This is a genomic window from Mycolicibacterium austroafricanum (assembly GCF_000612725.1).
GTDB lineage: Bacteria > Actinomycetota > Actinomycetes > Mycobacteriales > Mycobacteriaceae > Mycobacterium > Mycobacterium austroafricanum.
On the sequence record NZ_HG964455.1, the window covers coordinates 389,875 to 447,545 of the forward strand.

The 57,671-nt window shown below is 68.1% G+C and carries 48 protein-coding genes and 1 other RNA gene (1 of these 49 running past the window's edge); 22 read left to right on the forward strand and 27 right to left on the reverse strand.

Annotated features, from left to right (window positions below; genetic code table 11):
- Positions 1 to 9 precede the first annotated feature (9 nt).
- From BN976_RS21995 to mbtN, 3 genes are read left to right on the forward strand one after another with little or no spacing between them, the layout of a single operon-like run.
- Complete coding sequence (locus BN976_RS21995) at positions 10 to 294, forward strand: mycobactin biosynthesis acyl carrier protein MbtL (protein ID WP_036373893.1); 285 nt, start codon at positions 10 to 12, stop codon at positions 292 to 294.
- Positions 291 to 1,871, forward strand: coding sequence for a long-chain-fatty acid--ACP ligase MbtM (gene mbtM, locus BN976_RS22000; protein ID WP_036373896.1), 1,581 nt, complete (start codon positions 291 to 293; stop codon positions 1,869 to 1,871). Before BN976_RS21995 ends, mbtM begins: the two co-directional genes overlap by 4 nt.
- Positions 1,868 to 3,046, forward strand: a complete 1,179-nt coding sequence (gene mbtN / locus BN976_RS22005; RefSeq protein WP_036373899.1) for a mycobactin biosynthesis acyl-ACP dehydrogenase MbtN — start codon at positions 1,868 to 1,870, stop codon at positions 3,044 to 3,046. Before mbtM ends, mbtN begins: the two co-directional genes overlap by 4 nt.
- On the opposite strand, the gene BN976_RS22010 is transcribed toward mbtN, so the two are convergent.
- A complete protein-coding gene (locus BN976_RS22010; RefSeq protein WP_036373901.1) occupies positions 3,043 to 3,642 on the reverse strand; it encodes a GNAT family N-acetyltransferase in 600 nt (199 codons plus the stop codon). The genes mbtN and BN976_RS22010 overlap by 4 nt on opposite strands.
- Positions 3,643 to 3,777: 135 nt before the next feature.
- The gene (locus BN976_RS22015; protein WP_036373904.1) at positions 3,778 to 4,200 is read right to left on the reverse strand and encodes a hypothetical protein; all 423 of its coding nucleotides are present in this window, start codon (positions 4,198 to 4,200) and stop codon (positions 3,778 to 3,780) included.
- Positions 4,201 to 4,230: 30 nt separating this feature from the next.
- Between BN976_RS22015 and BN976_RS22020 the strand changes: the two genes are divergently transcribed.
- Positions 4,231 to 4,425, forward strand: coding sequence for a hypothetical protein (locus tag BN976_RS22020; protein WP_036373906.1), 195 nt, complete (start codon positions 4,231 to 4,233; stop codon positions 4,423 to 4,425).
- Between the two features lie 50 nt (positions 4,426 to 4,475).
- Here BN976_RS22020 and BN976_RS22025 read toward each other — a convergent pair whose 3' ends face one another.
- Positions 4,476 to 5,627 (reverse strand): IS30 family transposase, encoded by a 1,152-nt coding sequence (locus tag BN976_RS22025; protein WP_109489638.1) that lies wholly within the window; start codon positions 5,625 to 5,627, stop codon positions 4,476 to 4,478.
- Positions 5,628 to 6,000: 373 nt separating this feature from the next.
- Here BN976_RS22025 and BN976_RS22030 point away from each other — a divergent pair, with 373 nt between their 5' ends.
- Positions 6,001 to 7,911 carry a DUF1214 domain-containing protein gene (locus tag BN976_RS22030; protein ID WP_109489639.1) on the forward strand — a complete coding sequence of 637 codons (1,911 nt, stop codon included), beginning with the start codon at positions 6,001 to 6,003 and terminating at the stop codon, positions 7,909 to 7,911.
- 6 nt (positions 7,912 to 7,917) lie between these two features.
- Here the strand turns inward: BN976_RS22030 and BN976_RS22035 are convergent, their stop codons facing one another.
- The gene (locus BN976_RS22035) at positions 7,918 to 8,853 is read right to left on the reverse strand and encodes a DUF808 domain-containing protein (RefSeq protein ID WP_036373908.1); all 936 of its coding nucleotides are present in this window, start codon (positions 8,851 to 8,853) and stop codon (positions 7,918 to 7,920) included.
- Positions 8,854 to 9,070: 217 nt separating this feature from the next.
- Here BN976_RS22035 and BN976_RS22040 point away from each other — a divergent pair, with 217 nt between their 5' ends.
- Together BN976_RS22040 and BN976_RS22045 are read left to right on the forward strand one after the other, a co-directional pair.
- Positions 9,071 to 10,144, forward strand: a complete 1,074-nt coding sequence (locus BN976_RS22040; RefSeq protein ID WP_011779176.1) for a hypothetical protein — start codon at positions 9,071 to 9,073, stop codon at positions 10,142 to 10,144.
- A gap of 43 nt (positions 10,145 to 10,187) precedes the next feature.
- Positions 10,188 to 10,892 carry an HAD family hydrolase gene (locus BN976_RS22045; RefSeq protein ID WP_199558991.1) on the forward strand — a complete coding sequence of 235 codons (705 nt, stop codon included), beginning with the start codon at positions 10,188 to 10,190 and terminating at the stop codon, positions 10,890 to 10,892.
- On the opposite strand, the gene BN976_RS22050 is transcribed toward BN976_RS22045, so the two are convergent.
- From BN976_RS22050 to BN976_RS22060, 3 genes are all read right to left on the reverse strand, one after another.
- Entirely contained in the window at positions 10,882 to 13,707 is a 2,826-nt protein-coding gene (locus tag BN976_RS22050) for an MMPL/RND family transporter (RefSeq protein WP_036373910.1), read from the reverse strand. The genes BN976_RS22045 and BN976_RS22050 overlap by 11 nt on opposite strands.
- 177 nt (positions 13,708 to 13,884) lie before the next feature.
- Positions 13,885 to 14,904, reverse strand: coding sequence for a TAXI family TRAP transporter solute-binding subunit (locus BN976_RS22055; RefSeq protein WP_011779173.1), 1,020 nt, complete (start codon positions 14,902 to 14,904; stop codon positions 13,885 to 13,887).
- The gene (locus tag BN976_RS22060; RefSeq protein WP_036373912.1) at positions 14,901 to 16,934 is read right to left on the reverse strand and encodes a TRAP transporter permease; all 2,034 of its coding nucleotides are present in this window, start codon (positions 16,932 to 16,934) and stop codon (positions 14,901 to 14,903) included. Before BN976_RS22060 ends, BN976_RS22055 begins: the two co-directional genes overlap by 4 nt.
- A gap of 103 nt (positions 16,935 to 17,037) precedes the next feature.
- Between BN976_RS22060 and BN976_RS22065 the strand changes: the two genes are divergently transcribed.
- Positions 17,038 to 17,994: a DNA polymerase domain-containing protein gene (locus tag BN976_RS22065; protein WP_036373914.1), complete on the forward strand. Its 957-nt coding sequence runs from the start codon at positions 17,038 to 17,040 to the stop codon at positions 17,992 to 17,994.
- Between the two features lie 2 nt (positions 17,995 to 17,996).
- Here the strand turns inward: BN976_RS22065 and BN976_RS22070 are convergent, their stop codons facing one another.
- The 3 genes from BN976_RS22070 to BN976_RS22080 all read right to left on the reverse strand — a co-directional run bounded on the left by BN976_RS22070 (position 17,997) and on the right by BN976_RS22080 (position 22,847).
- A complete protein-coding gene (locus BN976_RS22070; RefSeq protein WP_036373916.1) occupies positions 17,997 to 18,308 on the reverse strand; it encodes an STAS domain-containing protein in 312 nt (103 codons plus the stop codon).
- Positions 18,308 to 22,465, reverse strand: a complete 4,158-nt coding sequence (locus BN976_RS22075; RefSeq protein WP_036373918.1) for a SpoIIE family protein phosphatase — start codon at positions 22,463 to 22,465, stop codon at positions 18,308 to 18,310. The genes BN976_RS22070 and BN976_RS22075 overlap by 1 nt, the downstream gene beginning before the upstream one ends.
- A 100-nt stretch (positions 22,466 to 22,565) precedes the next feature.
- Positions 22,566 to 22,847, reverse strand: a complete 282-nt coding sequence (locus BN976_RS22080) for a DUF4242 domain-containing protein (protein ID WP_011779168.1) — start codon at positions 22,845 to 22,847, stop codon at positions 22,566 to 22,568.
- 173 nt (positions 22,848 to 23,020) lie between these two features.
- Here BN976_RS22080 and BN976_RS22085 point away from each other — a divergent pair, with 173 nt between their 5' ends.
- Positions 23,021 to 25,609, forward strand: a complete 2,589-nt coding sequence (locus BN976_RS22085; protein WP_036373920.1) for a helix-turn-helix transcriptional regulator — start codon at positions 23,021 to 23,023, stop codon at positions 25,607 to 25,609.
- A 120-nt stretch (positions 25,610 to 25,729) separates the two neighbouring features.
- Positions 25,730 to 26,584: a class I SAM-dependent methyltransferase gene (locus tag BN976_RS22090; protein WP_036373923.1), complete on the forward strand. Its 855-nt coding sequence runs from the start codon at positions 25,730 to 25,732 to the stop codon at positions 26,582 to 26,584.
- 22 nt (positions 26,585 to 26,606) lie between these two features.
- Here BN976_RS22090 and BN976_RS22095 read toward each other — a convergent pair whose 3' ends face one another.
- The gene (locus BN976_RS22095; RefSeq protein ID WP_036374289.1) at positions 26,607 to 27,167 is read right to left on the reverse strand and encodes a TetR family transcriptional regulator; all 561 of its coding nucleotides are present in this window, start codon (positions 27,165 to 27,167) and stop codon (positions 26,607 to 26,609) included.
- A 77-nt stretch (positions 27,168 to 27,244) separates the two neighbouring features.
- Here BN976_RS22095 and BN976_RS22100 point away from each other — a divergent pair, with 77 nt between their 5' ends.
- From BN976_RS22100 to BN976_RS22110, 3 genes are all read left to right on the forward strand, one after another.
- Positions 27,245 to 28,138, forward strand: a complete 894-nt coding sequence (locus BN976_RS22100) for an SDR family oxidoreductase (protein ID WP_036373925.1) — start codon at positions 27,245 to 27,247, stop codon at positions 28,136 to 28,138.
- Between the two features lie 46 nt (positions 28,139 to 28,184).
- Positions 28,185 to 29,348: an LLM class flavin-dependent oxidoreductase gene (locus tag BN976_RS22105; protein WP_036373928.1), complete on the forward strand. Its 1,164-nt coding sequence runs from the start codon at positions 28,185 to 28,187 to the stop codon at positions 29,346 to 29,348.
- A 157-nt stretch (positions 29,349 to 29,505) separates the two neighbouring features.
- Positions 29,506 to 30,186, forward strand: coding sequence for a cutinase family protein (locus BN976_RS22110; RefSeq protein WP_036373931.1), 681 nt, complete (start codon positions 29,506 to 29,508; stop codon positions 30,184 to 30,186).
- A 12-nt stretch (positions 30,187 to 30,198) separates the two neighbouring features.
- On the opposite strand, the gene BN976_RS22115 is transcribed toward BN976_RS22110, so the two are convergent.
- Positions 30,199 to 31,152: an LmeA family phospholipid-binding protein gene (locus tag BN976_RS22115; protein WP_051558538.1), complete on the reverse strand. Its 954-nt coding sequence runs from the start codon at positions 31,150 to 31,152 to the stop codon at positions 30,199 to 30,201.
- Between the two features lie 180 nt (positions 31,153 to 31,332).
- On the opposite strand from BN976_RS22115, the gene BN976_RS22120 reads away from it, so the two are divergent.
- On the forward strand, positions 31,333 to 32,376 hold the full coding sequence (locus BN976_RS22120; protein WP_036373934.1) for a cupin domain-containing protein: 1,044 nt from the start codon (positions 31,333 to 31,335) through the stop codon (positions 32,374 to 32,376).
- 83 nt (positions 32,377 to 32,459) lie between these two features.
- Positions 32,460 to 32,699 (forward strand): hypothetical protein, encoded by a 240-nt coding sequence (locus BN976_RS22125; RefSeq protein WP_036373936.1) that lies wholly within the window; start codon positions 32,460 to 32,462, stop codon positions 32,697 to 32,699.
- 36 nt (positions 32,700 to 32,735) lie between these two features.
- Here BN976_RS22125 and BN976_RS22130 read toward each other — a convergent pair whose 3' ends face one another.
- The gene (locus tag BN976_RS22130) at positions 32,736 to 34,154 is read right to left on the reverse strand and encodes an SDR family NAD(P)-dependent oxidoreductase (protein ID WP_036373938.1); all 1,419 of its coding nucleotides are present in this window, start codon (positions 34,152 to 34,154) and stop codon (positions 32,736 to 32,738) included.
- Between the two features lie 149 nt (positions 34,155 to 34,303).
- On the opposite strand from BN976_RS22130, the gene BN976_RS22135 reads away from it, so the two are divergent.
- On the forward strand, positions 34,304 to 35,065 hold the full coding sequence (locus BN976_RS22135) for a MerR family transcriptional regulator (RefSeq protein WP_036374295.1): 762 nt from the start codon (positions 34,304 to 34,306) through the stop codon (positions 35,063 to 35,065).
- A 91-nt stretch (positions 35,066 to 35,156) separates the two neighbouring features.
- On the opposite strand, the gene ssrA is transcribed toward BN976_RS22135, so the two are convergent.
- The 9 genes from ssrA to prfB form a co-directional block, all read right to left on the reverse strand.
- Positions 35,157 to 35,525: a transfer-messenger RNA gene (gene ssrA / locus BN976_RS32810) on the reverse strand.
- Between the two features lie 68 nt (positions 35,526 to 35,593).
- Complete coding sequence (locus BN976_RS22140; RefSeq protein WP_036373940.1) at positions 35,594 to 37,900, reverse strand: putative bifunctional diguanylate cyclase/phosphodiesterase; 2,307 nt, start codon at positions 37,898 to 37,900, stop codon at positions 35,594 to 35,596.
- A gap of 56 nt (positions 37,901 to 37,956) precedes the next feature.
- Positions 37,957 to 38,802, reverse strand: coding sequence for an EamA family transporter (locus BN976_RS22145; protein ID WP_199558997.1), 846 nt, complete (start codon positions 38,800 to 38,802; stop codon positions 37,957 to 37,959).
- Positions 38,799 to 39,296 (reverse strand): SsrA-binding protein SmpB, encoded by a 498-nt coding sequence (gene smpB / locus BN976_RS22150; RefSeq protein ID WP_011779154.1) that lies wholly within the window; start codon positions 39,294 to 39,296, stop codon positions 38,799 to 38,801. The genes BN976_RS22145 and smpB overlap by 4 nt, the downstream gene beginning before the upstream one ends.
- 2 nt (positions 39,297 to 39,298) lie before the next feature.
- Complete coding sequence (gene ftsX, locus BN976_RS22155) at positions 39,299 to 40,195, reverse strand: permease-like cell division protein FtsX (RefSeq protein ID WP_011779153.1); 897 nt, start codon at positions 40,193 to 40,195, stop codon at positions 39,299 to 39,301.
- Positions 40,196 to 40,885, reverse strand: a complete 690-nt coding sequence (ftsE, locus tag BN976_RS22160; protein ID WP_011779152.1) for a cell division ATP-binding protein FtsE — start codon at positions 40,883 to 40,885, stop codon at positions 40,196 to 40,198.
- A 44-nt stretch (positions 40,886 to 40,929) separates the two neighbouring features.
- Positions 40,930 to 41,448, reverse strand: coding sequence for an Rv3103c family proline-rich protein (locus tag BN976_RS22165; protein WP_036373945.1), 519 nt, complete (start codon positions 41,446 to 41,448; stop codon positions 40,930 to 40,932).
- Complete coding sequence (locus BN976_RS22170; RefSeq protein WP_036373948.1) at positions 41,445 to 42,422, reverse strand: mechanosensitive ion channel family protein; 978 nt, start codon at positions 42,420 to 42,422, stop codon at positions 41,445 to 41,447. Before BN976_RS22170 ends, BN976_RS22165 begins: the two co-directional genes overlap by 4 nt.
- The gene (gene prfB, locus BN976_RS22175) at positions 42,412 to 43,518 is read right to left on the reverse strand and encodes a peptide chain release factor 2 (protein WP_036373951.1); all 1,107 of its coding nucleotides are present in this window, start codon (positions 43,516 to 43,518) and stop codon (positions 42,412 to 42,414) included. Before prfB ends, BN976_RS22170 begins: the two co-directional genes overlap by 11 nt.
- A gap of 196 nt (positions 43,519 to 43,714) precedes the next feature.
- On the opposite strand from prfB, the gene BN976_RS22180 reads away from it, so the two are divergent.
- Positions 43,715 to 45,094 carry an FAD-dependent oxidoreductase gene (locus BN976_RS22180; protein WP_036373954.1) on the forward strand — a complete coding sequence of 460 codons (1,380 nt, stop codon included), beginning with the start codon at positions 43,715 to 43,717 and terminating at the stop codon, positions 45,092 to 45,094.
- Positions 45,095 to 45,098: 4 nt separating this feature from the next.
- Here BN976_RS22180 and BN976_RS22185 read toward each other — a convergent pair whose 3' ends face one another.
- Entirely contained in the window at positions 45,099 to 45,464 is a 366-nt protein-coding gene (locus tag BN976_RS22185) for a hypothetical protein (RefSeq protein ID WP_036373957.1), read from the reverse strand.
- Positions 45,465 to 45,487: 23 nt separating this feature from the next.
- Here BN976_RS22185 and hisN point away from each other — a divergent pair, with 23 nt between their 5' ends.
- The 3 genes from hisN (at position 45,488) to BN976_RS22200 (ending at position 49,057) form a co-directional block, all read left to right on the forward strand.
- Positions 45,488 to 46,267, forward strand: a complete 780-nt coding sequence (gene hisN / locus BN976_RS22190) for a histidinol-phosphatase (RefSeq protein WP_036373960.1) — start codon at positions 45,488 to 45,490, stop codon at positions 46,265 to 46,267.
- 174 nt (positions 46,268 to 46,441) lie between these two features.
- Entirely contained in the window at positions 46,442 to 47,824 is a 1,383-nt protein-coding gene (locus tag BN976_RS22195) for an acyl-CoA dehydrogenase family protein (protein WP_011779145.1), read from the forward strand.
- 15 nt (positions 47,825 to 47,839) lie between these two features.
- Positions 47,840 to 49,057, forward strand: a complete 1,218-nt coding sequence (locus BN976_RS22200) for an acyl-CoA dehydrogenase family protein (RefSeq protein WP_036373963.1) — start codon at positions 47,840 to 47,842, stop codon at positions 49,055 to 49,057.
- Between the two features lie 36 nt (positions 49,058 to 49,093).
- Here BN976_RS22200 and BN976_RS22205 read toward each other — a convergent pair whose 3' ends face one another.
- The 4 genes from BN976_RS22205 to BN976_RS22220 all read right to left on the reverse strand — a co-directional run bounded on the left by BN976_RS22205 (position 49,094) and on the right by BN976_RS22220 (position 55,624).
- The gene (locus tag BN976_RS22205) at positions 49,094 to 50,317 is read right to left on the reverse strand and encodes a glycosyltransferase (RefSeq protein WP_036373965.1); all 1,224 of its coding nucleotides are present in this window, start codon (positions 50,315 to 50,317) and stop codon (positions 49,094 to 49,096) included.
- Between the two features lie 2 nt (positions 50,318 to 50,319).
- Entirely contained in the window at positions 50,320 to 53,496 is a 3,177-nt protein-coding gene (locus tag BN976_RS22210; RefSeq protein WP_235622105.1) for an adenylate/guanylate cyclase domain-containing protein, read from the reverse strand.
- A gap of 78 nt (positions 53,497 to 53,574) precedes the next feature.
- Positions 53,575 to 54,573 carry an MDR family oxidoreductase gene (locus BN976_RS22215; RefSeq protein ID WP_036374302.1) on the reverse strand — a complete coding sequence of 333 codons (999 nt, stop codon included), beginning with the start codon at positions 54,571 to 54,573 and terminating at the stop codon, positions 53,575 to 53,577.
- Positions 54,574 to 54,649: 76 nt separating this feature from the next.
- The gene (locus BN976_RS22220; protein WP_036373969.1) at positions 54,650 to 55,624 is read right to left on the reverse strand and encodes an esterase family protein; all 975 of its coding nucleotides are present in this window, start codon (positions 55,622 to 55,624) and stop codon (positions 54,650 to 54,652) included.
- Between the two features lie 387 nt (positions 55,625 to 56,011).
- Between BN976_RS22220 and BN976_RS22225 the strand changes: the two genes are divergently transcribed.
- Entirely contained in the window at positions 56,012 to 56,575 is a 564-nt protein-coding gene (locus BN976_RS22225) for a TetR/AcrR family transcriptional regulator (RefSeq protein WP_036373972.1), read from the forward strand.
- Between the two features lie 36 nt (positions 56,576 to 56,611).
- A protein-coding gene (locus BN976_RS22230) for an acyl-CoA dehydrogenase family protein (RefSeq protein ID WP_036373974.1) crosses the window boundary here: on the forward strand, positions 56,612 to 57,671 show its 5' portion. It continues 107 nt past the right edge of the window; 1,060 of the gene's 1,167 nt are visible here — the first part of the coding sequence; its start codon is at positions 56,612 to 56,614; its stop codon lies beyond the right edge, outside the window.

Sequence of the window (57,671 nt, forward strand, 5' to 3'; positions counted from 1 at the left end):
TCTGCCGCCATGACCCCGTCATCTCCAGCGTCATCTCCCGCGTCCTCACCGCACGGCATCAGCGCCGCCCTTGAGGAGATCCTGCGTGACGACCTCAACATCGACATCACCCGCGTGAGCCGGGATTCGCGCCTCATCGACGATGTCGGCCTGGATTCGGTGGCCTTCGCCGTCGGCATGGTGGCGATCGAGGACAAACTCGGGGTCGCGCTCTCGGAAGAGGATCTGCTCACCTGCGACACCGTCGGCGACCTCGAGCAGGCCATCCTGGCGAAGACGCCCGCCGCCCGGTGAGCGTTCTCGCGACCGCCGTATCGCAGGCGATGACGGCGTCCCCCCGCGAGCTCGTGTTGCTCGACCGCGCCAGCGGACAGTGGAGCCGCCACCCGTGGCAGGAGGTGCACGCGCGGGCGGAGAACATCGCCGAGCGCGTCCTCGACGGGCCCGACGGGGCGGTGGGCCTCGTCGGCGAACCGACCGTGGAGTTCGTCGCGGCGATCCAGGGCGCATGGCTCGCCGGTCGCGCCGTGTCGATTCTGCCCGGCCCCATTCGGGGCGCCGACGATCGACAGTGGGCCCGGTCCACCGTCGAACGCTTCGCCGGGATCGGGGTCTCCCAGGCTCTCTCCCACGGTGCCCACCTGGAACTGTTGCGCACCAACGGTTCCCGACTGGACATACACGACGTCACCGTGGTCGGGCATTCCCGACGGTCCACCACGTTGTCGCCGCAGGCCGCCCCCGCCGGTGCGCCGGCAGTGCTGCAGGGCACCGCGGGTTCCACCGGCACACCCCGCACCGCGCTGCTGTCACCCGAGGCGGTGCTGAACAACGTCTCGGCGCTGTGGCAGCACACCGCCACCGACCCGAATCACGACGTCGGCATGACGTGGCTCCCGCTCTACCACGACATGGGCCTGACCTTTCTTCTCACCGGCTTCCTCACCGGCGCCGAGATGTGGGTGGCGCCGACGGCGGCGTTCGCCGCCTCCCCGTTCCGGTGGCTGACCTGGATGTCGGACAGCCGCGCCAGCCTCACTGCCGCACCGAATTTCGCGTACTCGGTGATCGGCAGGTACGCGCGCCGGGTGCCCGACGTCGACCTGGGGCGGCTGCGCCTCGCCATCAACGGCGGCGAGCCGGTCGACTGCGAAGGCTTCCAGCTGTTCCTGGACGAACTGGCCCGCTTCGGGCTCGACCCGCGGGCGGCCGCCCCGTCCTACGGACTGGCCGAGTCGACGTGCGCCGTCACCACCCCCGCGCCCGGAACCGGACTTGTGGTCGAGGAGATCACCGACCCGGCCACCGACGCCGTCCAGCGGCACGCCGTTCTCGGCAGGCCGATTCCCGGTATGGACGTGCGGATCTCGGAATCCGAGCACTCCAGGAAGGTGGGAGACCACACCATCGGCGAGCTGGAGATCCGTGGCACGTCGATGATGTCGGGCTATCTGGGCCAGGATTCCCTGGAGCCCAACGAGTGGTTCCGCACCGGTGATCTCGGATACCTCACCGACGACGGACTTGTGGTGTGCGGCCGCGTCAAGGAACTCATCACCGTCGCCGGGCGCAACATCTTCCCCAGCGAGGTCGAGCGGGTCGCCGCGCAGGTCCGCGGGGTGCGTGAGGGCGCCGTCGTCGCGGTCGGCACCGACCGCGACTCGGCCAGACAGGGCCTGATCGTCGCCGCCGAATTCCGGGGTCCTGACGAAGCCGGCGCGAGAAGCGAAGTGGTGCAACGGGTTGCCTCGCAGTGCGGGGTGGTGCCCGCCGATGTCGTGTTCCTGGCGCCCGGCTCGCTGCCGCGCACCTCGTCAGGCAAGCTGCGGCGCCTGGAAGTCAAACAGAATCTGGAGGCTGCACGGGTATGACTGCGTCCATGGATGTCGACATCGACGGCTACCGAGAGCTTCTCGCGGAGGTCTTCGACGAACAGGTCTCCGCCTGGACCGCCGAAGCCGAGGCGTCCGAACAGTTTCCGCGCAAGCTGATCGAACACCTCGGCGCCGCGGGTGTGTTCCGGAGCAAGTGGGGCCCGGCCGGCGGTCAGCATCCCGACGTCGCGAAGCTCAACGAGTTGGCGTTCCGGCTCGGACACCTGGGGTCGGCAGGCATCGGCGTCGGTGTCAGCCTGCACGATTCGGCGATCGCGGTGTTGCGGCGCTTCGGCAGGTCGGATCATCTCAGGGCGGTCTGCGAGCAGGCCATCGACGGCGAGGCCGTGTTGTGCATCGGCGCCTCCGAGGAGTCCGGTGGATCCGACCTGCAGATCGTCGAAACCGAAGTCCGTTCGGCGCGAGACGGTTTCGAGATTCGCGGCATCAAGAAGTTCGTCTCGCTGTCCCCGGTCGCCGACCACATCATCGTCGTCGCCCGCGGTGTGGACCACGACCCCACCAGCAGACACGGCAACGTCCTCGTGGTCGCGGTGCCCACCCGCCAGGTCGACATTCAGGCGCCGTACCGCAAGGTCGGCGCCGGACCGCTGGACACCGCGGCCGTTCACATCGACACCTGGGTGCCCGCCGACCATCTGGTGGCCAGGGCCGGGACGGGGCTGGCGGCGATCTCATGGGGGCTGGCGCACGAACGCATGTCGATCGCCGGGCAGGTCGCCTCGTCGTGTCAGCGGGTGCTCGGCGTGACGCACGCCCGCATGGTGCAGCGGCGCCAGTTCGGCGCCACCCTCTTCGAGCATCAGGCACTGCGGATGCGGATGGCCGACCTGCAGGCCCGGGTGGATCTGCTCAGGCACGCGCTCACCGGCATCGCCGCGCAGGGCCGGCTGGACCTGCGCGCGGCCGCCGGGGTCAAGGTCACCGCGGCCCGGCTCGGCGAGGAAGTTCTGTCCGAATGCATGCACATCTTCGGCGGCGCAGGCTATCTCGTCGACGAGACACCGCTGGGCCGGTGGTGGCGTGACATGAAGCTGGCGCGGGTCGGCGGCGGCACCGACGAGGTGCTCTGGGAGCTGGTGGCCGCGGCGATGAAACCGGACTTCGACAGCTACGCCGAGATGATCGGCGGCACGACGGCTTCCGATTAGGCGGGCCGGTTCAGCGCATACAGCGCCATCCGCCGGTTCGACATCTGGTGCTCACCGAGGAAGTCACATCGGGCGTACTCACACAACCGGCGCGCGCCCACGTTGCGGTGGTCCGGGTCGAACATGATTCGCCTGCAGCGCGGTTCGATCTCGAACAGGCTGGCGGCCAGCCGGGGCAACAGGATGGGACCGAAGCCACGGTTGACAATGCCGAGGTCGGCGATCGCGGCGTGCAGCCCGAGATCGTGCGGATCGGCGTCGTAGCGCGGCGCGATGGAATCCTTTGCGGCGCGGTACACCTCGACATAGCCGAGCGCCTCACCCTTGAACGTGCCGATCAGCGGGCGCGAGTAGGTCCCCGCCAGCTGCGCGCGCAGATAGCCGTGCCACCACTCGACGGGCCGGTCGTACTCCCACGCTTCGGCCAGGTGCGGGCGATTCATCCACTCCGAGATCATCGACGCATCGGAGTCCGGATCGACCAGCCGGATCTGATACGGGTCGGCGAGTCGTGGGATCGGCGGCGGCGGCACGGCACGCACCTCGGCGGTGAGCTCGGTGAGTTCCCTGGGCAGGATCGGCAGCACGTCAGTCATCGTGACCGCAGAGCCTACCCGAGCAGATGAGGCCAGGCTTGCCTACATTCGGGGCTATCCCCGCCGACATTGCGGTGCGGGTCGTGGAGATCGGCGCGCCCACGGCCCTCAGTGCAATCTCGCGCGCACCCGAGGCTAGGTGAGCAGCAGGACGCCTCCGGTGACCAATGCGACCACCTTGACGAGTTCGAGCGCGACGTAGACGTAGTGCGCCCGCGAACGGGGCCCCTCGGCACCGGCCAGCACCTCATCGGAGCGCCGGGTCAACGCCGGGCGCACGAACAGCAGCTGCGCGGCCAGCATCGCGGTCGCGGCGAGCAGTGCGACCAGCGCCGCCGTCGCGTCGCCGTGGATCAGCGTGGCGGCCAGGGCCACTGCCGCGAGAACGCCTTCACAGGCGTTGAGCGCGCGGAACACCCGGCGTCCGATGCCCAGCCCGATCTGCAGTGTGACGCCCGGGGCGCCGAACTTCAGCGGAGCCTCGAGGAAAGAGATGGCCAGCACCATGCCGAGCCAGACGAACGTCGCTGCGATGGCGACACCGAGAGCACCATTCACGGGGCGAAGCCTAGGTGACATCGTGAAGCGATGGACAGTGATCGCGTCGCCGAACTTGAGCGCTGGGAAGACGCCGGGGCGGTGTGGCGGGTGATCGGCCGCAACGCCTCCGCTGTGACGGTGGCGCTGCTGCGCTGCGACGGCGGCGAGGAGGTCGGCCGGTTCACCAGCACCGACCCCCGCCTGCTGGCCTTCATCGGCGATCGGCTCAGCAGCGAGGACTGAACCTCTTGCCTCGCCGAGATTGCCAATAGCGCGGGAAAACCCGCTTGGATTCAAGCGGTGGCTGCAACGAATGTGGACGGGTCTGAGAGTAGTCGGTCGAGTTCTTCGGCGGGGGTGCGCCAGTTGTGGCGTTTGCGGGGTCGGGCGTTGAGTTCGGCGGCGACCTGGTCGAGCCAACCGGGACCGTAGAACGACAGGTCGGTGCCTTTGGGGAAGTACTGACGGAGCAAGCCGTTGGTGTTCTCGTTGGTGCCGCGTTGCCAGGGGCTGTGCGGATCGCAGAAGTAGATCGGCAGCCCGGTGGCCTCGGTGATCTTGGTGTGCAGCGCCATTTCGCGGCCTTGGTCCCAGGTCAGGGAGCGGCGCAGGATCTCAGGTATCTCGGGGATCTTGGCGCTGATCGCCTCGGCCAGGGTGGCGGCGGTGTGGTCGCCGGGCAGGTGCAGCAGGACCACAAAACCGGTGGTGCGTTCGACCAAGGTGCCGATCGCCGAGGCCGAAGCAGTGCTGCCCAGGATCAGATCTCCTTCCCAATGGCCGGGGATCGCGCGGTCATCAGCTTCGGCGGGCCGCTCACTGATGTTGATCATGTCTTTGAGCTTGCCTCGTCCAGTCTCGTTGCGGCCCTGAGGTTTCCGCTGGGTCCGGCCGCTACGCAGCGCGGTCTTGACCAACTTCGCCAGCTCACCGCGGGGCTGGACGTAGATGGCCTGGTAGATCGTCTCGTGTGACACCCACATCTCCGAATCGTCGGGAAAATCTTCCCGCAGCCGGCCCGCGATCTGCTCGGGACTGTGCCGCTTCTCCAAGCGTGCCACCACCTCGGCCAACAGTGCCGGGTTGTCCTCGAGCTTTCGGGGTTTGGGCCGTTGACGGTTGGCCTCGGCCACGTCCTGGCCGAGGCGGGCTCGATACCCCGACTCGGTCATTCCCTTGCCGATCTCACGGCTGATGGTGTCGGGGTGGCGACCCAGCACCTCGGCGGCCCGCGGTGGGGCACACCCGGCCTCGAGCAGCTCTTCGAGACGGTAACGCTCGGTGAACGTCAACGGCGCTCGCGGCCGAGGCGCTCGCGCGGTTGACTCCTCGACAGGGACAGCTGTTCTGGGCACATAACCAGCCTGTTTGACCCAGATCGCGCCGGCGTTCTCCGACACGCCGGCGATCACTGCAGCCTGCGCGGTCGACGCTCCGGCTTTCATCGCCGACCAGAACGCCTCCCGAGCCGCCGCCGAGTACCGGGTACCTCGGTGTTTGAGATTCGCCGGGATACCGGCCTCTTTAGCCCACTTCGACCCCTGCTGGTGGGCCACCCCGGCCACCGTCGCTGCCGCCGACTGCGACAAACCCGACCTCAACGCACCCAGGAAAACCTCACGCGCAGACGCACACCCCGCAACATCACCGCTGCCATGACCGCCAAAACCCATCGAGCAACACTCCTAAACAAATCAGGCGTTGCAGCGACCGATTGAGTCTGAGCCGAAAAAAGACCGCGTGGAATGCGATTTCGGCGGGGAGAGGGCGGTTGCGGCGTTACCGTACGGGCGGGGGTCAGCACGGAAGGACGCCGCTTTGACGACGACGCCGCAGCATCCGGTCAGCCCGTTGTCCCGCCACGGGCGGTTCGTCGGCCGTGTCGGAGGGCTCGCGGTGGCGCTCGGGATCGGCATCGCGATCGCCAACAGCCCCGCCGTCGCGGCCGCCGACGACGACACCACGAGCTCGGAGTCGTCGTCCGCGTCAACCGCGGACAGCGACACGACCTCGAACACCCCGACCGACACCGACAGCGACAGCGACAGCGAAGAGTCGGGCGACGCCCAGGAGCCGGACCAGACCGACGAGGACGACCCGGCACCTGACGTCGAAGACGAGGAGCGGCGGACCCGGGTCACCGTCGACGTCCCCTCCCCCGAGTCCGAGGCCGACTCCAAGTCCGAGTCCGAACCCGAATCCGAGGCCGAGGCCGAATCCGTCGATCGCGGCGACTCCGCCGATGACCCCGTCAGCCCCGAGCCGGCGGCGGTCTGGGCACTTGCCGGATCCGCACGCCGCGAGACCGCTGTCGAGTCCCCTTCGATGACGCAGGACATCCAGGCGGCGGCCACGGCCAGCCCGCTGGGCACCGAACAACAACTCGAGGCCGAGCAGATCGCCGCCGAAACGGTGAAGACCTGGCCGGTGCGGCTGATGAAGTTCGTGTTGAGCGTGGGCTGGCTGGCGACAGCGCATCGCGAGTACAGCGAGATCAACGGCCCGGACTGGGACAACCTCTGGCAGCTGCACCGGGCCGTCGACGAGTACGCGATGGGCACCGCCTTCCAGCAGCAGCTGCTCAACCCGATGACGCCGACCGTGGTCACCCAGGTCGCGCCGCCGCACAGCTGGTACGGCCGGGACGTCGAGGGCTCCCGCATCCTCTACGACAACCCCGACACGATCTACCGCTTCATGGGCGTGAACATGACCTCCACCTACGTGATCAAGGGCCAGTTCGTCGGCGTGCACCCGGCGGACACCAGCTTCAGCGTGCTCACCGGACTGTCCGGCGTCACCGCGGACTACCTCAGCGGCCGCGACATCGACATCGCACCGGACGGCTCGTTCACGATCACCGTCAGCGGCGCACCCGCCGCACCGGGCCAGGCCAACCACCTGCAGCTGACCGCGGACACCACACTGATCGCGGTGCGCAACACCCTGTCGGACTGGACCACACAGACGCCGATGAGCCTGACCATCGAACGTTTGTCGGGTCCGCGGAACAGCCTGTTCAGCCAGCTCGGCGGCTTCGCGATCCCCGGGCTCGGACCGATGGTGACGAAGAGCCCGCTGCTGACCACGCTGGTGTCGTTGATCCCGCCGATGAAGGAGCCGCCGCGGATTCTGCGGGGCGTGTTCGCGGCGGTCATCATGGGGCTCGGCCTGGGGATGGAGTCCAAGTACATCAAGGTCGCCACCACCGACCCGGCGACCGGTGACCGCGTCGGTCCCAACCACCTGCCCAACCCGTCGCGCAACGCCGAGTTCCTGGCCACTCAGTTGCAGAGCGCCGGGTACTTCCAGCTGCGCGACGATCAGGCCATGGTCGTCACCATCGTGCCGGGCAATGCGCGCTACTTCGTCGTCCCGATCACCAACCTGTGGACCGTCACGGGGAACTACTGGGACGAACAGACCAGCCTGAACAACGCGCAGGCCGTCGCGAATCCGGACGGCAGCTACACGTTCGTCATCTCACCCACCGACACCGGTGTCCACAACTGGGTGTCGACCGGCGGATTGAACAAGGGCACGATGTCGATCCGCTTCCAGGACCTCGACCTGGCGTCGTCGGTGACGCCGACGGTGAGTTCGGTGGTGGTGCCGGTGTCGGACCTGGCGGCGGTCCTTCCGCCGACGACGGCATACGTGACCGCGGCCCAACGCCAGAGCCAGCTCAGCGTCCGTAAGGCGGGCTTTGACCGTCGCTTCGCGGACTGAACAGAGTCAGTGCTTGTCCTTGCGTCCGATCGGCAGCACGTGCATGACCGCGACGACGATCAAGCCCACGACGAGGCCGACGACCGCCGAGGCGGCGGTGTTGACCAGCCAAGCCAGCACGGCGCCGACGCCGCCGACGTGGTGGACGTACTCCTCGGCGTGGTGGACCAGGCCGTAGGGCAGGTGCCAGCCGAGTGCGTCGGTGCCGACGAGCAGGATGTGCCCGCCCACCCACAGCATCGCCACCGTGCCGATGACCGACAGCGCCGAGAGCAGCTTCGGCATGCCGGCGACCAGGCCGTGACCGATCTTGTGGGCGAACGGCGAGGAGCGCTGGGTCATGCTCAACCCGATGTCATCCATCTTCACGATGCCGGCGACGACGCCGTACACCGCCGCGGTGATCACCACGGCGACGACGAGCAGGATGAGCAGCCTGGGCAGGAACGGTTGGTCGGCCACTTCGTTGAGTGCGATCACCATGATCTCGGCCGACAGGATGAAGTCGGTGCGGATGGCGCCGGTGACCATGAACTTCTCGGCGTCGGCCCCGGAGGCCGCGGCGGGCGCGCCGTGCTTCTCGTGGCCGCGGATCATGCCCCAGACTTTTTCGGAGCCTTCGTAGCAGAGGTAGGTGGCGCCCAGCATCAGGATCGGGGTCAGAAGCCACGGCACGAACTGGCTGAGCAGCAGCGCGGCGGGAAGGATGAAGACGATCTTGTTGCGCAGCGAGCCGATCGCGATGCGCTTGATGATCGGCAGTTCGCGTTCTGCGGCGATGCCGTGCACGTATTGCGGCGTGACCGCGGTGTCGTCGATGACCACACCGGCGGCCTTGGCCGTCGCCTTACCCGCCGCAGCGCCGATGTCGTCGACGGACGCGGCCGCGAGTCGAGCGAGCATCGCGACGTCGTCGAGGAGCGCGAACAGTCCCCCGCTCATCCGGTCACCGTGTGCGCGTCGGCGGTCATGGCCGGAAGGTTACCCAACGGATCCGGGCAAGACCCGCCGCGGCCGATCTGCCGCCGACACGCCGGCCCGAAACCGGCCGACACGCAGAAAGGCCCTCGCGCTGACCTGCACGTGCGCTAGTTTTAGGGACTGATCACCAACGGCCGTCGCTCGTCAGTGCCCCTGGGATCGATCTTGGGGGTGCGTGATGCCGAATTCGATTCGTCCATGGGTCACGGCGGGGGTCGCCGTTGTCGGCGTGGGCGTCATCGCCGTCGCCCCGCTCGAGCCGGTCACCCCCCGGACCGGGATTCAGATCACGAGCGCGGCGCTCGAACTCGCCGCCGCGGCCCCCTTCGACTACTACCCCCGGGTCGTCTCGCGCTCGCTCGCCAACGCCGGCGATCGGCTCGGCGAGTATCTGGCCGCGCCGTTGCCGATCGTCCGGGCGGTCGCCGACAACCAGTACGAGGCGTTCGCCGAGCTCGTCAACGCCGTCGGCGCCGGTGACGTCGCGGCGGTCCTGCGGGCCGTGGTCCGGGCCATCGCCACACCCGTGGTCAATCTGGCGAAGGTGGCCGGCAGCGGTGAGCCGTTCCGCACCGTGGCCGGCGTCATCGCCCGGTTGGCCCTGCCGGTCGTCAGTGGCGCGCTCGCCGCGGGCGCCGGTGTCGCCGACGTCGTCGAGGCACTGCTCGACCTGGATCTCGTCGCCGCGTTCAACGCCGTGACCAACCTCCCGGCGCGGATCGTCGACGGTCTCCTCAACGGTCGCGTCGACGGGGTCGACGACACCTACTACGGCCTGTTGACCCCGGCGATCGAGGCGCCGGTCGTCGATCAACTGACCGGACCGGTGGAATTCCTCATCGACTCGCTTCAGGACATCGGCGACACCATCTCGTCACCGACCGGCGTCGGAGCGGCCGAGGTGCCCGCCGTAGGCGCTGCGACGGTGACACTGCCCGCCGTGTCTGTGGCGCAGGACCCCGCGTCGTCGGGCGGGAAGAGTCCGGCGCAGCCGGCGCCGACAGCCCCGCCCGGGACTCCGCCCGACCCGGGTTCCACACCCGACGATGCGGAAGCGGAATCGCCCTCGGCCCCTGAGGGTCCCGGCGCCGAGGACGACGCGGATCCGTCACCGAGCCCCGCACCCGAGGAAGAGGACCAGGATTCGCCGACCTCGACCGCAGAAGACGCGACGGCGGGCGGCGCGGGTCCGGACGCCGCGGCGGACGACGGATCGCCGGACTCCGGAGCGACGGACGACCCCGGCCAGTAGCGGTCTGCCGCGTCGCCGAGTTTGAGTCGGGCAGGTCGGGGTAATGCCTCGCCCCATTAGTAACGAAAAACCGTCCCCCGCAGTCCTTTTTGACGTCGATGGGACCCTGGTGGATTCGAACTATCTGCATGTGTACGCGTGGCTGCGCGCCTTTGATGCCGAAAGCGTTCCGGTGGACAGCTGGCGCATCCACCGCTGCATCGGCATGGACGGCACCACGCTGGTGCGCGCCCTCGCCGGGGATGCGAGTGAGCGCGTGCTCGACACACTCAAGGACCGCCACAGCGAGTTCTATCGGGAAACCGCGAGTCTGCTCGCCCCGCTCCCCGGTGCGCGGGACCTGCTCCGCCGGGTCGCAGGACTGGGCCTGCAGGTCGTGTTGGCGACCTCGGCGCCCGAAGACGAACTGCGAATGCTGCGTGAGGTTCTCGACTGCGACGATGCGGTGGCGGCGGTGACGTCATCCCAAGACGTCGACACCGCCAAACCTCAGCCGGACATCGTGGCTGTGGCGCTCGACCGGGCCGGCGTGACCGCCGACGACGCGGTGTTCGTCGGTGACGCGGTGTGGGACTGCGAGGCCGCCAGACGTGCCGGTGTGCCGTCGATAGGTGTGCTGAGCGGCGGCGTGTCCCGGGCCGAGCTGCGCGAGGCCGGCGCGAGGGACGTCTTCGAGGACGCCGCCGAGCTGCTGACCGAACTCGATTCCACCGTGGTCGGCGAGTTGGCCGGCCGCGTCAGTGGTTGAGCGCGGCCAGCCTGCGTTGGGAGGCGTGACTGCGCACCTTCTGCGGCCACCAGAACCAGCGCCCGAGCAGCGCAGCCACCGCCGGCGTCATGAACGACCGCACGATCAGCGTGTCGAACAGCAGTCCGAGCGCGATCGTGGTGCCGACCTGCGCCATCACCTTCAGGTCGCTGAACGCGAACGAGGCCATCGTGAACGCGAACACCAGACCGGCCGACGTCACCACCGATCCGGTGCCTGCCATCGAGCGGATGATCCCGGTCTTCAGCCCACCGGCGAGCTCCTCCTTGAACCGCGACACCAGCAGCAGGTTGTAGTCCGAGCCGACCGCGAGCAGCAGGATGACCGCCATCGGCAACACCATCCAGTGCAACGCCAACCCGATGATGTGCTGCCACAGCAGCACCGAGAGCCCGAACGACGCTCCGAGCGACAGCAATACGGTGCCTACGATGACCGCGGCTGCCACGACACTGCGGGTGATGATCAGCATGATCACGAAAATGAGTGTGACAGCTGCGATTCCGGCGATCAGCAGGTCGTAGTTCGCGCCGTCGCGCATGTCCTTGTAGGTGGCCGCGGTGCCCGCGAGGTAAACGGTGGAGCCCTCCAGCGGCGTGCCCTTGATGGCCTCCTTGGCCGCCGTCTTGATCGGCAGCACGCGTGAAATGCCTTCCACCGTTGCCGGATCGCCCTCGTGGGCGATGATGAAGCGCACCGACTTGCCGTCCGGGGAGATGAAGTTCTCGATGCCCCGCTTGAAGTCGTCGTTGTCGAACGCCTCCGGCGGCAGATAGAACGAGTCGTCGTTCATGGAGTCGTCGAAGGCTTCCCCCATCGCGTCGGCGTCCTCGGACTGCGACGCCATCTGGTCCTGCAGGCCCTTTTGACTCTGATACATCGTCAGCATCATCGACTGCATGTTTCGCATCGACTCGATCTGACTGGGCAACAGGGCAATCAGTTGCGGCATCAGCGCATCGAGGCGTTCCAGGTCCGGTATCAGTTCCTGGATGTCGTCGGTCAGCGGGTTGATGCCGTCGAGGGTGTCGAACACCGACCTCATCGTCGCGCAGACCGGGATGTTGTAGCAGTGCGGTTCCCAGTAGAAGTAATTGCGGACCGGGCGGACGAAGTCGTCCAGATTGGCCAGGTAGTCCCGCACTTCGACGATGTCGACAGCCGTCTTCTTGGTCTTGGTCACCATGTCGTGGGTGGCGGCCGACATCTGCGTCATCAGGCTCTGCATCTTCGTCATCGTGTCGACGTTGGTCTGCATCGCATCGGCCTGCACCAGCATGTCGGCCATCCGGTCCTGCATGTACTTCTCGTTGAGCCTGCTCGTGGTGCTGCGCATGCTCATCTGGAACGGGATCGTCGTGTGCTTGATCGGTTTGCCGTCGGGGCGGGTGATCGTCTGCACCCGCGCCACCCCGGGCACCCGGAAGATGGCCTTGGCGATCTTGTCGATGACGAGGAAGTCCGCGGGGTTGCGCAGGTCGTGGTCGCTCTCGACCATCAGCAGCTCGGGGTTCATCCTGGCGCTGCCGAAGTGCCGGTCGGCGACGGCGTAGCCGACGTTGGCGGGGACGTCCTCGGGCAGGTAGTCGCGGGAGTCGTAGTTGGTCTTGTAACCCGGCAGCGCGACGAGCCCGACCAGTGCCAGCGCCAGCGTGGCGGCCAGCACCGGACCCGGCCAGCGCACCACCGACACCCCGATACGCCGCCAGCCGCGGGAGCTGATGGCGCGCTTGGGGTCGAACAACCCGAACCGGCTACCGATCGCCACCACCGCGGGCCCGAGTGTCAGCGCCGCCATGACCGCGACGAACGTGCCCACCGCGCACGGCACACCCATCGTCTGGAAGTACGGCAGCCGCGTGAAACTCAGGCACAGCATGGCCCCGGCGATGGTGAGTCCGGAGCCGAGCACGACATGCGCAGTGCCTCGGAACATGGTGTAGTACGCGGTTTCCCGGTCCTCACCCGCTCCCCGGGCCTCCTGATATCGGCCGATCGCGAAAATGGCGTAGTCGGTACCCGCGGCGATCACCATGAGCGTCAGCAGGCTGGTCGCGAAGGTCGACAGGCCGATGATCTCGGCATTGGCGAGAAACGCGACGATGCCCCGCGCCGCGCCGAGTTCTGCGAACACCATGAACAGGATCAGGACCATGGTGGCCACCGACCGGAAGACGAGAAGCAGCATCACCGCGATCACACCGATGGTGATCAGCGTGACCCGGAAAACGCTCTTGTCTCCGGCGTTGTGCTGGTCGGCCACCAGCGGTGCGCCACCGGTCACATACGCCCTGAGCCCGGGTGGTGCCGGGGTCTGGTCGACGATCTCGCGGACCGCGGCGACCGCCTCGTTGGCCCGCGGCTCCCCCTGATTGCCCTGCAGGTACACCTGCACGTACGCCGCCTTGCCGTCGGTGCTCTGCGCACCCGACGCGGTCAGCGGATCGCCCCAGAAGTCGGCGACGTGCTGCACGTTGGCGGTGTCGGCCTCCAGCTTGCCGATGAGTTCGTCGTAGTAACGGTGCGCCGCGTCGCCGAGCGGCTGCTCGCCCTCGAGCACGACCATGGCGCTGCTGTCGGAGTCGAACTCGTCGAAATTCGCGCCGACGCGCTCCATCGACATCATCGACGGCGCGTCGTTGGCGCTCATCCCGACGGTGTGTTCCTCGCCTACCTTCTCCAGCGAAGGGACCGCCACGTTGGTGAGCACGGTGAGCGCAATCCAGCCGAGCACGATGGGCACCGCGAGCAGGTGAATGATCCTGCCGATCCCGGACCGTCCCGCATCCGCCAACTCCGCCGCCCCCGATCAGGCCCTAGATCGGCCCACCAGAAGCCGTTCCCGTGACACGTCTACGTGCCGCGTGTCATACATCTAGTCCGTCAAACCATCTCCTGTCAACGGACGATTGACAGGAGATTCACAGCTCGACCTGCGGGTTCCCCTCACCCTTCCCGGGCTGCGGTGGGGTCAGCCGGCCGCGCCGAGTTGATCCAGGGCGTGCTGCGCGCCGCGGTTGAGCGGCACAGGATCGGTGTCTCGGGCGTTGTCGAGGTTGATGCCCTTGGCCGCGCCGACCACCTGCTCCAGTTCGGGTTTCTTCTCGAACAGGGTCTTGGTCAGCACGCAGGCCAGGTTGGCGTCGAGGTCCTCGCGCACCAACAGCATGTTCGGCACGACGATCGTCTTGACGTCGGCGGGCAGCTGATAGGTGGCGGCAGGGATCACGCCTTCCTCGTAGGCGGGGCTGATCTCCGACATCTTGGGCAGCTGTGGCGTGATGTCGATGAAGACGACGTCGTCGCGCGACGTCGTGAGCAGGTCGGTGATACCCGGAGTCGGGAGACCACCGGACCAGAACAACGCATCGATGGAGCCGTCTTTCACCCCGTCGACGGTCTTCGCCAGGTCGAGTCGCTGTGCGGCAACGTCGGATTCGGGATTCAGACCGGCCGATTGCAGCAGCCGGTTGGCGATGACCTCGGTGCCCGACCCTGGCGACCCGGTGGACACCCGCTTGCCACGCATGTCCGCGATCGACGTGATACCGCTGTCCGTTCTGGCGATCACCTGCGTGTAGTTCGGATAGATGCGTGAGATCGCCTGGATGGGCTGCTTTTCCCCGTCGAAGCTGCCCTTGCCCTCGACGGCGTCGGCTGCGGTGTCGGCGAGGGAGAAGGCCACCTGGTAGCTGCCGCCGACAAGCTGCTGGATGTTCTGCACCGACGCCCCGGTCTCCGCGGCGGTGGCCTTGACCCTGCCGTCGGTGGCGGCCGAGATCTGCTCGGCGTAGGCGTTGCCGAGCGAGAAGTACACACCCGTCGAGTTGCCGGTGGCGATGCTCACCCGGGTGTCGGAGCCGACCTCGCAGGTGATCTCGCCGCCCGAGTCCGCGGTCGGGGCGTCCTGCCGGCCGCCGCAGCCGGTGGCGGCGGCTCCGACGAGCACCAGCGCCGCCAACCCCGCCCACGCCTGGGTCGCACGTTTCATGTCCGTCTCCTCTTGTCGGTGATGAAGGTGAACGCGACTGCACCGAGCAGACACGCCGATCCCGCCGCGATGGTGGCGGGCTGCAGGAACAGCAGCAGCAGCGCTGCGATCGCGGTGAACGCCCGCGGGACCGGGGCGAGCGCGCCGACGCCGAGCACCCAGCCACCGGCGGCGAACGACAGCGCGACGATGCCGGCGCATGCGGCGACCGACGCCCAGATCACGCCGAGGACCGGCCCGCGGCCCAGCAGGTACTCCCCCGGAGCCGTCAACACGAACGCGATGGGCACCAGAAAGGCGGGTGCGGCGTAGCGCAGCGCCTGCCACATCGTCGGGATGGCCCGCCCGCCGGTGACCGCCGAGGCGCCAACGGCCGCCAGCGCGGTCGGCGGGGTGACCTCCGAAAGCACCGAGTAGTAGAAGACGAACATGGCCGCCGCGGGTGCGGGCACATCCAGCGCGAGCAGTGCCGGTCCGATGATCACCCACCCGATCACGAACGACGCGGTCACCGGTATCGCGAGCCCGAGAAGTGCCAGCGCCACCGCGGCGAAGACCGCTGTCAGGGCGAGCATCAGGGTGCGGTTGTCGGTCAGCGCGTCCACCCCGCCCACCAGGACCGACGAAAACTGCGCTCCCAGACCCGTTTTCGTGGTCATCGCGGTGATGACACCGGCAGCCGCACAGACCGCGACGACGGGAAGTACGCCGCGAACGCCGACGCTGAGGGCATCGAAGAGCCGGCGCGGGGTCAGCCTGCCCCGCCGGTCCAGGAACGACAGCACGAACGCCAGGGCCGTCGCGTAGACGACCGCCCGGGTGGCCGACATCCCGGCCGCCAGCAGCACGACGATCGCGACCAACGACGAGAAGTGATAACCGAAGCGGGCCAACAACTTCCATGGCGATTCGCTCTGCTGATGGGCGGGCTTCATGCCGAACCGCCTGGCGTCGATCTCGACGGCCAGCAGGATGCCGAGGTAGTACAGCACGGTGGGGATCATCGCCCAGCCGAGCACCGTCAGGTAGGACACCTCCAGGTACTCGGCGACGATGAAGGCCGCCGCCCCCAGGGTGGGCGGCGACAGCAGCGCACCGACCCCCGCGGCGGCCAGCACACCGCCGGCACGTTCGGGCGTGTACCCGGCCCGGCGCATGATCGGCCAGGTGATCGCGCCCACGCTGACCGCCGTCGCGGTGCCCGAGCCGGAGACGGTGCCGAGCAGGAAACCGGACGCGACGGTGGTGCGGCCCGCCGCGCTGCGCGAGCGCCGGAACGCGGCCACCGACAGGTCGACGAAGAAGCGCGCTCCGCCCGAGAGTTCGAGTACCGCACCGTAGATGGTGAACAGCACGATGTAGGTCGCCGCGACATCGAGCGGGGTGCCGAAGAACCCGCTGCCCGAGTTGTACAGCGCGTCGATGATCTGGTCGAAGTCCAGGCCGGCGTGGGCGATCGCCCAACCCTGCGGCATCAGGCCGCCGTAGTAGCCGTAGGCCAGGAACATCGCGCACACGACCGGCAGTGCCCACCCGGTGGTTCGCCGGCACGCCTCCAGGATGAGGACGAGAAGCAGCGCACCCATCGCGACGTCGATCGGTTCGAGCATGCCCTGCCGGTCCAGGAACGCGTTGTAGCCACCGCCGCCGGCGCCGATGCGCACCGGCAGGATCGGGTACAGACAGACCAGCAGGGTGACCAGCGCCAGCGACCAGTCCAGCGCTCCCGGTTCCTGCTGCGAAGAACGGGACGACCGAATTCCGGACCGGTAGACCAGGAACACCAGCGGCAGCGAGCCGGCCAGGAACACGATCAGGTAGTACTGGCTGCCCTGCGACAGCGGCCGAAACACCTGCCAGATCGTCAGGATCGCGACGCCGAACGCGACGCCGGCGACGAACCGCTGGGTCCACCCGCGCAGCTCGCGGGCCGGCTTCTCCTGATCGTCGACCTGCGGCACCGCAGGCGGTTCCGCGGTGGCGACCACCGTCGGCGGGCCGCCGGGCTCCTCGGCTGAGCTCCGGTCCATAACCGTGCACACGTTATGCCGCGAACGTGGGGTGCGCGGCCGAATCTCGACTTCCGTTGGCAGAGAACATGTGCCGCAGATGCGTGGCCCGTAGGCTGATCCGATGGGGACCAGCGAGAAGCGTGACGGCGTCGAGCTGACCAACCTCGACCAGCCGTTGACCGACGACGCCGGGGCGACCAAGCGCGACCTTGTCGACTACCTGGACGCCGTCGCCGACCGCATTCTGCCGGTGCTGGCGGGCAGGCCGCTGACCGTACTGCGGGCGCTGCGGGGCCGCGCGCCGTTCATGCAGAAGAACGTCCCCAAGTACACCCCCGAATGGGTCCGCACCGTGGCGATCTGGGCGGAGGCGTCGCACCGGGAGATCCGTTACGCGGTGTGCGATGACCGGCGCACCCTGCTGTGGCTGGCCAATCAGCGCGCCATCGAATACCACCCGGCACTGGGACCGGCCGATGACATCTACCGCCCGACGCATCTGGTCCTCGACCTGGACCCGCCGGGCGGCGCCGACTTCGCTGCGGTGGTGGCGGTCGCGCACCTGGTGCGGCAGGCGCTGACCGACAGCGGGTTGACGGGCGCGGTGAAAACCAGCGGATCGCGCGGCATCCACATCTTCGTGCCCATCGACGACAGCGCACCCGTCGACGACGTCGCGGCCGCCACCCGCGCGCTGGCCGCCCGCGCCGAGGCACTCGATCCGGCCGTCGCCACGACCGCGTTCATCGTCGCCGACCGCGCAGGCAAGGTGTTCATCGACGCCACCCGCGCCGGCGGCGCGACCGTCGCCGCCGCCTACAGCCCCCGGCTTCGTCCCGGCACCCCGGTGTCGTTTCCGGTGGCATGGTCGGATCTCGACCGTGTGCGGCCGGCGGATTTCACCGTGCACACCGCTGTCGACGCCCTTGCCGGCAGCGACCCGTGGGCGGACGCGATGCCCGCTCCACAGCGGCTGCCGGGCGCGCTGATCGAGCACGGCCGGACGATCCCGGTGGCCCGGGTGGCGGCGATGCACGAAGGGAAACGGCGGGCCCGCGCTCGCAGGGCGAGCGGCTAGCGCTACCCGCCGGCCGGCTTCACGGTGGTGACCTTGGTCAGGCCGCTGACCGTCAGCACCGGCAGCAGGATCGGGTTGACCACAAGTTCGATGGAATCGGCGCGGTCGAACAGCACGTTGATGGCGCCGCTGTCCAGATAGTCCACTGCGCTGAGGTCGATCTGCAGGGGCGCTCCGTCTGTTCCCGCCGTCACCGCAGCGTCGATGGCTTCCGAGAAGTCCGCGACATTGCTCAGGTCCAGCTCGCCGACGGCGATCAGCGCCACCGAACCGTCATCCTTTCGGTCGGTGCGCAGACGCAGCGGTGTTGCCATCAAACGATCCTGGCGTTCATGTGCACGGTGGTGCCGGTGGTTTGCGAATCGATGGTGACATCGTGCATCAACGCCCGCATCAGTGCGATGCCCCGACCGCGGTGCAGCGCCGGAACCGTCGCAGGCGGCTTCCACGTCCCGCTGTCGACGACGGTCACGTGCACGCGGTCGGGTAACGCGATCGCACGCAACCGGACCGGACCGCGCGGTTGCTCGCGGTGGCCGTGCTCGATCGCATTGGCCAGCGCCTCGCCGGTCGCGATCAGCACATCGAGGGATTGTTCGGCGCCGACACCGGCCCGGTCCAGCCAGCCGCGCAGCGCTTCGCGGCCGACGGCCAGCTCTGCGACGTCGGCGGCGAACTCCAGATCCAACGGGGCCGGTTGCCGATAGAGCAGCAGCGCGACGTCGTCGTGGTATCCGTCGGCCGGCGCGAGGCCCGCCATGACGGCGTTGGCCAGCTCGTCGAGCGCGGTGGCGCGGTTGTCCTCGACGACGCCGGCGGCCCGGGCGATGCCGTCGTCGATCGATTCCCGCCGGCGTTCCACCAGGCCGTCGGTGTAGAGAAGCAGCGTTGCGCGCGGCGCCATCGTCTCCCGCGCCTCGGTCCGGTGCGGCGGATTCTTCAGCCCCAGCGGCGTCGCGCGGGCCTCCTCCAGCAGGCGCGTGGAACGGTCGGCGCCGATCAGGATCGGTGGTGGATGCCCCGCGCATGAGTACACGACCTCGCCGGTTTCCGGGTCGAGCACGGCGCAGAACGCCGTGGTGCACCGTGCTCCGGGCAATCGCGCGGCGAACCGGTCCAGCCCCGACAGAGCCGCCGCCGGACTGGGATGTTCCAGCAGAAGGGCACGGCATGCGCTGCGCAGTTGACCCATGATCGCAGCGGCGGCCAGGCCGTGTCCGACACAGTCACCGACGATCAGCGCGATGCGGCCGTCGTCGAGGTCGACGACGTCGTACCAGTCGCCGCCGACCTGCAGCGGCCTGGTGGCCGGCTGATACCGGACGGCGAAGCCGCCGGACAGCGCCGGCCCGAGGATCGCGTGCTGCAGCGCGAGCGCGGTCTCACGCTGCTGGTCGATCTGCTGGACACGCTGCAGTCCCTGGCCGAGCCTGCCGGCCAGCACCGTGAGCAACGTGTGGTCCTCGGCGGTGAACCGCCGCCGCTCGAACAGTTCGACGTAGATCACCAGTACGCCCTGTGGATGCTGGAGCGCGACACCGGCCGCTCCTGCGGTGGACGTGTCGGGGTCCAGCAGATCGTCGTCGCGCAGCGCGGTGATGCGCTCCCGGGTGTGTGCGGGCAGGTCGCTCCACCGTGCGGGTTCGCCGGCACACACCAGGTGCGGATCGACGGGCGTCTCGGTGTCCACGGGATAGCCGTCGGGCCATGTGACGGCGAGAACGCGGCGGGCCCGCCACACGGCGGCGAACTCCGCGGTTGCGGCCCGCACCGCGTCGCCGAGGGTGTCGGCCTGCGCGAGGCTCTCGTTGAGCGAGGCCAACGCGGTCTCGCGCTGCACCACGAAGTGCTCGGCGCTGACGTCGCGCACCGTGCCGACGACGACGTCACCACCGGTCTCGGGATCCTCGGCGTGCGCGAAGGTGGCCGTGACCCACAACCGGTGCCCGTCGCGGTGCGTGACGGGCACCGCCGTGATCGTCCCGCGCCGGTTCCCCAGCAGGCTGTCGAACGCCTCCGCCACCTGTCGGTGGGCGTCGGGATCGTTGTCGGCGGACGGCCACCACGGGTGCATGGGCCGGTACGGCAGCCCCGCGCGGTCGTAACCCAGGATCTCGGTGAAGGCCGGGTTGATCTCGATGACGGCGCCGTCGGCGTCGCAGACGAAGAATGCCTCCTGCAGCGAGTCGACAAGCGCTGTGCGCCACTGCGCGTGGTGGTGACGCAACCGCGCGAGCTCGACATTGGTTCGCACCCGCGCGAGCAATTCGGCGGCGGCGAAGGGCTTCACGAGGTAGTCGTCGGCACCTGCCCGCAGGCCGCTGATGGATTCCTGCTGCCCGGCGCGGGCGGACAGCAGCAGCACGGGGGTGGCGGCGGTGCGCCGGTCGGCGCGCAACTCCGCGACCAGGCCCAGTCCGTCGAGTCGCGGCATCATCACATCGCTGACCACGATGTCGGGCGCGCCGGCCCGGATCGCCTCAAGCGCCTCCAGTCCGTCGGCGACCGCGTCGACCCGGTAGCCGTCGGAGCGCAGCAGCCGGGTCAGATACTCGCGCATGTCGGCGTTGTCGTCGGCGACCAACACCCGTGCCGACGCGGAGGTCACGGATCCGGTTGGGGCATGCGCTGATTCGTCGTCGGCCTCGGTGTCGGCGGGAATCCACCGCAGCGCCTCCTCGACGTACGCGTCCGCCCCGCCGGCAGCTTCGCGACCGTCGCCCACCGGAGCGACCGCGTCGTCGGGCAGGTGGGCGGCGCCGAACGGCATCCGGATCGTGAACGCGGTGCCCTGCCCTTCTGCACTGTCTGCGACGATCGTCCCGCCGTGCAGACCGATCAGTTCCTTGACCAACGCCAGTCCGATCCCGCTGCCCTCGTTGGAGCGGGCCTTCGCGTTCTCGATCCGGTGGAACCGTTCGAAAAGGCGCGGCATTTCATCGGCAGGTACGCCGGTTCCCGTGTCCGCCACCACGACCACGGCCTGGTGCCCGTCCCGGCGCACCCGGACCGAGACGGCGCCCTCAAAGGTGAACTTCAGCGCATTCGACAGCAGGTTGAAGATGACCTTCTCCCACATGTCCCGGTCGACATAGACCACCTCGTCGAGCGGATCGCAGTCGATGTCGAAGGTGAGCCCGGCGCGCTCGACGGCAGATCGGAACATGCTGGCGAGCTCGGCGGTCAAGGCCCCGAGATCGACGGGTTGATAGCGGGCCTGCGTGCGACCGGCCTCGATCCTGGAGAAGTCCAACAGCGTGTTCACCAACTTGGTCAGACGCAACCCGTTGCGCCACACCACATCCAACTCCCGCCGTACCGGCTCGTCGATGCTCTCGGCGCGGCGCAGCTCCGACACCGGGTCCAGGATCAACGTCAACGGGGTACGGAACTCGTGACTGATGTTGGAGAAGAAGGTGGTCTTGACCCGATCGAGCTCGGCGAGCTCCTCGGCGCGCCGCTGTTGGGCACGGTAGCTGCGGGCCAGCCCGATCCCCGCGGCGATGTGCCCGGCGACGAGGGTGAGGAAGCCTCGATACCCGTCGTCCAACAGCCGGTAGCGGTTGAGCCCGACGACCAGGAATCCGCTCGGCGATCCGCCCTGGTGCAACAGCGGCACGACCAGTGCCTGGGCGGGTGGTTCGCGCCAGTCCCCCGTCGGCAGCGACGGATACGAGTCGCCGTCGAGGTCGACCAGCACGGACTCGCTGCGCGCCGGCTCCGCGACGGGCCACATCCCGCCGCCGTCCGCACTCAGCCGCGTGGGCACCGCGGGGTGTTCCGGCGCGATGCCGCTCGTCCCCGCCAGCCGCGCGGATCCGTCACCGTCGAACAGATAGGTCAAGGTGAAAGGCAGGTCCCGCAGGTTCTGGCCCAGCTGCTCGTCGGCGAACCTCAGGATGTCGACCTCGGATCGGACCAGGCTGAGATCCGATCCGAGATCACGCAATGTCGCCATCCGGCGCTCGCCGATCACCCGCTCCGTGTCCTCGCTGACCACACACAGCATGCCGACGACCCGTCCGTCGTCGTCGCGTAGCGGACTGTAGGAGAACGTGTGGTAGGTCTCCTCCGGATAGCCGGAACGTTCCAGGAACAGCAGCAGCGCGGTGTCCCACGTCGCCTGACCTGTCGACAGCACCCGTTCGATTCGCGGACCGATGTCGTCCCAGATCTCGGCCCACACCTCACTCGCCGGCCGGCCCAACGCCCACGGATACTTACGTCCAAGGGTGTCGCGTCGGTACGCGTCGTTGCAGAAGAACGTCAGCTCCGGTCCCCACGCCATCCACATCGGGAACCGGGACGACAGCAGGATGCTGGCCGCGGTCAGCAGGCTCTGCGGCCACCGGCTCGGCGGTCCGAGCGGCGTAGCCGCCCAGTCGACCCTGGCGTGATCGCGGCCGACCTCCCCGCCGTCGGCGAAAATACCTGCGGGCGAGAAACTCTCACCGCGGCCGTCGCCCGTCACAGGCGCTCGGCCGACGTCGGGGCGGCAGCCATCACCCTGGCGAGCGTTCGGCACGCGGCATTGCCGCATTATCCCACCGGAACGCTCGAACCAAACCGGTTCAGATGGGCTTTCCCGCCGTCTGCGGGCCGAACTCGTTGGCCACCGGCACGACGACGTCGGCCGGGAAACCGCCGCGGCGCGCATGCTCGCGGACAGCCTCCTCGTCATCGGCTTCGTGGATGCAGTACACCTTGTCACCGGCGACGTAGCTGGTGAGCCATCGGTACGGAACGCCGAGCGACGCCATTGCGGCGTTTGACTTCTGGGCGATCTCGGCGAGCTGCTGCTCGGTGAGTTCCGAGGCGCCGGGGATCTCCCGCTCGATGAGGAAGCGTGGCATGGGGCTCTCCTGACACTTGTGGTCGGGCCGGTGATGTCCAGCCGGCCATCACCCACCATGGGGTGCGACCGCTGCTCCCGTCATCGGGGATACCTACCCATCTGCGGCCGCGGCGTCCGCCGGAGCGGCCGTTTTACCTGGTAAAGCGGGTCCGTTGCGGATAGCATCGGGCGGTGACGCTCACCGAGCGTGAGCACGAGCTCGACGAGCTCGCGGCCCGGTACGCCGCGGCATGCAAGGGCCGCGGCGGCGCAGTGCTGGTGTGCGGCGAATCCGGTGCGGGCAAGACCTCATTCGTGGAGGCGTTCGTCGCGGGGTTGCCCGCCGGCACCCGCGTGCTGTGGGGAGCCTGTGATCCGCTGTCGACGCCGAGACCGCTCGGCCCGCTGCACGACCTCGCCGCCAATTTCACTGCCGCGACCCAGAGCCATCTCAGCAGCGGTCAGCCGTACGACATCTTCGCCGCGGTGCTCGACGAACTGCGAACGCAGCCGGCGGTCCTGGTGCTCGACGATCTGCACTGGGCCGACCAGGGCACCATCGACCTGATGCGGTTTCTGCTGCGCCGCGCCCCCCAGTCGCACCTGCTGACCATCGGGATCCTGCGTGACGAGGAGGTCAGCGTCACGCATCCGCTCCGTGCACTGTTCGGCGACATCGCGCGCTCGTCGCACGGTCAGTCGCTGACGCTGCCTCCGCTGAGTGTGCGGGCCGTCGAGACGTTGATCGGCGACCGCGACGTCGATCCGGAGCGGCTGCACCGGATCACCGGAGGCAACGCCTTCTTCGTGTGCGAGATGCTCGACCATGACGGCGCGGACCTGCCCACCTCGGTCCGCGACGCGATCCTCGCCCGCACCGCCGACCTGGATGCTGCCGCGTGGGATCTACTCAACCTGTTGACCTGCGCGCCCGGCGCCATCGGCGACCATCTGCTGACCGGGCTCGGGGTCACCCTGCCTGCGCTGCGGGCCCTCGATCAGGCGAAGCTGATAAAGCGCGACGCCCGGGGAGTGGCGTTCCGCCACGACCTGTGCCGGCGCGCGATCACCAGCGTCATCCCGCCCGGTGCCGAGCCCGGCCTGCACCGCCGTTTCCTCGATGCCCACCGCGACGCGCACGATGAGGATCCCGCCGTGCTGACCCACCACGCGCTCGGCGGCGGCGACCGGGCACTGATCACGACCGCCGCGGCCCAGGCCGGTCGGGCGGCCGCCCGGTCGGGGGCGCACACGCAGGCGTGTGAGTTCTTCCAGATCGCCCTGGAGCGCGGCGGTCTGCTCGACGACGGCGCCGAGGCCGAGCTGCTCGAGCGACTCGCCGAGGAGTACTACCTGACCGATCGCCTCGAGGACGCGATCAGTGCGTGTCGTCGCGCGATGCGGATCCGCCGCGACACGCGGGCGCCCGTCGCGGTGAGCGCGAACCACCACTCGCTGGCGGTGTACGAGTGGTACAGCGGCAACCGCGCGGTCGCCGACGAGCATGTCGCCGAAGCGATCGCGGCACTCGCCGATGTCGACGCTGAACAGGATCCGTCCTGCCTCGGCCAGCTCGGGCACGGCTTCGCGATGCAGGCATTCCTGGCCGTGCAGTCAAGCCGGGTCGACGCCGCCCGCAAGGCACTGGACCGGGCCCGCGAAATCGCCTCCCGGGCAGGCGATCCGAACCTCTCGGTGCGGGTGCGCCTGATCGGGTACTACTGCGACATCTCGGCCGGAGAGTCGCTGGTGCGCGACCGACTGCTGTCCGAACTGGCGGCCGGGCCACGACACATCGACGAGACCTACTCCGGCGGCTACACGAATCTGACCTATTACGACGTCGAACACCGCCGTCTCGGTGAGGCGGCCGCGGTGCTGGGCACCAGCATCCCGCTGATGGTCGAACACGACCTCCCGATATGCCGCGTGGTGCAGCTCGGCTCCCGCAGCCGGCTGAACCTGCTCGTCGGTGACTGGGACGACGCACTCGCCGATGCCGACGCGGTGCTGAACAGCCGCAGCGCTCCGCTGGCACGGACCTGGCCGCTGCTGATCCGGGGCCTCGTCGCGTTACGCCGCACAGGTGACGACGGTGGCGTCATCGACGACGCCTGGCAACTCGCCCGTCGGTTCGGCGAGCTGGTTCGGCTGTTGCCGGCCGCGTCGGCGATCGCCGAACGCGTCTGGCTGACGGGCACATACGACAAGAGGCTGGACGGATGCCACTCGATGCTGGCCGAGGCCCCGGCCAGGGGTCTGGAGTGGGCGCGCGGCGAACTGGGAATGTGGTTGCGTCGCGTCGGCGCGGCGGATTCTCCGGTGTCCGATGTGGCTGAACCGTACGCGCTGTTGTCCGACGGCTGCCACGAGGCCGCCGCGGCCGCGTTCCACCGGCTTTCGACGCCCTATGACGCGGCGTTGGCGCTCGTCGAATCCGGGGAGCCCGCGGCCGTCCGCCGGGCGCTCGACGCCCTCGACCGGCTCGGGGCCGACGCGGTGGCCAACAAGGTGCGTGCGGATCTACGGGCCACAGGCGCGACGGCGGTGCCCGGACCGCGGCGGGCGTCGACGCTGTCCAACCCGGCCGGGCTCACCGTGCGGCAGGTGGAGGTGTTGCGCCTGCTCGGCGACGGCCTGACGAATGCCGAACTGGCTGAGCGGCTGTTCCTTTCGGTCAAGACAGTCGACCACCATGTGTCGGCGATCCTCACCAAGCTCGATGTCACCAAGCGGCGCGACGCGGTGCGCAGGGCCAGAGAGGTCGGCATCCTCACCTGAGGAGGTGGTGATCAGCAATATAGGTAGTCGCCCCCGATGCGGCTCGGCCCCGGGTGGGCGATCGTTCCCTGCAACCGGTCGGCGCGACCGTGCAACACCTTCGACAGATTCGAGAGAACAATGACCACTGCGAATGCCGGCGTGGCGAGCGACCCGGACGCCGACCGTCAACTCAAGGCCAAGCACCGCGCGCTGTGGGCATCGGGAGACTATCCCGCCGTGGCCGTCGATTTGATCCACTCGCTCGGGCCACGGCTGGTCGAGGCCTGTCGGGTGGGTCCCGGCCAGCGGGTTCTCGATGTCGCTGCGGGCTCCGGCAACGCCGCCATCCCGGCCGCGGAAGCCGGCGCCACCGTGATCGCCGGAGATCTGACACCGGAGCTGTTCGAGGCCGGGCGGGCGACCGCCCGAAGGCGCGGTGTCGAGGTGCAGTGGATGGAAGCCGACGCCGAGGCAATGCCGTTCGCGGACAACGACTTCGACGTGGTGATGTCATGTGTGGGCGCGATGTTCGCGCCGCACCACCAGGCAACCGCCGACGAGCTCGTGCGCGTCACCCGCCCCGGCGGGACGATCGGTCTGATCAACTGGACCCCGGAAGGCTTCATCGGCAACCTTTTCGCGACGATGAAGCCCTACGCGCCCCCGCCGCCGCCGGGAGCCAGCCCGGCACCGTTGTGGGGCAACGCCGAACATGTCCGGGAGTTGTTCGCCGACAGGGTCACCGACCTGCAAATGCAGCGTCAGACCGTGGTCATGGACCACTGCGCGACACCGTTGGAGTTCCGCGAGTACTGGAAGGCCAACTACGGCCCGACCATCGCGACGTACCGGTTCAACGCCGACGACGCCGAGCGGGTGGCGGCCCTCGACCGTGACTTCCTGGCCTTCCTGGAGCAGTGGAATCAATCCGGGGAAACGGGACGGACCGCCTACGAGGCCGAGTACTTGTTGGTGACGGCCACGAAACGCTGAACCTTGCGACGCCCGCCCCCACTCACGCGACGATGCGTCTCAGGTCGGCGAAGGCGTCAGCGATGAGCGTGGGCAGCGGAGCGCCGCCCGGGGACTGGACCCAGCGCTCGAACGCCACGCGGAAGACCGCGAGCCCGACGTCGGCGGCCAACCGGGCCGCGGGCGCCTCGACCCCGCGCTGACGAAGCGCCTCGGCCAGGCTGTCTGCGAGCGTGGCGAGCTTGATCAGCTCGCGTTCCCGCAGACCCGGATTGGCGTCGATCACGGCTTGCCGCTGCCGGGCGCGGTCACCCCGTCCGTCGAGTGCCGAACCGGCCGCCGTCAGCGCCGCGGCCACGACGTCGAGCGGCGGGTCCGTGTCTTCTTGAGCGGCAACGCTGTCGGTCACCAGGTCGATCAACGCCGCCTGACCCGAGAACAGCACCTCACGCTTGTCGGCGAAGTGCCGGAAAAAGGTCCGTTCGGTCAGGCCGGCCCGCTGGGCGATGTCGTCGACCGTGGTCTGGTCGAAGCCCTGGCGGGTGTAGAGCTCCAGCGCAGCCTGTTCCAGGCGCTCCCGCGCGTTGGGCTGCCATCGGCTCATCCGGAGATCGTAGCCGGGAATGACAGCGGCTGACATCAGCGTTACGGTGACGACAGTCGCTGACATCGGAGGTACTCATGAAGGTTTTCGTCACCGGGGCATCAGGCTTCATCGGGTCGGCGGTCACCGCCGAACTGCTCGGCCACGGGCATCACGTCCTCGGGCTGGCCAGGTCGGACGCTGCGGCGCAGCGCATCACAGCTGCGGGCGCCGAGGCGGTGCGCGGCGATCTCGACGACCTCGACGCCCTCGAGGCGGGCGCGTCGGCGGCCGACGCGGTCATCCACCTGGCCTTCCAGCACGATTTCACCGCCTACGACACGGCAGCCCGCGTGGACCGTCGGGCGATCGAGACCCTCGGCGAGGCGCTGGCCGGATCCGATCGCGCCCTGGTGGTCGCCTCTGGGATGGCCGGACTCGGGCGGGGACGGATCCTGACCGAAGACCAGGCCGCACCCCCGGACGCCCCGAGAGAATCCGAGCCGGCCGTGTTCGCCTTCACCGACCGGGGCGTCCGCGCGGCCGCGGTCCGGTTGGCACCGACCGTCCACGGAGAGGGCGACCACGGATTCGTCCCCACGCTGATCTCGATCGCCCGCGCCACCGGCGTGTCGACCTACCCCGGCGACGGATTCAACCGGTGGCCCGCCGTCCACCGGCTCGACGCCGCGGCACTGTTCCGGATCGCCGCGGAGGACGCTCCCGCCGGAACCCTGCTGCACGCGGTCGCCGACGAAGGAATACCGGTCCGGCAGATCGCGGAAGCCATCGGCCACGGCCTCGACGTCCCGGTCGAAGCCACCACTGCACAGGCGTCGATCGACCGCGCCGGCTTCATCGGCGCCGTCTTCGCGATGGACCTCCCGGCGTCGAGCGCGCTGACCCGCACGCAATTCGGCTGGCAACCCACGCATCCGGGTCTGCTCGCCGACCTGTCGCAGGCCCACTACTTCGCCACGCCGGAGGCATGACCACAAAAGCCGCCTGCGAGGCCGCGCGGACAGACAGAATGGCTAGATGCGCTTCGGAAATTTCATGGCCCCGTTCCATCCCGTCGGGCAGAACCCGACCCTCGCCCTTGAGCGCGACCTCGACCTGATCGCAACGATGGACCGCCTGGGCTTCCACGAAGCGTGGGTGGGTGAGCACCACTCGGCCGGCTTCGAGATCATCGCCTCCCCCGAGGTGTTCATCGGCATCGCGGCCGAACGCACCAAACACATCAAGCTGGGCACCGGGGTCAGCTCGCTGCCGTACCACCATCCGCTGCTGCTCGCCGATCGCATGGTGCTACTCGACCACCTGACCAGGGGTCGGGTGATGTTGGGTTGCGGGCCGGGGCAGCTCACGTCGGACGCGCACATGCTGGGAATCCCCGCCGATGCCCAGCGGCCGCGCATGGAGCAGTGCCTGGACGCGATCGTGCGCCTGCTGCGCGGCGAGACCGTCACCATGCACACCGACGGGTTCACGCTGCAGGATGCGCGCCTTCAGCTCAAGCCGTACAGCGATCCGTGCTTCGACATCGCGGTCGCGGCGTCGTTCTCCCCCACGGGTCCGCGCGGCGCCGGACGTCACGGGATCGGCATGTTGTCCATCGCCGCGACCGCCAAACAGGGCATGGATCTGCTTGCCCAGCACTGGAACACGTGGGAGGAGGTGGCACGGGAGCACGGTCACGTCGCAGACCGGTCGAAATGGCGGCTGGTCGGGCCGATGCACCTCGCGGAGACGCGGGAGCAGGCCGAGCGCGACGTCGAGTACGGAATCGCGCAGTTCTCGCAGTACTTCTCGCACATCCTGCCTGCCGGACCGGTCCAGGGCGACACGCCCGTCGAGATCATCGCCAACAACCACGCCTCCGGTTTCGCGGTGATCGGCACCCCGCAGGACGCGATCGCGAAGATCGAGGAGTTGGTCGAGGCGAGCAACGGCGGTTTCGGCGCCTTCCTGCTCTTCGACCACGACTGGGCTCCTCCCGCGGCGAAGCTGCGCAGCTATGAACTGTTCGCGGAGTACGTGATACCGCATTTCACCGGCCAGCTCAGCGCACCCATCGCGTCGCGCGACTGGGTCACCGAAAGCGGTCGCACTTTCGTCGATCAGGCCGCGCATGCGATCGGCAAGGCCATCGAGGATCACGCCGCCGAACAGCAGGCCAAGTCGCCCTCCCCCAGTTAGCGCTCGCCCGAACGGTATTCGATGACCGAGCAATCTGGTGATCTCGGTTCAGTCCTGCGCGATCATCTTGCTCAGTGGCGGCTGCGCGCCGATGGGCCGATACCGCCGGACAACTCTTCCCGCTGTTACGTGAGTGATAGGTGTGGCGAATGGGTATATGGAGCCGGTGAATGTCATCGGCTCCACGCGCCGGACGGTCGCGGCCGCTTCGTCGGCCTTCATCGCTGCGGCAGCACTGACCGCGCTCGAAGCGCCGACGGCATCGGCCGCATCAAAGTGCCATGACATCGAGCTCGTGTTCGCCCGCGGCACCGACGAGCCGCCGGGTCTGGGTGCGGTGGGCACATCGCTCGTGGACACGCTCCGCCCGATCGTGAAGGACCAGACGATCGGGACCTATGCCGTCAGATACCCGGCGTCCTGGGACTTCCTTCAGGTGGCCGCCGGGGCCAACGACGCGAGCAAGCGCGTGCAGGCCATCGCCGCGACATGTCCGGACAGCAGGATCGTGCTGGGCGGTTACTCGCAGGGCGCCGCCGTGATCGACGTCGTCGCCACCGCGCCGATCGCCGGACTCGGATACACCGCACCGCTGCCTGCGGCCGTCATCCCCCATGTCGCGGCCATCGCCGTCTTCGGCAACCCGTCGGCGCGGTTCGGGCGGCCACTGACCGTCCTCAGTCCGGACTTCGGTGCCCGCACTGCAGATCTCTGCAACACGGGCGATCCGGTGTGTTCGCGCGGTGAGGATTTCGACGCCCACGTCCGCTACCCGCAGTCCGGCCTGGTCAAGCTGGCAGCCCAGTGGATCACCAAGCATGTGGGGCAACGGGTTTAGGCGCTGCTCGGCTCACAGCCGCGCGAAGCAGGCATTCGTGTCTTCCCGGGGTATGGACGCGTCCTGGCTGGAGAACGTGCCGACGACTCCTGCGTCGGTCACCTCGACCCCGTCCGCATGGATTCCGAGCGGATAGTTGTCGTTCAGCTTCTTCGTCAGGTCGTCGAGCGCGCTCTGCACGGCCTCCTTCGGGAACGGCCCGGCGACATCGAGCACCTCCAGGTTCAGATCACCTTCTACCACAACGGGTTTGGCGGTTACGCTGGCGTTTCCGGCGTCCAGGACAAGGGTGCCGGCCGCCGGGTCGGTGCGCACGCCGGTGACCAGGGCACCCACTCCGGGCAGATTCGCCGCAACGGTGTCCTTGATGCCGTCCGAGCGCCATGTGAGCGTGGCGCGCAGGGAGCCGATCGCGCCTTTGGACGTCGCCGAGTCCTGCAGTCGCACGTCTTCGAGTGTGACGTCGGCGGTCATGCCGTCGGCGGACTGCACGCGGTCCCCTGCGGTGTGGACCGTGATGTTCGTGTAGCGCCCGGTGAGGTGCTGCCACAGGAATGGAGGGTTCACGCCGTAGGAGATCGTGGCACCGTCCTGCACGACGCACTCGGCGATTCCGACCAGAACGTCGTCCGCGCGGTGCCGGGCGTACAGTTCGGCACCGGCCACGCCGCCGACGAGCACCGCGACCACGATGATCGCCAGCAGTGGAACCGTCTGCCGGTTGAAGAAGCCTGCACGACGCCTCTCTGGCACCGGCGGCGGGGGCGGCACCGGCGGCGGGGGCGGCACCGGCGGCGGCCGCCGGAACTGCTCGGTGGGCACGGCATCGGGAGGTCGCGGCTGAATCCGTTCAGTGCGCGCGTCCGGCCTGCCGGGACGGGGCAGCCGACGAGTCGCCGGATCGTCGTGCGGATTGCCCCTGCCACGCCAACCAGGCGGCCCGGGGCGTTGCGGCGGGTTCGTCACCGACGCAATTCTGCCGCACAACGCCGGACGCCGATCCCCGGACGGCGCGCGAACCCTCCACGAGTCCCGCGACTTACCGCCAGCAGGTAGCGATGTTGGCCGGTCAACATCAATGACAACACGGCCCCGACCGAGCAGAGTCATCAGCGACAGCGACTCACCAGATCCGAGGAGATCATCATGACGACGTCCGTCGCGCGCAGCAGCCACACCACCTCACTGCACGACGGGGAGGTGGTCGAGGAGTCCGACCTGGGCTCGATCCGCCGTGTGACCGCCGACAATCTCCCGATCCTGCAGGGCCTGTCGATCAAACGGGTGCTGCTCAATCCGGGTGCGATGCGCACACCGCACTGGCATGCCAACGCCAACGAACTCACCTACTGCGTGTCGGGCACCGCGCTGGTGTCCATGCTCGACGACTACAGCCGGTTCTCGACGTTCATCGTGACCGCCGGGCAGATGTTCCATGCCGCCTCCGGCTCGCTGCATCACATCGAGAACATCGGCGAGGACGTCGCCGAATTCATCATCGCGTTCCGCCACGAGCGCCCGGAGGACTTCGGGCTCGGCGCGACACTGGGCGCGTTCTCCGACGCCGTGCTGGGCAACAGCTACGACCTGCCCGCCTCGGATTTCGCCCGGATCCACCGTGACACCACCGACCACAAGCTCGCCGCCCGCACCGGACCGCCGGACGTCCCGGCCGCGGCGTATTTCAATGACCCGCACAAGTTCGACATCGAGGCGCAGGCGCCCGGACTGAACTACGTCAGCGGCAGCGCCCGCTTCGCCCGCGACCAGTTCTGGCCGGTGCTCAAAGACATGTCGATGTACTCGCTGCGGGTGTCCGAGGACGGTATGCGCGAACCCCACTGGCATCCGGTGACCGCGGAGATGGGTTATGTGCAGCACGGCGATGCGCGCATGACGGTGATGAATCCCGATGGCACGCTGGATACCTGGACGATGAGCGCGGGTGACATGTATTTCATCCCGCGTGCCTACCCGCACCACATCGAGAACATCGGCACCGACGAATGGCACTTCCTGATCTTCTTCGATCAGCCGTTCCCCGCAGACATCGGTTACCGCGCCTCGGCGAGCGCCTACTCCCGCGAAGTCCTTGCCGCCGCGTTCAACACGCACATCGACGACCTGCCCCGGTTCCCGTTCACCCCCTCCGACCCGTTGATCGTGGCCCGCACCAATCCCGCCGACTGAAAGTTGGGATCGGTAGCGCCGGCGGTGACGTCGACTGGTGCGGGATCGCCACCGCGGTCGCGGAGAACAGCCAGGGGACGAGCATGAACAACATCCACACGCACACCAGGATCGCCGCCGGCGCCGCCCTTTCGGGCGCAATCGCGTTGGCCGGTCTCGGATTCGGGTCGGCGACCGCCGCAGCCATCGAGATGAGGAAGCCCCAACCGCCTCTGCCGTCGGCGCCGTACGACCAGCAGCAGGTGGAAACACCAGGCGGCCCTGCCGGTTTCGATCCGCAGCCCGACCCGCCGGCCCCGCGCATCATCATCGTCGGACCGTAGCCAGGACCGGCGCGCTGACTCAGCCGGGGAGCCGAGCTACCAGTTGGACGGCGAGTAGTCCTTCAGGAAGCATCCGTGCAGATCTTCGCCGGCCTCGCCGCGCACGATCGGGTCGTACACGCGCGCAGCCCCGTCGACCAGGTCCAGCGGGGCGTGGAACCCCTCCTCGGCGAGCCGCAGCTTCGTCGGGTGCGGGCGCTCGTCGGTGATCCAGCCGGTGTCCACGGCGGTCATCAGAATGCCGTCGCGCTCCAACATCTCACCGGCGCTCGTGCGGGTCAGCATGTTCAGCGCGGCCTTGGCCATGTTGGTGTGCGGATGGCCCGGGCCCTTGTATGCGCGGCTGAACTGACCCTCCATCGCGGAGACGTTCACGACGTAGGTGCGGCGCGCAGGTGCGGCGGCCATCGCCGGGCGCAGCCGGCTCACCAGGATGAACGGCGCGGTCTGGTTGCACAGCTGCACCTCCAGCAGTTCCATCGCGTCGACTTCGTGGACCCGCTGGGTCCAGCTGTTCACCGGGGCGGTGTCGGGCAGCAGGCCGCCCGCGTCGATGGCGGTGCCCGCGGCGATCCGATCCGGGGAGGCGCTGCGGGCGGTCAGCGCCAGCTCGGCCACCTGGTGCGGAGTGGGGTTTGCGGCCAGGCTGCCGGCGAGCGCGGCCGGGTGGGCGTCGCTGACGCGGTCGAACGTCAGCACGTCCACGATCTCCGGCGGCGGCGTGCGTTCCGCCTCGACGAGCGCCGCATAGGCACCGGGCGACCGGCGCACGGTCTGCGCCGCGTTGTTGATCAGGATGTCCAGCGGGCCCTGCGCGGCCACGGCGTCGGCGAGGGCGACCACCTGCGCCGGGTCCCGCAGGTCGATTCCGACGATCCGGAGTCGGTGCAGCCAGTCGGCGCTGTCGGGCATCGCCGCGAAACGGCGCACGGCATCGTTGGGGAAACGGGTGGTGATGGTGGTGTGGGCGCCGTCGCGCAGCAGTCGCAGGGCGATGTACATGCCGATCTTGGCGCGGCCGCCGGTGAGCAGGGCGCGCCTGCCGGTGAGGTCGGTGCGGGCGTCGCGCTTGGCCCGGTTCAGGGCAGCGCAGTCGGGGCAGAGCTGGTGGTAGAACGCGTCGACCACGGTGTACCGGTTCTTGCAGATGTAGCAGGCGCGCGGACGCAGAAGCGTGCCCGCGGTGGCGCCGACGGTGGTGGACACCAGTGGCAGACCCTGCGTCTCGTCGTCGATGCGGCCGGGCGCACCGGTGGCGGTGGCCGCGGTGACGGCGTCGTCGGCGGCGGCCACGGCGTCACGCTTGGCGGCGCGACGGGCCTTCCTCACCGATTTGAAGATGCCGGCCGTGGCCCGGCGGACAGCGACGGCATCGGGGTGCTCGGGAGGCAGGGCCTCGATGTCGGCCAGCACCTGCAGACAGGTGCTGAGCTTGTCCGGATCGATCGCGTTCACCCAGGAAGCGTACGGGCTCCTCCGCGCCGACCCCATCTCCGCTACCACGGGTGACGGGATCCTCGACGTTCGAATAAGTTCGGACACGTTGACTTGACCCTCACGTGACGTCAGGCACCACCCTGACCTATGTGACGCAGGAGATGCAGGTGGACGAACTCACCGTGGGCGAAGTCGCGGAGCGATTTGGCATCACAGTCCGGACGCTTCACCACTATGACGAAATCGGGTTGTTGACCCCGAGTCGCCGTTGCGCCTCGGGCTATCGGGTTTACACACCGGCGGACCTGACGCGCCTGTCCCAGGTCATCGTTTACCGCCGGCTCGAGTTCTCTCTCGATGAGATCGCGAGCCTGCTGGACGAGGGAAATGAGGTCAGCCACCTGATTCGCCAGCGCGAACGCGTCATGTCCCGCCTCGATGAGATGAAGGACCTCGTCGCGGCAATCGATCAGGCATTGGAGAAGGCGATGACGAACACACCCATGACCGACGACGACATGCGCGAGCTGTTCGGTGACGGCTTCGACGACTACCAGGCGGAGGCCGAGCAGAAGTGGGGTGAGACCGCAGAGTGGAAGGAATCGCAGCGCCGAACCAAGTCCTACGGCAAGGACGAATGGGTCCAGATCAAGGCCGAGGGCGAAGCCGCCGAGAAGGCCTTGTCCGACGCGTTCCGCGCTGGGCTCCCGCCCGACTCCGAGGAGGCGATGAACGCCGCGGAGCAACACCGGCTCCAAGTGAATCGCTGGTTCTACGACTGCCCGCCTGCCTTTCACCGCAAGCTGGGCGACATGTACGTGAGCGACCCCAGGTATGTCGCGAGATACGACGACTCGTTCGGGCTGCCGGGGTTTGCCGCCTACTGCCGCGACGCGATCCACGCGAACGCGGACCGAGCCGGCCGGTGACGTGATGGCCGCGATCCGGTCGCACGCGGAGTGGCGATGCTGCGGGAAACAGAACAGGCCAGGGCATTTCTGCCCTGGCCTGTTCTGTTTCGAGTGGAGCTGCCGGGAATTGAACCCGGGTCCTACGGCATTCCCTCGAGGCTTCTCCGTGCGCAGTTCGCTATGCCTCTACTCGGATCTCCTGATCACGCGAACAAGTCAGGATGACGATCCCAGTCGCTGTTTGATGTCCCCATGGGTTCCGCGACCGAACCCGTGGGTGGGTCCCTCTAGCTGATGCCAGGGTCCGGGCCGAGGGCGCTCCCGGTCTGACAGACACGCAGTCGCTTAGGCAGCGAGTGCGTAGTCGCGCTGATTGGAATCGGCGCTTAATTGGTTGCAACGACGCTTACGGTGGTCATTTGCCTGCACCGGCACGCTTCCCTTGATTCGATGCGCGAAGTCGAAACCGTTCAGCCCCTCGCACACCCGCCGACTGTCGGCGGACTCTTCATACTACCGGGTTGTTCAACAACCACCGTGGCAGATTTAGTCCGCCTGCGTCAGGTCGGGAAGAGCCGCAGGTGAGAGTTCCCGATCCGGGCAGTCGGTGGCATCACCCAGTTCGGCGATGGGGACCGGCCGCCCGAACAGGTGTCCCTGGGCCAGCCGGCCGCCGGCCCGATGCACCATCTCCGATTGTGCAGGCAATTCGATGCCCTCGGCGATCACGTCCAACCCGAGGTCATCGCACAGCCGGATGACCGAGCGGTACAGCGACAGATCCCGTGCGGTTTCCCCGCCGACGGCCAGGCTGCGGTCCAGCTTGACGATGTGGACCGGCAGGCAGTGCACATAGGTCAGCGAGTTGAAGCCGGCGCCGAAGTCGTCGAGCGCGACCCTGACGCCGAGCTGGCCGAGGCGCCTGATCTGCGCCGCCGCCCTGTCCAGGTCGACGATCGGCTCGGTCTCGGTGATCTCCAGGACGAGTCGGTTGCGCGGGATCCGGTGCCGCGCCAGCACCTGACTCACCTGCTGCTCGAAGCCGGGGTTGCCCAGCCGGGCCGCGCCGATGTTGACGTGGATGTCGAGGTTCAGCCCCCTCCCCTGAACTTCCCGGCAGGCCAGGTCGAGTACGAGGGCGTCGAGGTCGGCGCCCAGGCCGGCCGCTTCGGTCACCGCCACGAACGTCTCCGGGGAGATGTCGGTGCCGTTCGGCGCGGTCCATCTGGCCAGTGCCTCCACGGCCACCGGTGTGCCCTCCGGCAGCCGGACCACCGGCTGGTAGACCAGCCGGAAGCCGGGCGGGGTGCCTCCGTCGGCGTTGCGCAGCATGGTCGGGAAGTCCACGGTCACCCCCGAAGACGGCTGGTAGACCACGGCGGTGTCCTTGCCCATCCGCTTGCCCGCGTACATGGAGATGTCCGCCTGCCGCAGCAGGTCGTCGGAGGTCTGAGGCATACCGTCGCGGTCGGGTCTGACCAACCCCATGCTGGCCTTGACACGCACCGAGGAGCCGTGCACCGGGAACGGGTCACGCAGCGCGATCCGCAGACGCTCGGCCACGACCTCGAGCTGTTCGGCTTCACCGCCGATCAGGATCGCGAACTCGTCGCCGCCGATGCGGGCCAGCGTGTCCGCTTCGGTCACGCACCGCTTCAGGCGTTCCCCCACCGCGCACAGCAACTCGTCGCCGGCGGCGTGCCCGAACCGGTCGTTGACCTCCTTGAAATCGTCGAGGTCGACGAAGATCAGCACGAACCGACCGTGAGCCATCGCCTCGTCGAGGCGCCGGGCGAACAGGATCCGGTTGGGCAACCCGGTCAGTGCGTCGTGGTGCACCTGGTGAGCGAGCCCGCGCTGGGCCCAGTAGAGGCGCTGGGTCAGCAGATTCTGCGCCCGCGTCGCCAAGATCTGCCGGACCGTGACGAGCGCGACCATGGCCACCGCCAGGGACACCACGAACGGGTCCAGCTGCCGGCCGATCAGCACGTGGAAACCGAACATCACCGCGATGCCGAGGAAGCCCAGGTAGGGCAGCACCAGCTGCGCCCAGTCGATTCCACGGCCGGCACCGCGGTCGTCCACCTCCGACGTCTCCAACATCGCGAGGGCGATGACCATCGGGCCGATGATCAAGCCGATACCACCCCAGAGCTCGCCGCCCTCCGCACCGACGGAGCGAAAGTAGGCGACGACCCGGTCGGAGGCGGCCATCATCACCAGACCGCCGGCCAACAACAGAAAGTTCTTCCGGTAGGGACGGCCGGGTTCATAAACCATCGCCATCACCACTGCCCACGCCACCAGCAGCAGCTGGGCCACCGCGAAGGCGACGTCCACGGCCGGCACACCGGAGCGGGGCAGCGAGGCCGTCGAGTTGGTGCCGAATCCGCCCATGGCGGCCAGGATCAGGAACGCAATCCCGGCGACGACTCCGTCGAGGATGTTCGTGACCAGGGGGTGGCGCAGCGGGCTGTCCCGCGGTGCGGTCACCCCGCCGCTGGATCGCACCAGCAGGACCACCGCACCCAGCACGAACACCGGCAGCGACAGGTAGGCCACCAGGGTCGGGGCCGACGCCGCCCCGTCACCGCCCGTCCACCAGAGAATCTGGCCGAACGCCCAGGCCACCAGGGCCGCCACATAGAGCAGACGCCACCAACGGGCCACGCCCCCGACCCGCCGGGCAATGACGAGACCGCACACCGCCGCGGCCAGCGATGTGCTCACCTGGAGTATCACCTCGCCGCGACGCGCCACCTCGTCGCCCCACAGCGCCATCGCGTTGACCACGGCCAGAAACGGGACACCGGCAGCGACGAGGAGACGGACCCGCGTGCGTTGGGCTGCCACGCGCCTCCTTCCCCTGCGCCGACCCCTGCGGGTCCGACACTCAGGGACGACGGTAGCTAATTGGCCGCGATCATCACGACGGAACCGAGAGCCAGCACCATGCCCAGCGCCTGCCAGCGTGTCACCCGCTCGCGCAACACCACGATCGCCAGCACCACGGTGGCCGCCGGGTACAACGCGATCAACACTCCTGCCAGCGACAGCATCGAGGACTGCAACGCCAGCAACGTCGCGACGTTCGCGACGGTGTCCAACACCCCGGCGAGCACCGCCAGCCGGAGCGGCACACCCCGCTCGAACACCAGGTTCGCCGTCACCAGCGCGGCGAACAGCACAACGGCAGCGGCCACCAGCCTGCCGAGCACCAGCGGCCACAGCTTCGCCTCCGGCGGAACCTGGTGGAGGATCACGAAGTTCATCCCGAACGCCACGCCTGAGCCGACCGTCAGCCACGCCACCTTCGCGGTGAACCGGTGCGGTCTGGAGTCCTCGTCGGTGGCTCCCCGGCTGACCAGCACCACTGCCACGAGTGCGAGCACCACGCCAACCCCGGCGAGGACGCTGGGCCTCTCCCCGAGCGCGACGCCGGCCAGGACGGGGATCCCGGCGACGAGCACCGCCGTCAACGGGGAGACGACCGAGATCGGACCCGAGCCCAGCGCCGCGTAGAACCACCACACACCGAAGGCCTGGACCAGACCCGCCAGCGCCCCCCACGCCACGGCAGCGGTGCTGAGCTGTCCGCCCATCGGGATGGCGGCGAGCACGAGCAGGACCAACGCCACCGGATACGAGACGACGACCACCCGCAGGGCGGCGACCCGGCGCGACGCGATACCGCCCACGAAATCGCTGACGCCGTAGCCGAGGGCCGCGATCAGGGCGCTGAGGACGGCGGTCAGGAGGTCATGCCCTTGACGCGACGCCCCAGTTCGCGGGTGACCTCGCGTTGCGCGTCCCGGCGCGCCATGTCCTGGCGTTTGTCGTGGGCCTGCTTACCACGCGCCAGCGCCAGCTCGACCTTGACCTTGCCGCCGGTGAAATACAGCGACAACGGGACCAGCGTGAGGTTGCCGTCGCGAATCTTGCCGACCAGGTTGTCGATCTCTCTGCGGTGCATCAGCAGCTTGCGGTTGCGCCGCGGCGCGTGGTTGGTCCAGGTGCCGTGGTGATATTCCGGGATGTGCAGGTTACGCAACCAGATCTCGCCGTCGTCGACGGTGGCGAACGCATCGGCCAGCGAGGCCTGCCCCTCGCGCAGACTCTTGACCTCGGTGCCCATCAACGCGATCCCGGCCTCATAGGTGTCCAGGATTGAATAGTTGTGCCGTGCTTTGCGATTGGTCGCAACAACCTGGTTGTTGCTGTCCTTGACCGCCTTCGGTTTCTTGGCCACCGCTACCTTCGTACGTAGAGACGGAGCGTGACGTACGAGGTGATTCCCGACATCGCCAGTCCGAGGATCAGCATCCACGGCGCGCTGTAGTAGAGGATGTCGGCGTAGTCGACCTTGGCGATCAGGTTCGCCTGATAGAACTGGTCGAGCGCTTTCTCCAGGAACAACGCCCGCACCAGGATCAGCCCGACAATCGCGATGACCACACCGATGAGCGCCGCGAGCATCGCCTCCAGCAGGAACGGCAGCTGCGTGTACCAGCGGGTGGCGCCGACCGATCGCATGATGCCGATCTCGGTGCGTCGGGTGTAGGCGGCGACTTGGACCATGTTGGCGATCAGCAGCACCGCGCCTATCGCCTGCACCAGCGCGACCGCGAACGCGGCATTGCTGATGCCGTCCAGCACCGCGAAAAGCCGGTCTATCAGGTCCTTCTGGTTGAGCACGTTGAGCACACCGGGTTGACCACGGACCGCGTCGTCGAACGCCTGGTGCTGCTCGGGGTCGTTGAGCTTGACCACGAACGACGCCGGGAACGCGTCCCTGCCCGCAACATCCTTGTACTGAGGGAACTTTCGGATCGCGTCGTCGTAGGCCTCGTCCCGGTTGAGGAACCGCACCGAACGGACGTCGTCGCGCTCCTCGATCGTCTGCCGCAGGGCCTTGCACGGGTCGGCGTCACAGCTCGGATCGTTGGCCGACACATCGTTGGTGAGGAAGACCTGGCTCTCCACCCTGTCCAGGTAGATGGCGCGCGACTGATCGGCCAGCCGCACGATCAGCATGCCCCCACCGAACAGACCGATCGAGATCGCGGTGGTCAGAATCATCGCGACCGTCATGGTCACGTTGCGGCGGAGTCCGGTGAGGACCTCGTTGACGAGAAATCCGAAGCGCACTTAGCGATCCATTCCGTAGACGCCGCGCTGTTCGTCACGAATCAGCCGGCCGAGTTCGAGTTCGACGACGCGCTGGCGCATTGAGTCGACGATGTGGTGGTCGTGGGTGGCCATCACCACCGTTGTGCCCGTGCGGTTGATCCGCTCGAGCAGGTCCATGATGTCCTTGCTGGTCTCCGGGTCCAGGTTGCCGGTGGGCTCGTCGGCCAGCAGGACCAGTGGCCGGTTCACGAACGCCCGCGCGATCGCGACCCGCTGCTGCTCACCGCCCGACAGTTCTGCGGGCAGCCGATTGGCCTTGCCGGACAGGCCGACCATCTCCAGCACGTCGGGCACCACCCGGTTGATGGTGTCGGCACGCTTGCCGATCACCTCGAGCGCGAACGCGACGTTCTCGAAGACTGTTTTCTGCTGCAGCAGCCGAAAGTCCTGGAACACACAGCCGATGACCTGCCGCAGTGCCGGGATGTGACGTCCGGACAGCTTGTTCACATGGAATTTGGAAACACGGATGTCACCCGAAGACGGATGTTCCTCGGCCAGCAGCAGCCGCATGAACGTGGATTTGCCGGAGCCCGACGGACCGATGAGGAAGACGAACTCACCCTTCTCGATCTTCAGCGACACGTTGTCGAGCGCCGGGCGCGCCGACGACTTGTACTGCTTGGAGACGCGGTCGAGGGTGATCATCACGGCACGCCAGTGTAGCGGGACACCGCGGCCCCGCCCCGGCACTAGGGCAGTGGCGGTGGCGCCGTCGGCGTGGGACCGGGCGCGGTGACGGTGGTGGGTGGCACCGGTGGCGCCTGGGTGAACGTCTGCGGAGCCAGCGGACCGGGCCCGTCGGGGTCGATGACGGTCGTCGTCGGACCGAAAGGCACCACCGGTCCGACGGGGCCGGGGGTGGTGCTCGGCGTCGGCTCGGCCGTCGTCGTGTCCGTGGTCGTCTCGGGTGGCGTGGTGGTCGTGGTGGTCGTTGTCGTCGGCGTCGTCGTGGTGACCTCCGGCTGCCGCGGCGCGACGTTGGTGCGCGGCACCCACGTGTAGTTGGGATCGGGGACGAACCCGGGCGGAACCACCTGCTGGGCCGGATCCGGCGTCGGAGCGGGCAGCTCGGGCTGGTAGTTCTGGTTGACCCAGAACAGCGCGAGGAAGGCCAGGATGAGCCCTGCCGTGGACACCCGGATTCGGCCGCCCAACAAGTAGGTGGGCCAGCCGCGGGATTCGCCGTCGCGTCTGCGGATGAACCTCATCGCCTCGACTCCGGACCCTGGGTTTCCTCCTCGGCACCGCCGGCCGTGGCGGGGTGCACGATCGCGCCGACGGTCGGGGGTGGCGCCTCCCCCGGCGCCACGATGCCCGAGCGTCGCAGCTCCCTGATCACGAGCACCCGCAGCCGCCGGCCCACCTCGAACTGCTTGCCGGGCAGTGTGCGAGCCACCATCCGCAGGTTCACGGTGTCCAGCTCGATGCTCTCCACGCCCATCAGCTGCGGCGGGTCGAGCAGCAGATCGTGCAGTTGCGAGTCGTCGATGGCCTTCTGCGCCACATCGTGCAGCACGTCGTTGACGAGGTTGAGGTCCGCCGACGTCGGCACCGGGATGTCGATGACCGCGCGGGCCCAGTCCTTGGACAGGTTCACCGTCTTCACGATCTGGCCGTTGGGGATGGTGAACATCTCCCCTTCTGCCGAGCGCAGTTTCGTGACCCGCAGCGTGACGTCCTCCACGGTGCCCTCGGCCGGCGCGGCGATGCCGGAGACGGTCAGCGCGACGAGGTCACCGAAGCCGTACTGCTTCTCGGTGATGATGAAGAAACCGGAGAGCAGGTCCTGCACGAGACGCTGCGCGCCGAAACCGAGTGCGGCGCCGATCACCGCGGCAGGTGCGACCAGCGAGCCGATGGGAATCGCGAGGATGTCGGTGATCTGCACCGCCACCATCACGAACAGCAACGCGACCGACACCCACGAGATCACCGACGCGACGGCCTGGCGGTGTTTGGCGCTCTCCGAACGCACCAGTTGATCGCTCTCCTGATATTCGGCGTCGATGCGGCGGGTGATGCGCTGCGCCGCCCAGTTGATGAACCGCGCGGCCAGCAGACCGCCGATCAACAACAGCGCGATGCGCACACCGCGGTCGAGAATCCACACCCCGATGTCGCCCCGCCAGAAGCCGTGCCACCGCGAGGCCAGGTCGAACGCCAGAAGCGTGTTACTCGTCATCTTTTCGGTTGCGCCACCGGATACCGGCCTCCAGGAAGCCGTCGATGTCTCCGTCGAGCACGGCGGACGGGTTTCCGACCTCGTACTCGGTGCGCAGGTCCTTCACCATCTGGTAGGGATGCAGAACATAGGACCGCATCTGGTTACCCCATGAGCTGCCGCCGTCGCCTTTGAGGGCGTCCATCTCGGCACGCTCTTCCAACCGCTTGCGTTCCAGCAGTTTCGCCTGGAGCACGCGCATCGCGGACACCTTGTTCTGCAGCTGGGACTTCTCGTTCTGACAGGTGACGACGATGCCGGTCGGGATGTGGGTCAACCGGACCGCCGAGTCGGTGGTGTTGACCGACTGTCCGCCGGGCCCGCTGGACCGGTAGACGTCGACTCGGACGTCGCCCTCGGGGATTTCGATGTGGTCGGTGGTCTCGGTGACGGGCAGCACCTCGACGTCGGCGAACGACGTCTGTCGCCGATTCTGGTTGTCGAAGGGGCTGATGCGCACCAGCCGGTGGGTGCCTTGCTCGACGGACAGATTCCCGTACGCGTACGGAGCGTGCACGGCGAACGTCGCGCTCTTGATGCCGGCCTCCTCGGCGTAGGAGGTGTCGAACACCTCGACCGGGTACTTGTGCTGCTCGGCCCAGCGGATGTACATCCGCATCAGCATCTCGGCCCAGTCGGCGGCGTCCACGCCGCCCGCCCCTGACCGGATGGTGACCAGCGCCTCCCGCTCGTCGTAATCGCCGGAGAGCAGCGTGCGCACCTCCATGGCCTCGATGTCCTCGCGCAGCTTGGTCAGCTCGGCGTCGGCCTCGGCCACTTCGTCACTGCCGCCTTCTTCGGCCGCCAGCTCGTAGAGCACCGGTAGATCCTCGAGCCGGCCACGCAGTTCCTCGATGCGCCGGAGTTCACCCTGCGCGTGGGACAGGTCGCTGGTGACCTTCTGCGCCCGCGCCTGGTCGTCCCACAGCTGGGGATCGGAGGCGTCCTTTTCGAGCTGCTCGATGCGCCCGCGGAGCCCGTCGACGTCGATGACACGCTCCACGGTGGTCAGCGTGGCGTCGAGGGCGGCGATGTCGGCTTGGCGGTCGGGATCCACGGGAGTTCAGGTTACTCACCCCGTCGAAGTCGCTGGCCGTCGCAGCCTCGGCGGAATCTCCGACCGATTCCGCACGACGGTCCCAGAATGCCGTCGACGGCGTTCGTCGCGTTCTAGAGTCGGGTCTGGAACCTCGTCCGGACGCGTCGCGACAGCCCCTTGCGCGTGGCCGGGCAGCGACAGAAGGCAGCCCTACATGCCCGTTACGCGGCCGTACTACGTGGCCATCGTCGGCTCTGGACCTTCCGGGTTCTTTGCCGCCGCGTCCCTGCTGAAGTTCGGCGACTCCCCGGAGAACCGAGATGTGCGCGTCGACATGCTGGAGATGCTGCCGACACCGTGGGGGTTGGTGCGCTCCGGTGTCGCGCCGGACCACCCGAAGATCAAGTCGATCAGCGCCCAGTTCGAGAAGACGTCGCTGGACCCGCGGTTCCGGTTCTTCGGCAACGTCGACGTCGGTGAGCACGTGCATCCTTCCGAACTGGCCGAACGCTACGACGCGGTGATCTATGCGATCGGCGCCCAGGCTGACCGGGAGTTGGGCATTCCCGGAGAGGACCTGCCCGGGAGCCTCGCGGCGGTGGACTTCGTCGGCTGGTACAACGCCCATCCGTATTTCGAGGGGATGGCACCGGACCTGTCGGGCGGCCGCGCCGTCGTGGTGGGCAACGGCAACGTCGCGATCGACGTGGCCCGCATCCTGGTCAGCGACCCCGATGTGCTGGCCGAGACCGACATCGCCGACCACGCCCTGCGGTCGCTGCACGCGCGCGGCGTGGAAGAGGTGATGATCATCGGCAGGCGCGGGCCGCTGCAGGCGCCGTTCACCACGCTGGAGCTGCGGGAACTCGGTGATCTTGAAGCCCTCGGCGACGTCGACATCGTGATCGACCCCGCCGATTTCGCCGACATCACCGACGACGATCTCGAGGCGGCGGGTAAGACGGTGCGCAACAACATCAAGGTGCTGCGCGGCTATGCGGACAAAGCGCCCAAGGGCGCCCGGCGCCGCATCGTGTTCCGGTTCCGGACGTCCCCGATCGAGATCAAGGGCGGCGACAGGGTCCAGTCGATCGTGTTGGGCCGCAACGAGTTGACCAAAGGCGCCGACGGGCGGGTGTCGGCCGCGGACACCGGCGAGCGGGAGGAGGTGCCCGCCCAGCTGGTGGTGCGTGCCGTCGGCTATCGCGGGCTTCCCACGCCCGGCCTGCCGTTCGACGAGCGCGCGGGCACCATCCCGCACACCGACGGCAGGGTGGTGGGCAGCCGCAACGAATACGTGGTCGGCTGGATCAAGCGTGGACCCACCGGTGTCATCGGCAGCAACAAGAAGGACTCCGCGGACACGGTGGACACGCTGCTGGCGGATCTGGCCGCCGCCGAGCTCACCGAGTTCGACGCCGGTCACCTCGAGGACATCGAGCGCTGGCTGCTTGAGCGCCAGCCGAAATTGGTCACCAACGAGCACTGGAAGCTGATCGACGCGCACGAGCGGTCAGCCGGTGCGGGGTCGGGGCGGCCGCGGGTGAAGCTGTCGAATGTGGCGGAGATGCTCCGGGTGGGCGGGCGCGGCTGACGCCTCAGCTGTACGGCGGCGGCTCCGTCGGCGCCGGCGGGGGCGGGGGCGGGGGCGATCCGAACGCCCACTTCTCCGGGTTGCCCGGCGAGTACATGACGGGGATCAGCTGACCCATCGTCGGCCAGTCGTCCACGTCGACGGTCATCCGGGTGTAGACGGTGTACTCGTTGACGGTCGGCCCGTTGATCACCCCGGTGATGGTGACGAACTGCTCGCCGCTGACCCCGTCGGGCCGCGGGCTCACCCCGGTGACCAGCAGCGTGCCTTGCGCCCAGTCGCTGCCGACTCCTCGCCGTCGCATGAGGAACGGCCGGGCGAGAAGCACGAGCGCGCCGACGAGCAGGAGGATCATTGCGAACTCGAACACAGGCCCATGGTAGGACGACACCTATGAGCACCCTCGTGGACGACCTGAACCTGGCACTGCGTTTGGCCGACGAGGCGGACGCCTTGACGATGCAGCGATTCGGCGCGGTCGACCTGCGCGTCGAGACCAAGCCGGACATGACACCGGCGACGGACGCGGATCTGGATGCGGAGAAGTTGTTGCGGACGCGCCTGGCCGAGTCCCGGCCGCAGGATTCGGTGTTCGGCGAGGAGTTCGGCGGCACAAAGGAGTTCACCGGTCGGCAATGGGTGGTCGATCCGATCGACGGGACGAAGAATTTCGTGCGCGGCGTGCCGGTGTGGTCGACGTTGATCGCGTTGCTGGTCGACGGCGTCCCGGTGGTGGGCGTGATCAGTGCCCCCGCGCTGGGACGCCGGTGGTGGGCCGGCGAGGGGCAGGGCGCGTTCACTTCGTTCGGCGGTGAGACCCGACGGATCTCGGTGTCCGCGGTCGCCGACATGGAGGCGGCGAGCCTGTCCTTCTCGGACCTGGCCACGGGATGGGAGGAGAAGCGTCCCCGGTTCGTCGAACTTCTCGACGCCGTCTGGCGGATGCGCGGTTACGGCGATTTCTGGTCGTACTGCCTGGTCGCCGAGGGTGCGGTCGACATCGCGGTCGAGCCGGAGGTGAAACTGTGGGACCTCGCGCCGCTGGACATCCTGGTGCGTGAAGCCGGGGGCAGGTTCACGAACCTCGCCGGCGAGTCGGGCCCGCACGGCGGCAGCGCGGTCGCGACCAACGGGTTGTTGCACGAGGCCGTGCTGTCCGCGCTCGCGGACTGATGACGCCCCTTCCGATATCCCGGAAAGTTCGCTGGACCGCGCGCTAAGCTCCCCGCGCGCGGTGTGAGATCGGCAACAGATCCGCCGACCTTACTCAAAAGTCAGTTCCAATACCTTACTCTGGAGTCAGTTGCGCAATCGCGTATCTCCGATGATCAGACGAGGGCAGCTGCCATGACGAACACCCTGCCGTCCAAGCGAGGCGGCCGCGAGAGCGCCGTCGGCCTCCAGACGCACAAGCGATCCGTGACCGACATCGGGTTGGCACTGATCACCCCCATCGTGGGCCAGGAGTTCCTCGACAGGTACAACCTGCGCGAGCCGCTCAACCGCGGCATCCGTTACGGCGTCAAACACGCCTTCTCGGCGGCCGGGGCATCCACCCGGCAGTTCAAGCGCATCCAGGGTCTGGGCAAGCCGGCCACCCGATTGGAGGCCCATCGGCCCCAAGGCTCGGACTACTTCGACCTGACGCCCGACGAAGACCAGAAGATGATCGTCGAGACGGTTGAGGAGTTCGCCGAGGAGATTCTGCGTCCCGCGGCCTACGACGCCGACGACGCCGCCTCCTACCCACCGGATCTGATCGCGAAGGCGGCCGAACTCGGCATCACGGCGATCAACGTGCCCGAGGATTTCGACGGCATCGCCGAGCACCGCACCACCGTCACCGGGGCGCTCGTCGCAGAGGCGCTGGCCTACGGCGACATGGGCCTGGCCCTACCGATCCTGGCTCCCGGCGGCGTTGCGTCTGCGCTGACGCACTGGGGCAGCGCCGATCAGCAGGCCACCTACCTCAAGGAGTTCTCCGGCGACAACGTCCCGCAGGCGTGCGTGGCCATCGCCGAACCTCATCCCCTTTTCGACCCGACCGCCTTGAAGACCACCGCGGTCCGCACGCCGAGTGGCTACCGCCTCGACGGCGTGAAGAGCCTGGTGCCCGCGGCCGCCGACGCCGAGGTGTTCATCATCGCCGCGCAGCTCAACGGCAAGCCGGCATTGTTCATCGTCGAGGCGTCCACCAAGGGCCTGACGGTGACGCCGGACCCGAGCATGGGAATCCGTGCCGCCGCACTCGGCCGCGTCGAACTCGACAAGGTCACCGTGCCGCTGAGCGCGCGACTCGGCGAGGAGGACGCCACGGATGCCGATTATTCGGAAGCGATCGCGTTGTCCCGGCTGGGCTGGGCCGCACTGGCGGTCGGCACCTCGCACGCGGTGCTCGACTACGTCATCCCTTACGTCAAGGAGCGCACCGCGTTCGGCGAGCCGATCGCCCACCGGCAGTCGGTGGCGTTCATGTGCGCCAACATCGCGATCGAGCTCGACGGCCTGCGCCTGATCACCTGGCGCGGCGCCGCCCGGGCCGATCAGGGGATGTCCTTCGCCCGCGAGGCCGCGCTGGCCAAGAAGCTCGGTAGCGACAAGGCGATGCAGATCGGCCTCGACGGCGTCCAGCTGCTCGGCGGCCACGGCTACACCAAGGAACACCCGGTCGAACGCTGGTACCGCGACCTGCGGGCCCTCGGCGTCGCCGAAGGTGTGGTTGTCCTCTAGGAAGGCTTGAAAATCATGGCGATCAACCTGGAAATGCCGAAGAAGCTCCAAGCGGTCATCGAGAAGGGCCATCAGGGGGCGGCCGAGATGATCCGGCCCATCTCCCGCAAGTACGACCTCAAGGAGCATGCCTACCCGGTCGAACTCGACACGCTCGCCGACATCTTCGACGGCATCACGGCGGCCAAGACGATCTCGTTCGCGGGCACGGACGCGTTCGTCGGCGCCCGCGACGACGGACAGAAGTCGAATGTCAACGGCGCCAACATGTCTGCGCTGCTGAACGCGCTGGAGATCTCCTGGGGCGATGTGGCGCTGCTGCTGTCGGTGCCCCGGCAGGGTCTGGGCAACGCGGCGATCTCGTCGGTGGCCACACCGGAACAGCTGGAGCGCCTGGGCAAGGGCGTGTGGGCGGCGATGGCGATCACCGAGCCGAGCTTCGGGTCGGATTCGGCTGCCGTGTCGACCACCGCGGTGCTCGACGGCGACGAGTATGTGATCAACGGGGAGAAGATCTTCGTCACCGCCGGCTCGCGTGCGTCCCACATCGTGGTGTGGGCGACGCTGGACAAGTCCAAGGGCCGTGCCGCGATCAAGTCGTTCATCGTGCCGCGCGAACATCCCGGGGTGACGGTCGAGCGCCTGGAGCACAAGCTCGGCATCAAGGCGTCGGACACGGCGGTGATCCGCTTCGACAATGCCCGCATCCCGAAGGACAACCTGCTCGGCGATCCGGAGATCCACGTGGAGAAGGGTTTTGCCGGGGTCATGGAGACCTTCGACAACACCCGTCCGATCGTCGCCGCGATGGCCGTCGGCGTGGCACGCGCCGCGCTGGAGGATCTGCGCAAGATCCTCACCGATGCGGGCATCGAGATCTCCTACGACAAACCGGCGCACGCGCAGAGCGCGGCGGCGGCGGAATTCCTCCGGATGGAGGCCGAGTGGGAGTCCGGCTACCTGCTGACGGTGCGCTCGGCGTGGCAGGCCGACAACCGGATTCCCAACTCCAAGGAAGCCTCCATGGGTAAGGCCAAGGCCGCCCGGGTCGCCAGTGACATCACCCTCAAGGCCGTCGAAATGGCCGGAACCACTGGCTATTCCGAGGAGACGCTGCTGGAGAAGTGGGCCCGCGACTCGAAGATCCTCGACATCTTCGAGGGCACCCAGCAGATCCAGCAACTGGTGGTCGCCCGCCGCCTGCTCGGCCTGACCTCAGCCCAACTGAAATAGCCGAGGGCGAGGGCGCCCGCGTGGGGCACCGTCAGATCAGTTCCCACCAACCAGGTGCTCGAACAGGTCGGCGCCCCGGGCCACACCGCCGGTGGCGGCGAACCCGTCGGCAACCGCACGAGCTCCCGATGTCAGTCCCATCGCTTCACGAATCTTGTTGCGCAGCCGCGGCGCTGACAATCGCTTCGCGGGCAGCCGGGTACCGCATCGGGCCACCTCGGCACGTCGGGCCACCTCGAACTGGTCGCGCCCGTACGGAACGACGCACACCGGCACGCCCCGGGCCAGAGCCCGCTGCGTAGCACCCATGCCTCCGTGCGTGACCGCGCATACCGCCCGGCCGAGTACGAGATCATGGTCGACGAACCGGAGGATCGTCGCATGGGCGCTGCCTGGGACTTGGTCGACGCCGGCGGGCAGGGTCGCCACCACATGGACCGGTTCGTCGGTGAGCGCGTCGACCGCGGCGCTGACCAACCCGGCGTCGCCCTGCCGTTCCGAGGACGTTGTGACGAGAACGATCGGCCGGTCGATGGCTGTCAGCCAGTCGGGTGCGTCACCGTGAGCCTTCTCCGGCACGCACGGCCCGATCATGTGCACGTTCTCGCCCCAGTCGGCGGCGTACTGGAACGGGGTGCCGGTGGCAAGAAACAGAAGTGGCGCGCGCCGAAGGAACTGATCCAGCGAGCCGACCGGGGTGAGACCGACCCGGCTCCGGACGGTGTTGATCGCCGCGACGGCCGGCCTTTCCAGCGGCCAGCTGACACCCGCGCGAACAACTGAGTCGCGAAGCCGCCCGACCGGACCCGACATCGGCTTCAGGCCCAGACCGAACGGAGGCACCCCCGCGACGGTGAGCGCCGGGGTGTACGGCGCAAAGGACGCCCACGGCACTCCTGTCGCCTCGACCGCCGAGTGGGCGCCCCAGCAATTGACATCGACCAGCACACCATCAGGCTGCACCGTGGTGAGCGCCTTGCCGAGATCGGCGATCTCATACGATGCCCGGCGCCCGAACGCGCCGATCGACAACTTCAGCGCACCCACCGGGTTGGACGCCTTCCAGTCGTCCAACTCGATCGCCTCGATGCGCGGGTCGATGGGCTCGACCGAAACTCCAAGTCCGCGTGCGTGATCCAACCCGCTCGACAGCGTGCGCAGGTGAACGGTATGGCCGCGACGGGAGAGCTCGGACAGCAGTGCGCCCATCGGCAGCAGGTGTCCGAGAGCCGGTGAGGTGTATGCTAGGATCGTCGCCATCGTCAGCCCCGCCGGTCGCTCAGCACCGGGTAGGGACCTCCCCAATGGTGCCGGTACCCTGTGAACTCGCATGCCGCCGCGTACTCGTCGGCAAGCTGTGCATACCGCTGACGCTCGCCTCGGGCCGAGGCGAGGAGCGCACGAATTCTGATGGTCCAGAGATCCATCGGCGCCGTCCCTGGACTGCGCGAACACCATTGTTCGAGAACCTCTTCCACTTCGAGGAGGTCGCGTGTACCTCCTCGATCGATCAACATCTCGCACAGGGATTCCGCCGGACAGCCCAGGTGCAACAGGGGTGCGTCTCGCGTGTGCAGTGTCACCAGATGACGGATCGAGTCGATGGCTTCGTCACGGTGACCGTTTCGAGCAGCTTCCCTGGCCAGCTGCATGCCGGTGATGGCCAGCGCGAAGGACTGGAGATTGTGGGTGGTGATGCCGACTTCGGCACGTCTGAGGAGGACGAAAGCCTCGTCGCGGCGCGGACTTCCGGCTTGAAGCAGCAACGTCGCGTACGTCCACTGTGCGGCGATGATCCCGAACCGGTCACCGAACGACTCCGCCCGCGCCAGCCACTCCCTCATGTCGTCGACCAGATCCTCGGCGACATGCATGCCCATGGCGGCGAGGATGCCCCAGTAAAGTGACACGGCCGAAAAGCTCACCGGTGACATCGCGCGAGCCAACTCGGTCGCCAACCGGATGTGGCCGATGCCCCGCTCGCGGCTGCCGAGGCACACCTCGCACAGGCCACCGATCGCATAAGCAAGCGCCCTGTCGGTCGAGGGGTACTCGGGCTCCAGCGCAATGCTGCGCCCGATCACCTCCAATGCCGCATCGAACTCGCAACTGGCCAGGTGCGCGAAAGACATTGCTGTGTAGAGGATTTCCAGTTCAGCCGCAGGAGTAGGACCGAGCGTGTCGACGAGCTCTGCCAGTTCGGCCGCCAACGGCAGCGCCTCAGGTACCCGATTGCTGTTGACGATGAAAGTGACGATGCGGCCGGCAAGAGCCAGGGCGAGGGAATGCGAGTCGTCCACCCGCGCGGTGAGCTCGCGCAGTTCGACCAGTCGCTGATCGTTGTCCGGGTCGGCGCCGACGAAGAGTTCGGTCGAGACCAACATCGTTCGTGGTGCGATACGAAGCGCGGTGACGGCGTCGTCTGCACCCGGGAGCCCGTCGGCCACCCGCATGGCGATCTCCCACTGGTTCCGCGCTGCCAACAGGTCACGCATCCTCAACCAGTCGGCGGCCCGCAGATGCCAGCGGCATGCCGTCTCGAAGTCGCCGGCCCCCTCCAGGTGAGTGGCGATCAGAGCCGCATTCTCGTCTTTCGCCGCCGGATCTCGGGTTTCGATCGCGCCGGCCAGCAGGCGATGCGCCCGTGCTCGGTTGGCGCTGATCTGCGAGTCGTAGGCCACCGCCCGCACAAGCGGGTGACGGAAGCAGTAGCGTTGCCGCGGAGCGAATTCCATCTGGTCTATCAACTCGGTGGCGACCAACTCTGCGAGTTCCCCCGACCGCGCGTTCGGCGTGAGCACCTGCAGGGTTTCCGCGTCGAAGCGGTTGCCGATGACCGCCGCAGCATTGAGGACCGCTTTCGTGGCCGGCGCCAAGCGATCGATGCGCGCCGCGAGCACCGCCTGTACGGTCACCGGCACACCGATGTCGTCGACGTCCCTGATCAACCGGTAGTCGCCGCGACTACCCGCGAGCACCCCACGACCGACCAGATCGCGGACGATCTCTTCGACGAAGTAGGGGTTGCCTGCCGCCACCCCGACGATTCTCGACGCAAGGCCCCCCATTGCGCCGTCGCCTCCCAGCAGGTTGAGCACGAGGTCCATGGTGAGCGAATCATTCAGTGGCGCAACGGTTACAGTGTGATCAGACCGTTTCCGCAACCCACCGCGGTACTCCGGCCGACAGGTAGTGACCAAAACCGTCGATGTCCGTTCCAGCACGGTGGCGAACTCGCAGAGAACCGCTTCGCTGGCAGCATCGATCCAATGGGCGTCCTCGAGCACCAGTACCATCGGGGTGGATCGCAGCCGGACGAACCGGGCCATCGTCTCCACCAGTCGGTGCCGGCGACCGTCCGCTCCGACGTGCAGCGGCGGCGCGGCCCCGTCCGCGATACCCATTGCCTCGAAGATGATCTGGGCGTCGGTAGAGCCCATCGGAACCTGGGACAGGACAAGCTCACGCGCGTCGTCATCGCCGAGATCGTCGGCCGAGAACATCGCGCGCAGGAGCCGGGACAACGCACGGAATGCGATCGGCATCGCGTGAGCGTCACAGCCGGCAAGCACCACTTCTGTTCCTGCGCCCCTCAGTCGCCGGCAGAACTCCTCGACGAGGCGGCTCTTCCCCACGCCGGGTGCGCCCACCACACTGACCAGATGCCTACGGCGGCGACGATCGAGTGAATCGCACAGCTGGTGGAGCTCCCCGTCGCGGCCCAACATCAGCCCCTCGTTGCGGCCGACCACCATGCGTGCGGCTTCCACGGCGACGAGTCGCCGGGCCGGCACGGGCTCGTCGCTGCCCTTGATCCGCACGGTCTGCACGGCGCCCAACCGAGTGGCGTGTTCGACAAGATCGGCTGTGCTCAGTGAGCACACCACCGCGCCTGCGGGTGCGGCCGCCTCCATTCGCTGCGCCATCCCGACGGCATGTCCGATCGCGGTGTACCTGCCCGGTCCGGATCCGATGTCGCCGACCACCACGTCACCGGAGTTCAGGCCCACGCGCAGCTGCAGACGGACGCCGTCGCGTTGCTCGACCTCGTCGGCAAGCTCCCCCACCACAGCCTGGATCTCCAGGGCTGCGATGCAGGCCCGCAGCGCGTGGTCTTCGAGCGCCATCGGTGCCCCGAACAACGCCATCAGACCGTCGCCGGTGAACTTGTCCATGGTGCCGTGATAACGCTGCACCACCGTCGCCGATCGGTTGAACAGGTCGTTCATGATCTCGCGGAGCCGCTCGGGATCGAGTTCCGCGGCCAGCCGCATTGAACCGACGACATCGGCGAACAACACCGTCACATGCTTGTGCTCACCGGTTGCGGTCAGCGGAGCGAGCGGCGAACCGCAGACGTCACAGAATCGCGACCTGGCCCGCAGGTCGTTGCCGCACGACCCGCAGGACACCTCGAAGTCGACGACCGGCCTGACCATCTCCAGTCTTTCCAGCTGCTCTGATGCCTACGATGATCCTCCAACGGGCCGCGGAATTGTCGCCAACGTCGAAAGCGGTCAGAACCCGTCGTGGACGACCACCCGTGTCCGCCCGGTGACACCACCGCCGATGATGGCGCCGAGCACGTCGGCGACCTGACGCACCGGCACGTCCCTGGTGATGCGGGCCAGATGACGTGGCAGCAACTCTGATTCGATCAACGCCCAGATGTCGCGTCGCTTGGCGATCGGCAGCAGCACGGAATCGATACCGGCCAGCGTCACCCCGCGCAGGATGAACGGCAGCACCGTGGCGGGCAGATCCGGTGACCCGGCCAGCCCTGAGGCCGCGGCCACCCCACCGTATTTCGTCGTGCTCAACGCGTAGGCCAGCGTCGTGCCACCGACGCAGTCCACGACCGCGGCCCAGTGCGCCTTGCCGAGGGGTCGGACCTTCTCGTCGGGGCCTGGAACCCGGTCGATCACCTCGGCCGCACCGAGATCGCGCAGCAGGTCGTGGGCGTCGGCCTTCCCGGTGGACGCCACCACCTCGTAGCCCAGCCCGGCCAACAGGTCGACGCTGACGCTGCCGACGCCGCCGGTCGCCCCGGTCACCAGCACCGGCCCGTCGGAGGGGCTGATCCCTTGCGCGCGAACGGCATTGACACTCATCGCCGCGGTGAAGCCGGCGGTGCCGATCGCGGCAGCGGCGGAGGTGCTCAAGGTCGACAGCTTGACCAGATAGTCGGCCGGATAGCGGGCGGTCTGCGCGTACCCGCCGTGACGGCCCGTACCGATGTCCTGGCCGTGCGCGATCACCCGGTCGCCGACGGCGAACTCCGGCGAGCGGCTCGAGGTGACGGTGCCCGCGACGTCGATCCCCGGGATCAACGGATACGACCGGGCCACGCCACCTTTGGGGGTGACGGCAAGGGCGTCCTTGTAGTTCACGCTCGAGTACTCGACGTGGATGTCCACGTCGCCTTCGGGCAGAAAGGACTCGTCGACCACTTCATGACGCAGCTCGATTCCACCCTCGGCGTCCTGATGGGCCACCATCGCGTTGATTTCCGTCATGTCGGCCACAGTAGCGGCGAACGACGAAGCCCCCGACCGCGTGGCGGCCGGGGGCTTCGTACGTGTCTGCGCAGCGTCAGAGAAGGTGCGCCTGCAGGTCCGGCTTCATGGCCTGAAGCTCGCGACCCCAGTACGCCCAGTTGTGCGTGCCGTTGTTGGGGAAGTTGAACACGCCGTTGGTACCGCCCGCGGCGATGTAGTTGTCCTGGAACGTCCGGTTGGTGCGGATGGTCAGGCCCTCGAGGAACGTGGCGGGCAGGTCGCCGCCGCCGAGCTCGTTGGGCTGTCCGTTACCGCAGTACACCCAGATCCGGCTGTTGTTGGCGACCAGGCGCGGGATCTGCACCATCGGGTCGTTGTACTGCCAGGCCGGGTCGGTTTCGGCCGGGCCCCACATGTCGTTGGCCTTGTAGCCGCCGGCGTCACCCATCGAGATGTTGATCAGGCCGGGCCACCAGCCCTCGGACGGGTTCAGGAACCCGGACATCGATCCGGCCCAGATGAACTGGCCCGGGTGATGCGCGGCGAGCACCAGCGAGGAACCACCCGCCATCGACAGACCGACCGCGGCACTGCCGGTGGGCTTGACGTCACGGTTGGCCTGCAGCCAGCCCGGCAGTTCCTGCGTCAGGAAGGTTTCCCAGTTGTAGGTCAGGCAGCCGCTCTTGCCGCACGCCGGCTTGTACCAGTTCGAGTAGAAGCTGGACTGGCCGCCCACAGGCATGATGACCGAGATGCCCGAGTCGAGATACCACTCGAACGCCTGCGTGTTGATGTCCCAGCCGTTGAAGTCGTCCTGCGCGCGCAGGCCGTCGAGCAGGTAGAGCGCCGGGGAGTTCGGGCCACCACTCTGGAACTGGATCTTGATGTCACGCCCCATCGACGGCGACGGGACCATCAGATACTCGACCGGAAGGCCCGGCCGGGAGAAAGCTCCGGCGGTCGCCGACCCTCCGGTGAGGCCCACTACGCCGGGCAGCAGCACCGCGGCCAGCGCAGCAATGCCGAGTCGACGCGCCCAGGGGCCGCGAATCCTGTCAAGAAGTCTCATACCGTCAATCCATCCATCTTCCGGTACCGCGTGGCGCGGCCTGTCCTGCGATTTCTCGGGCGGACATCGACACCACAGACGTCACGGCGATGTCTTCACCGCGCCGTCTCACCTCTCCGAATCCGCCATCAGGCGACGGAGTGGGCCGAGAAAACTTCAGTTCTGCGGTTGCAGTAAAGCATGTGACCACCGCATGAGGAACCCCAGCCACGCGGAATCATCGGTCTTCCTGCGGAAAAGCGAATTTTACGTCAGCGACGAAATGTCTGTGAAGTGGCCAAAGTACCGTCGCTTGCCTCACCATTCATCCGCGTAACGAAGTCATTCGCGCGATTGCCGCTTCATAGTGACCGTCGTCACATTTTGTCGATTCAGTAGGCTCCGCGGATGCCGAAGGGCCGCGCAAACGCAGGCAGGTTGTCCGCCGACGACTGGATACAGGCCGGCTACGCCATCCTGGCTGACGACGGGCTCGAAGCGCTCAAGCTCGATCGGCTGTGCACCCGCCTGGGCGTCACCAAAGGCAGCTTCTACTGGCACTTCGCCGACATGGCGGCCTACCGCAGCGCCCTCGCCCACGCCTGGGCGCAGCTGCACGATCGCGACCGCCGACACTTCGCGGATCTCGGACACCTCACCCCGCGAGCCCGGCTGAGTCAGATGATGGCGTCGCTGCTCGGTGAACGACAGTGGACGCTGGAACGTGCGATGCGCGAGTGGGCCCGCACCGACCCGGGTGTCGCCGAGAGCGTGCACGCCGCCGACCACCGGGTGCTCGACGCGGTTCGGCACGCCTTTGCCGACGCCGGATTCGACGCGGACGAGGCCGACATGCGGGCGAACGCGGTCTTCGCAGCGGGCATCGGCTTCCTTCACCTCTCCGACGCCCCGCCCGGAGCGCGAATGGATGCACAGCGCGAGCGCTTCCTCGATCTCATGCTTACGCGCTGAACGTTCCATACCAAAAGGTATGGTAGCTTCCGGGGCATGCCCACGGCCCACACCGTCACACCCGAATTCATCGACCGGCTCGCCGACCGTGCGGCAGAGGCTGAACGCCTTCGCCGACTGCCGGCCGACACCGTGGCCGACGCCACCGCGTCCGGGCTCTTCGACCTGCTCGTACCCGCGCGCTACGGCGGCATGCAGGCCCCTTTCCCGGCGATTCTCGATCCGGTCCGCAAGATGGCGCACGGGTGCGCGTCGAGCGCGTGGACGTTGGGCTTCTACGCGCTGCACAACTGGATGCTCGCGCTGTTCAGCGAGCAGGCCCAGAGCGAGGGGTTCGCGACGCGCCCGTTCCTGGCGCCCGCTCCCCTTGCGCCGACGGGGCGTGGCACCGCATGTGCCGGCGGAATCCGGCTGAGCGGACGGTGGTCGTGGGCGACCGGCGTGATGGACGGCAACTGGATCATGGTCGGTGCGCTGTGTGAGCGCGAAGCCGGCGATCCGAGCACGATCTATCCCGTGCTCGCGCTGCTGCCGATCGACAGCGTGCGGGTGGAGGACGTGTGGCACACCGACGGTATGCGCGCCACCGGATCCAACGACGTCGTGATCGACGACGCGTTCGTCCCGGCGCACCGACTGGTCGAGGTGTCCGACATCTACAGCGGCTCCGCGCCCGGCGCGGCCCTGCACGATGCCGACACCTACCGGTGGCCGATGGTGCCCGCCCTGGCGCTCCTGGCGGCGATGCCCGCGCTGGGCAGTGCCGAGCGCGCCGCCGAGATCTACGCCGAGCGGCTCTCACAGCGTTTCCTCGCCTATGAGGGCGTCATGCAGAAGGACAAGCCGGTGGCCGCGATGCACCTCGGTGAGGCGTCGGTTCGGCTGCGGGCGTTGAAGAGCCTGCTGGCCGACACCGTCGGTGAGATCGAGTCGATCGTGGCCGCAGGCGACCCGGTCGAACGTTCGGTGCGCGGCCAGGCACGTCTGGTGGCGGCACACATCGTGCACGAATCGCGAGCGGTGGTCAGTGGTCTGCTCGCCGCATCCGGTGCCTCCGCGCACTTCCTTGACAACCCGCTGCAGCGCATCAAGCGCG

What these genes read in the sequence shown, in the direction of transcription:
- BN976_RS22220 (WP_036373969.1), bottom strand. Translation starts at nt 55,624, where the DNA reads ATGAGACTTCTTGACAGGATTCGCGGCCCCTGGGCGCGTCGACTCGGC.
- hisN (WP_036373960.1), top strand. Translation starts at nt 45,488, where the DNA reads ATGAGCACCCTCGTGGACGACCTGAACCTGGCACTGCGTTTGGCCGAC.
- BN976_RS22055 (WP_011779173.1), bottom strand. Translation starts at nt 14,904, where the DNA reads ATGAAACGTGCGACCCAGGCGTGGGCGGGGTTGGCGGCGCTGGTGCTC.
- BN976_RS22045 (WP_199558991.1), top strand. Translation starts at nt 10,188, where the DNA reads ATGCCTCGCCCCATTAGTAACGAAAAACCGTCCCCCGCAGTCCTTTTT.
- BN976_RS22195 (WP_011779145.1), top strand. Translation starts at nt 46,442, where the DNA reads ATGACGAACACCCTGCCGTCCAAGCGAGGCGGCCGCGAGAGCGCCGTC.
- BN976_RS22225 (WP_036373972.1), top strand. Translation starts at nt 56,012, where the DNA reads ATGCCGAAGGGCCGCGCAAACGCAGGCAGGTTGTCCGCCGACGACTGG.
- BN976_RS22025 (WP_109489638.1), bottom strand. Translation starts at nt 5,627, where the DNA reads ATGAAAGCCGGAGCGTCGACCGCGCAGGCTGCAGTGATCGCCGGCGTG.
- BN976_RS22100 (WP_036373925.1), top strand. Translation starts at nt 27,245, where the DNA reads ATGAAGGTTTTCGTCACCGGGGCATCAGGCTTCATCGGGTCGGCGGTC.
- ftsE (WP_011779152.1), bottom strand. Translation starts at nt 40,885, where the DNA reads ATGATCACCCTCGACCGCGTCTCCAAGCAGTACAAGTCGTCGGCGCGC.
- BN976_RS22125 (WP_036373936.1), top strand. Translation starts at nt 32,460, where the DNA reads ATGAACAACATCCACACGCACACCAGGATCGCCGCCGGCGCCGCCCTT.
- BN976_RS22110 (WP_036373931.1), top strand. Translation starts at nt 29,506, where the DNA reads ATGGAGCCGGTGAATGTCATCGGCTCCACGCGCCGGACGGTCGCGGCC.
- BN976_RS22170 (WP_036373948.1), bottom strand. Translation starts at nt 42,422, where the DNA reads ATGACGAGTAACACGCTTCTGGCGTTCGACCTGGCCTCGCGGTGGCAC.
- BN976_RS21995 (WP_036373893.1), top strand. Translation starts at nt 10, where the DNA reads ATGACCCCGTCATCTCCAGCGTCATCTCCCGCGTCCTCACCGCACGGC.
- BN976_RS22095 (WP_036374289.1), bottom strand. Translation starts at nt 27,167, where the DNA reads ATGAGCCGATGGCAGCCCAACGCGCGGGAGCGCCTGGAACAGGCTGCG.
- BN976_RS22120 (WP_036373934.1), top strand. Translation starts at nt 31,333, where the DNA reads ATGACGACGTCCGTCGCGCGCAGCAGCCACACCACCTCACTGCACGAC.
- BN976_RS22180 (WP_036373954.1), top strand. Translation starts at nt 43,715, where the DNA reads ATGCCCGTTACGCGGCCGTACTACGTGGCCATCGTCGGCTCTGGACCT.
- BN976_RS22020 (WP_036373906.1), top strand. Translation starts at nt 4,231, where the DNA reads ATGGACAGTGATCGCGTCGCCGAACTTGAGCGCTGGGAAGACGCCGGG.
- BN976_RS22090 (WP_036373923.1), top strand. Translation starts at nt 25,730, where the DNA reads ATGACCACTGCGAATGCCGGCGTGGCGAGCGACCCGGACGCCGACCGT.
- BN976_RS22210 (WP_235622105.1), bottom strand. Translation starts at nt 53,496, where the DNA reads ATGGTCAGGCCGGTCGTCGACTTCGAGGTGTCCTGCGGGTCGTGCGGC.
- BN976_RS22200 (WP_036373963.1), top strand. Translation starts at nt 47,840, where the DNA reads ATGGCGATCAACCTGGAAATGCCGAAGAAGCTCCAAGCGGTCATCGAG.
- BN976_RS22080 (WP_011779168.1), bottom strand. Translation starts at nt 22,847, where the DNA reads ATGCCACGCTTCCTCATCGAGCGGGAGATCCCCGGCGCCTCGGAACTC.
- BN976_RS22105 (WP_036373928.1), top strand. Translation starts at nt 28,185, where the DNA reads ATGCGCTTCGGAAATTTCATGGCCCCGTTCCATCCCGTCGGGCAGAAC.
- BN976_RS22165 (WP_036373945.1), bottom strand. Translation starts at nt 41,448, where the DNA reads ATGAGGTTCATCCGCAGACGCGACGGCGAATCCCGCGGCTGGCCCACC.
- BN976_RS22205 (WP_036373965.1), bottom strand. Translation starts at nt 50,317, where the DNA reads ATGGCGACGATCCTAGCATACACCTCACCGGCTCTCGGACACCTGCTG.
- BN976_RS22065 (WP_036373914.1), top strand. Translation starts at nt 17,038, where the DNA reads ATGGGGACCAGCGAGAAGCGTGACGGCGTCGAGCTGACCAACCTCGAC.
- BN976_RS22060 (WP_036373912.1), bottom strand. Translation starts at nt 16,934, where the DNA reads ATGGACCGGAGCTCAGCCGAGGAGCCCGGCGGCCCGCCGACGGTGGTC.
- mbtN (WP_036373899.1), top strand. Translation starts at nt 1,868, where the DNA reads ATGACTGCGTCCATGGATGTCGACATCGACGGCTACCGAGAGCTTCTC.
- BN976_RS22040 (WP_011779176.1), top strand. Translation starts at nt 9,071, where the DNA reads ATGCCGAATTCGATTCGTCCATGGGTCACGGCGGGGGTCGCCGTTGTC.
- BN976_RS22070 (WP_036373916.1), bottom strand. Translation starts at nt 18,308, where the DNA reads ATGGCAACACCGCTGCGTCTGCGCACCGACCGAAAGGATGACGGTTCG.
- BN976_RS22035 (WP_036373908.1), bottom strand. Translation starts at nt 8,853, where the DNA reads ATGAGCGGGGGACTGTTCGCGCTCCTCGACGACGTCGCGATGCTCGCT.
- BN976_RS22010 (WP_036373901.1), bottom strand. Translation starts at nt 3,642, where the DNA reads ATGACTGACGTGCTGCCGATCCTGCCCAGGGAACTCACCGAGCTCACC.
- BN976_RS22215 (WP_036374302.1), bottom strand. Translation starts at nt 54,573, where the DNA reads ATGACGGAAATCAACGCGATGGTGGCCCATCAGGACGCCGAGGGTGGA.